Here is a 55,532-nt window from a genome sequence, read left to right on the forward strand (position 1 = left end):
TGATCGGCGTAGTGCTGACGAAAAGCAATCAGCTCATCATCGCCAATCTCCGGATACAGGGTGCGGATCGCTTCCGGCAAGCCCAGGCCGATAATGCCCTTGACCGCCAGGTCGTCGCACAGCGCGTAACCGGAACGGGTCGACGCAGCGTGCATCGACTCGACAATCCGACCAATGGAATTACACAACGTGCCATCCCAATCAAAGATCAGCAGCTTGTAGTCAGGGTGCGACACTCAGGCGCTCCACGGTCTTGGCCCACATCTCATCGACAGGCGCTTGAAGCTTCAATTCGCCGCCATCGGGCAGCGGCACGGTAAGCATGTAGGCGTGCAGAAACAGGCGCTTGCCACCCAGGTCGCGAATTTCCTTGGAGAAATCCTCGTCACCGTATTTGGTATCGCCGGCGATGCAGTGGCCTGCGTGCAGGGTGTGCACACGAATCTGGTGGGTACGGCCGGTGACCGGCTTGGCCTCGACCATGGTCGCGAAGTCACCGAAACGGCGCAGCACCTTGAACAGGGTCAGCGCCTCCTTGCCCTCCTCGTCTACCTCGACCATGCGTTCGCCGGAACGCAGGTTGCTCTTCTGCAGCGGCGCACGGACGCTCTTGATCGAGGTTGCCCAGTTGCCGCGCACCAGCGCCATGTAGCGCTTGTCCACGCCATCACCGCGCAGGGCGGCATGCAGGTGGCGCAACATGCTGCGCTTCTTGGCGATCATCAGCAGGCCAGAGGTGTCGCGGTCCAGACGGTGGACCAGCTCCAGCTCCTTGGCGTCCGGGCGCAACTGACGAAAGGCTTCGATCACCCCGTAGTTCAGGCCGCTGCCGCCGTGAACGGCGATGCCACAAGGCTTGTTGATCACGATCAACGCCTTGTCTTCGAAGACAATCGACGCCTCAAGGCGCTGCAACAGGCCCTGGGCCAGAGGGACGGGCTCATCCCGCTCAGGCACCCGCACTGGCGGCACACGGACGATGTCGCCCGCCTGCAGTTTGTACTCGGGCTTGATCCGGCCTTTGTTCACGCGCACTTCGCCTTTACGCAAAATGCGGTAAATCAAGGTCTTGGGCACGCCTTTGAGCCTGGCCAGAAGAAAGTTGTCGATGCGTTGGCCGGCATATTCCGGCGAGACCTCAAGCAGCTGGACGCTGGGGGTCTGGGGGGCGGTAGTCGTCATGGCGGCGATGATAACAATTTTTTATGGAATTGAAGCACTTAATCATTGCTGCTATAGTCGCGAACGCCGCCAAAAGCGGCCTGGACAGAGGACTAGCGGCAAACTGCCGGCCCTGACCATCGCAATTCATCAGGACGCGAGGCCGTCCTACGGGGCTTTCGCCACCCTGGAAGGCTCGAGATTGTAACAAGCGCAGGTGACATGAGGCCTGAAGCGAGTGCAAAAAGCAGAGTGATTACTCGCCTTTTGCGCCGATATTTACGGCCAGTTCACAAAGTGCAGTCAGTCTTGAGCCAGACCACGGCGAATGCTTCGGAAACAACGCCTGTTACGAGCTGAGTGAGAGCACAGTCGCCCACACCCGGTCTTGTTTAGCCATGAGCGTGTTCTCCCCATTGGAGAACGCGGTAAATGCCAACCCGCTGCGGATTCTGCGCGCGGCAGCACCCGAATTATCAGGGATACGTGTAGGGTGGAGATGCACAACCGTCGGACCGTGTAGCACTAGGCTTATATTTAGACGCTTCATCTCGTCCACAGTCGCCGGTTGATTCCTCCTCCTGACTGAGTGCTTAAGTCACCACAGCAAGCAGGAAGCGTACGTCGCGATATCGCCCATTTTGGCGGGTATTGCTGGACACTGGAGTGGCCAACCACTCTTGACGCACCTGACACCGACCGTGAGAAGTCGTGTGTGCCGAACGCCGTTTCCGGCAGCCCGGAAACCGACGGTACAACATGAAAAGAATGCTGATTAACGCAACTCAACCCGAAGAGTTGCGTGTTGCACTGGTAGACGGCCAACGCCTCTACGACCTGGACATCGAGTCCGGTGCACGCGAGCAAAAGAAGGCCAACATCTATAAAGGCCGGATTACTCGTATCGAACCAAGCCTTGAGGCTGCCTTTGTCGATTTCGGCTCCGAGCGCCATGGCTTCCTGCCCCTCAAAGAAATCTCCCGCGAATACTTCAAGAAAGCCCCTGAAGGCCGCGTGAACATCAAGGACGTCCTGAGCGAAGGCCAGGAAGTCATCGTTCAGGTGGAAAAAGAAGAACGTGGCAACAAGGGCGCCGCCCTGACCACCTTCATCAGCCTGGCTGGCCGCTACCTGGTCCTGATGCCGAACAACCCGCGTGCCGGCGGTATCTCCCGTCGCATCGAAGGCGAAGAGCGCAACGAACTGCGTGAAGCGCTGAACGGCTTGATCGCTCCGGCCGACATGGGCCTGATCGTACGCACTGCCGGCCTGGGCCGCAGCAGCGAAGAAATGCAGTGGGACCTCGACTACCTGCTGCAACTGTGGACCGCTATCAAAGAAGCGTCCCTGGATCGTTCCGCGCCGTTCCTGATCTACCAGGAAAGCAACGTGATCATCCGCGCCATCCGCGATTACCTGCGCCAGGACATCGGCGAAGTGCTGATCGACAGCGTTGAAGCCCAGGACGAAGCCCTGACCTTCATCCGCCAGGTGATGCCGCAGTACGCCAGCAAGATCAAGCTGTACGAAGACAGCGTTCCGCTGTTCAACCGTTTCCAGATCGAAAGCCAGATCGAGACCGCTTTCCAGCGCGTGGTCGAACTGCCTTCCGGCGGCTCCATCGTGATCGACCCGACCGAAGCCCTGGTGTCCATCGACATCAACTCGGCGCGCGCCACGAAGGGTAGCGACATCGAAGAAACCGCCCTGCAGACCAACCTGGAAGCGGCTGAAGAAATCGCCCGCCAACTGCGCCTGCGTGACATCGGCGGCCTGATCGTGATCGACTTCATCGACATGACCCCGGCCAAGAACCAGCGCGCCGTGGAAGAGAAAGTCCGCGAATGCCTGGAAGCTGACCGTGCCCGCGTACAGGTCGGCCGTATCTCGCGCTTCGGCCTGCTGGAAATGTCCCGTCAGCGCCTGCGTCCATCCCTGGGCGAAAGCAGCGGCATCGTCTGCCCGCGTTGCAACGGCACCGGTATCATCCGTGACGTTGAATCGCTGTCGCTGGCGATCCTGCGCCTGATCGAAGAAGAAGCCCTGAAAGACCGCACTGCCGAAGTGCGCGCCCAGGTGCCGATCCCGGTCGCTGCGTTCCTGCTCAACGAAAAACGCAACTCGATCACCAAGATCGAACTGCGCACCCGTGCCCGCATCGTCATCCTGCCGAACGATCATCTCGAAACGCCGCACTTCGAAGTGCAGCGCCTGCGTGATGACAGCCCGGAAGCCCACGTCAATCAGTCCAGCTACGAAATCGCTGCGGCCGCTGCCGAAGTGGAAGAAGTCCAGCCAGCCGCTGCGACCCGCACCCTGGTTCGCCAGGAAGCCGCCGTCAAGACCGCGCCAGCCCGTGCCAACGCACCGGTTCCGGTTGAAGCGGCTGCTCCGGTTGCAGCGCCTGCTGCCCTGCCTGAGCCAAGCCTGTTCAAGGGCCTGGTGAAGTCGCTGGTCAGCCTGTTCGCCACCAAGGAAGAGCCGGTTGCTCCGGTTGTGGTCGAGAAGCCTGTGACTGAACGCCCTGCACGCAACGAAGAGCGTCGCAACGGTCGCCAGCAGAGCCGCAATCGCAACGGTCGCCGTGACGAAGAGCGCAAGCCTCGTGAAGAACGTGCACCGCGCGAAGAACGCGCCCCACGTGAAGAGCGCCAGCCGCGCGAAGCCCGTGAAGAAACGCCAGTCGTAGCCCGTGAAGAGCGTGCTCCGCGCGAAGAACGTGCACCGCGCACTCCACGCGCCCCGCGTGAAGACCGCAAGCCACGTGGCGAGCGTGAAGAACGCGTGCGTGAATTGCGTGAGCCGCTGGACGCAGCTCCTGCTGTAGCCGCTGCTGCTGCCACCGTTGCCACTGCTGAAGAACGTCCAGCTCGTCAGCCTCGTGAAGAACGTGCGCCACGCCCTCCTCGTGAAGAGCGTCAACCACGTGCCGAGCAGGCTGCTGTTGCCGGTGAAGAAGAAGAGCTGCTGTCCAACGAAGATCAGCAACAGGAAGACGGCCAGGAGAACGCCGAAGGCGATCGTCCACGCCGCCGCTCCCGTGGTCAGCGTCGTCGCAGCAACCGTCGTGAGCGTCAACGTGACGCCAACGGCAATGAAATCGAAGGCTCGGAAGAGACCGGCGAAGCTACCCCAGCCGCTACCGGCGAACCGACTGGCGCCGAACTGGCTGCCGGCCTGGCCGTCACCGCTGCGGTTGCCAGCTCGGTCATCAGCGCGCCTGCTGAAGCCCAAGCCAACGAGCAAGCTGAAGCCGCTACCGCTGCCATCCAGGAAAACACAGTGGTAGAGACGCCAGTCGTCGAAGCCCCGGTGGTTGAAGCTACGACTCCGGTCGAAGCGCCAGTTGTTCCGGAAGTGGAAGTCGCGCCGGTTCGTCACGTTCGTGAAGTTCGCGAGCCTCAGCCTGTCGCTGAAGTGGTTGCCGAGCCTGAGGTTGTGGTTGAACCACAGCCAGTGGTTGAAGCGGTTGTTGAAGCACCGGTTGCCGAGCCAACCCCTGAAGTGCGTGAAGTTCGCGAAGAACAGACCGCCTTCCAGTGGACCGCCGAGCCAGCTCCAGTGGCTGAAGTAGTCGAAGCTCCAGCACCGGCTCCGGTCGTCGAAGAAGCTCCAGCGCCAGTCGCTGAAGTGGTTGTCGCCGCGGAACCGGTTGCCGTTGTTGCCGAGCCTGCACCCGTGGTTGAAGCACCCGTGGTTGCCGAAGTCGCCGCTCCGGTGGTTGAAGCCGCTCCGGTCAGCGCCCTGACCGAAAACGGTCGTGCGCCGAACGACCCGCGTGAAGTGCGTCGTCGTCGCAAGGAAGCTGAAGCAGCTGCCGCTGCTGCCAAGGCTGCTGCCGAAGCAGCTCCAGCCGTCGCTGAAGTGGTCGAAGCAGCTCCTGCTCCGGTTACCGAAGCCGTGGTTGAGCACACTGCCCCTGTCGTCGACGAGAACGTGCGTTCCGTTGAAGAAGTGGTAGAGCACCAACCTAAAGCCCTGGAAGAAGAGCACGAGCCTAAACCCCTCGTCTGATTCCATCGGCCACTAAAAAGCCCCGCCTGAGTGATCAGGCGGGGCTTTTTTATGTCTGCCTATCAGCTAGCGATAGCTCAGCAAAGCCGGCACGTCCACATCCCACAACACACCGGGATCATCTACCGCCACTTCCTTTAGCGACGCATGGGCAAACAGTGGCTTTGCTCCACGATCACCCGTCAGCGCCATTAACGCCGGGCCGAACGAACGGCCAAACCCTACGGGATGCCCGTACTGGCCTGCGTGCACCGGCACACTGATATCGTCTTCTTCAAGGCCTGCCATCACCTGCTCGATACTCGTGGACAGGATGAACGGCATATCTCCCAGCACCACCAACCAGCCAGCAGACGGCCCGCTGGCCGCCACCGCCGCGGCGATGCTGTCGCCCATGCCCGGCGAGCGCAAAAGCAGCACTTCGCAACGGTGCACTTTTGCCAGCCGGATGACCTCCGTGCGATCCGGCGACGTCACCAGCCAACGCCTGCTAACCGTCGGCGGCAAATTCACCAGCACCTGTTCGATCACCGGCCGCGTGATGCCATCCCGGCCCACGCAAGGCGCCAGCAACTTGTCCTGATCCGCGCCCGCCTCGGCCCGAAAACGACTGCCCTGCCCCGCCGCCAGGATGATCGCGGTGACGCCCGTCAACTGACTGCTGCCTGCAACGGCTTTTTCTGCAACAGATCAATCCCGTTCTTGATGGCGACGATTTCTGCCATCAACGACAAGGCGATCTCCGCCGGTGTATGGCTGCCGATATGCAGACCGATAGGGCCATGCAACCGCGCAATGGCCTCCGCACTTAACCCCAGCGCCGCAAGGTTCTCCCGGCGTTTCTGGCTGTTGACCCGCGAACCCAGGGCGCCAATATAGAACGCCTTGGAATTGAGGGCCGTCAGCAGCGCCATGTCATCCAGGCGCGGGTCATGGGTGAGCGCGACGATGGCGGTGCGTTCATCGGTCTGGATATTCAGCACCGCTTCATCCGGCATGCCCGGCACAAAGCGTCCGTGCTGCTCTTCCCAGCCATAGACAAACTCCTGGCGCGGGTCGCAGATCAGCACTTCGAAATCCAGCAACCGCGCCATTTCCGCCACATAACGTGACAGCTGGCCTGCGCCGATCAGCAGCAGGCGCCAGCGCGGGCCATAAATCGCCCGCAATCGGTCACCGTCGAAGGTGACCGTATCGGTCTTGCTCGCACCGCTCAGCACCACCTCACCGGTGGCCAAGTCCAACTCGCGGGCGACAATCTCGTGCGCCTCGCAACGCGCCAGCAGTTCAGCGACCCAACCCGGATCGCCCACCCGCTCCTCCGTCAGGCGCAAGGTGCCGCCACAGGGCAGGCCAAACCTTGCGGCCTCATCGCGGGTGACGCCATAGGTCACGAGCTGTACTGGCGGCCCGTCATCAGGCAACCGGCCATCCTGCAAACGGGCGATCAAGTCGTCCTCAATACACCCGCCCGACACCGAGCCAATCACCACCCCATCGCCACGCAAGGCCAGCATGGCCCCCGGTGGGCGCGGCGCGCTGCCCCACGTCTGGACCACGCTGTACAGCACCACCCGCTGCCCGGCGCGGCGCCATTCCAGCACGCTGCGCAATACATTCAGATCGACACTGTCCATCAGGCGTTCGCCTCCTGCCAATCTTCCATGAGCTGATAAAAATATGGGTAGTCAGCTAAGTTAACTCAGCGGAAATAAAAAAGCCCTGCAATGCAGGGCTTGGTGCGTCAAAAAACAAGCTTAGTTCAATAGCGATTGGGCTCCATTTCCAGCACAACCTTGAAACGCTTTTCGATGTCCTGCTGGATACGTAGCGCCAGGCCGGCAATGTCCTGGCCGGTGGCCGCGCCGTAGTTCACCAGCACCAGTGCCTGCAAGCGATGCACACCGGCGTCTCCCTCGCGAAAGCCCTTCCAGCCAGCCTTGTCGATCAGCCAGCCGGCGGCCAGTTTCATCTGCCCATCGGCCTGAGGGTAAGCCACCAGGTCCGGGTATTGACGCTGCAACTCGGCGGCCAGCGCCTGGGACACCAGCGGGTTCTTGAAGAAGCTGCCAGCATTGCCGAGTACCGCCGGGTCCGGGAGTTTCTCGCTTCGAATACTGCAAATGGCCCGGCTGACGTCGCTGGGGGTGGCCTGCGTAATGCCTTGCTCGGTCAGGCGCTGTTGCACCGGCCCGTACTCAAGCTTCAGGTGCACGGCGCGACTCAAGGCAAATCGCACCCTAAGGATCAGCCAGCGGCCAGTTTCTTGCTTGAACAGGCTATCGCGGTAGGCAAAGTTGCACTCGGCCAGGCTGAAATCCCGCAGCTCGCCGGTCTGGCGGTCGAGGGCGGTCAGGCCGGCGAACACGTCCTTGATCTCCACCCCGTAGGCGCCGATGTTCTGCATCGGTGCAGCGCCGACCGTGCCCGGGATGAGGCTGAGGTTTTCCAGGCCGGAAAAACCCTGGGCCAACGTCCACAGTACAAAGGGATGCCAGGCTTCGCCGGCTTCGGCTTCGACCACGACGTGCACACCATCATCCTGCACTACCCGAATGCCGTGGCTGGCCATGCGCAGCACCAGCGCGTCGAGGTCCTGGGTCAACAGCAAATTGCTGCCACCACCAATCACCAGTAATGGCAGTTGTTGCCCGGCGGCGTAGGCCAACGCCTCACGCACGTCCGCGTCGTTGTGGGCTTCGGCAAACAGCCGGGCACTCACGTCGATGCCAAAGCTGTTGAACGGCTTGAGGGAAACCTGTGCCTGCACCTGCAACGTCATAACCGGCCCTTCAATTCAATCACCAACGAGTCACAGGCACGCTCGATCAGGTCGAGGACAGTTTCGAAGCCCTGCTCGCCTTCGTAGTAAGGGTCCGGCACCTCATCCACCACCGAGTCGTAACGGCGCAGGAACAGGTCCAGGTCCGCCTTGCCCTGGGCCGGCTGCATGGCCTTGAGGTTGCGCAGGTTGCTCTGGTCCATGGCCAGGATCAGGTCGTAGCGGGAAAAGTCCGCACGCGACACCTGCTGTGCACGCTGGGCCGACAAGTCGTAGCCACGCTGCAGCGCCGCTCGCTGGCTGCGCTTGTCCGGCGGGTTGCCGACGTGCCATTCACCGGTGCCGGCCGAAGCCACTTCAACCTGATCACTCAGGCCGGCTTCACGCAGTTTGTGACGCAACACGCCTTCTGCCGTGGGCGAACGGCAGATATTGCCCAGGCAGACGAACAGAACCTGCATCAGGCCCCCAGCAGGCGACGGACGCGCTCGAGGTCTTCAGGGGTGTCGACACCGGCCGGTGGCGCTTCCAGGGCATCGCCCACGTGAATGCGCACGCCGTGCCACAGGGCCCGCAGTTGTTCCAGGGATTCGGTGTTTTCCAGCCAGCACGGCCCCCAGCTGACGAAGTCATGCAGGAAACCGGCGCGGTAGGCGTAAATGCCGATGTGGCGGCGGTAAGGCACGCCAGCCGGCAGCACGTCCGGCTGTTTGGCGAATGCATCCCGCGCCCACGGCAAGGTGGAGCGGCTGAAGGTCAGCGCCAGGCCATTGATGTCGCTGACCACTTTCACCACGTTGGGGTTGAACAGGGTCTCGATGTCTTCAATCGGCTCGGCCAGGGTCGCCATGCGGGCTTCGCCATGGGCTGCCAGGTTGGCTGCGACCTGATCGATCACGCAGGGCGGAATCAACGGCTCGTCGCCTTGCACGTTGACCACGATGGCGTCGGCCGCCAGCCCCAGCTTGGTGGCCACTTCGGCCAGGCGGTCGGTGCCGGAATTGTGGTCTTCACGGGTCAGCACCGCTTCGGCGCCAAAGCGTTTGCAGGCCTCGATGATGCGCGGATCATCGGTGGCCACCACCACCCGCTCGGCGCTGCTTTTGCAGGCCTGTTCCCACACCAGCTGGATCATCGGCTTGTCGCCGATCAGCTGCAGCGGTTTGCCGGGCAGGCGGGTGGAGGCGTAGCGGGACGGGATGACAACGGTGAAGGCGGTGGTCATTTATCCAGGCGCTCGTCGGTGGTCAGGGTACGGGCTTCGCTTTCGAGCATTACCGGAATGCCATCACGGATCGGGTAAGCCAGGCCGGCGCCCTTGCTGATCAGCTCGGTTTTGTCGGCGCTGAGCTTGAGTGGGCCTTTGCAGATCGGGCAAGCAAGGATATCGAGCAGTTTGGTGTCCATGAGTGTGTCCTGGAGAGCAGCGTTTTAAGGCAAAAGGCGGGCGGGCAGCAAGCGCATCAACTGCGTGTCGAACCAGGCGACAAACGCCGGTGACGGTGCCGCGTCCACCGCAAGGTACCACCAGTCGGGCCTGGCAAAGGCGCGGCACTTCACCGCGTCCTTTTCAGTCATGACCAACGGCAGTGCCGGTGTGAAATTCAAGACCTCGGCGCTGTAGGGCGCGTGGTCGGCAAAAGCATGGGGTATTGGGCGCCAGTGTAGCGTTTCAAGGGTGTTGAAGAAACGTTGCGGGTTACCGATACCGGCCACCGCATGCACCTGCTGCCCCACCGGGAAGTGATCCACGGGTTTGCGCTCGCCGGTGTGCAGGTTGACCAGCGTGGTGGGCAACAGACGGAAGGCAAAGCCATCCTCGCGGTCAGCGCCTGCGCCGTTGTAAAGCAGCGCATCGACGCTCTGCAAACGCTCAGCCGGCTCGCGCAACGGGCCCGCCGGCAGGCAACGGCGATTGCCGAGCCCACGGGCGGCGTCAATCAACACCAGCTCCAGGTCACGGGCAAGGCGGTAATGTTGCAGGCCATCGTCGGAAAGAATCAGGTCCAGGGTTTCGCTGGCCAGCAGCGCTTTTACGGCGCGGCTGCGGTCGGGGTCGATCATCAGCGGTACGCCGCTGCGTTGTACGATCAACAGCGGTTCATCCCCCGCCACCGCAGCGGTATCACTGGCTTCAACGCGCCATGGAAATTGTGGCGGTTTTGCGCCATAACCCCGGCTGACCACGCCGACGCGCAAGCCGCTGCGCTGGCAATGGTCGATCAGCCAAAGAATCAGGGGGGTCTTGCCGGTGCCACCGACGGTGATATTGCCGACGACCACAACCGGCACCGGCGACTGATAGATCTCGCCCTCGCCCGCCAGGAACCGCGCACGTTTGCGCTGCACCACACCGCGATAGAGGGATTCCAGCGGCTGCAGCAACGCCAGCGCCGGATGGCCTTCGTACCAGGCCTTGAGCAAACGATCGGTGATGGCCATCAGGGTTGGCTCGCCGCCTCGACGGTGGTCATGCGCAAATGGCTGAAGCCGAGCTTGCCGGCAGCGTCCATCGCAGTGATCACGGCCTGGTGCTTGGTGTTGCCATCGGCACTGATGGAAAGTGGCAGGCTGGTATCGCCACCCGACTCTTTCTGCAGTGCCTCCATCAGGCTGGCCAGGTCGTTTTTCTCCAGCAACTGGTTATTCACCGAGAACACGCCGTCGGCACTGATGGCGATGTCCAGTTGCTTGGCCTGTTGGTCTTCCGCCGGCGAGCCGCTGACCGCTTCCGGCAGGTCGACCCGCAGTTGGGTTTCCCGGGTAAAGGTGGTGGTGACGACAAAAAACAGCAGCAGGATAAACACGACGTCGATCAATGACGCCAGGTTGATATCAACGTTTTCCCGTTGCTTGCGGCGAAATTTCACGCGTTGCCCTCAACCAGGTCCACATCACGGTCGCCCTGCACCACCTCCACCAGCTTGATGGCCTCCTGTTCCATGCCCACCACCAGTTCGTCGATGCGCCGTTGCAGGAACCGGTGGAAGAACACCGAAGGAATACCGACCATCAGGCCCGCCGCCGTGGTGATCAGGGCCTTGGAAATACCACCGGCCAGCACTGCGGCGTTGGTGGTCATGCCCGAGCCCATGAAGGAGCTGAAAATATCGATCATGCCCAGCACCGTGCCGAGCAGGCCGAGCAACGGCGCCATGGCGGCGATGGTGCCCAGGGCATTGATATAGCGCTCCAGTTCATGGATGACCCGGGCGGCGGCCTCTTCAATACATTCCTTCATGATCTCGCGACCATGCTTGGAGTTGGCAAGGCCGGCGGCGAGGATTTCACCCAGGGGCGAGTTGGCCCGCAGCTCCTTGAGTTTTGCCTTGTCGAGCTGCTTGTTCTTGATCCAGCCCCAGACCTGGCCCAGCAGGTGGTCAGGTGTTACACGGCTGGCACGCAGGGTCCACAGGCGTTCGGCGATGATGCCGAGTGCGGCGATGGAACTCAAAATGATCGGCAACATCATCCAGCCGCCGGATTTGACCAATTCCCACACAGTGAATGTCCCCTCGAAAAAGTGCGCCACTTTACCATAAGGGTCCGGTGGAAGGGCTGGCCTGCCCCAGCGCATCCTGTCGCAGGGGCCGGTCTTTGGTAACGCTGTTTTGCGGCGGGTGCTCACGCCAGAAACGCCGCTGGCTGCGCGCGGCCACGGGCGGCCGGAAGGAGCCCAGTTGCAGGCGAAGCGCGCCTTGTTCGGCACTGTCGTAAATCGCAGCGCCCACCGCCTGGTAACGCTCCAGCACCTGGGGATGGGGGTGGCCAAAGGCATTGACGCGGCCTCGTGAAATCAAAACGGCCTTGGGCGCGAGGCGCTGCAGAAATGGCCCCGACGACGAACTGCGGCTGCCATGGTGGGGCGCCTGCAACCAATCGACAGGGACGCCCAAAGGCGTTGCCAGCAGTGCCCGCTCGGCCTCACGGTCAATATCCCCGGTCAGCAACAACCGCTCGCCATTGGCCTGCACCCGCAACACACAGGACATCTGGTTACCGTCCGTCGCATCAGGCCATTGCCACAATTCGAACGTCACGCCATCCCATTCCCATTGCTCGCCGCTGACACACGCTTGAGTACCGAGCGCCGCCGGTAGCCGCTCGGTCTCACCGCCCACCACACGCTTGATCGGCAGCCCCTGGGCGACAGCCAACGCACCACCGGCATGATCGGCGTCGGCGTGACTGAGCAGCATCAGGTCCAGCCCGGTGACACCCAGCTTGCGCAACGCGGGCAGCACGACACGAGCGCCGAGATCGAACTCGCCGGAACGTGGCCCGGCGTCATACAGCAGCACGTGGTTGCGGGTACGCAGGATGATCGACAACCCTTGGCCGACATCCAGTTGCACCACCTCGACCCGCCCGTGAGGTACCGATTCCCGAGGTGGAAACACCGCCAGCAGCAACATCGGCCAGCCCAACAGTCGAAACGGGACGCCCTTGGGCAGCAATAACAGCACTGCCCCCAACACGCTTACCAGCCATAACCCCACTGGCACTTGGGCCGGGAGCCAGGCCGGCACGTACTGCGCCAGCAGCGCCAGGGCGTTGAACAGCCAATCCAGCGTGCCGCCCGCCAGCCACAACAAACCCTCACCTATATAAGGCAGCGGCAATAACGCCGTCCCCAGCAGCGCCAGGGGCAATACCACCAGGCTGATCCACGGCACCGCCACCAGATTGGCCAGCGGCCCGCTCAGGCTGATGGGCAGGCCGAGCACCAGCAGCAGCGGAAACAGACCGATGGCAATCAACCATTGGGCACGGGTCCAGGCCTGCCAGGCACTCCAGGGGCCCAGTCGACCGCTGAACGCCAGGATCAGCACCGCGACGGCCGCAAAAGACAGCCAGAACCCCGGTTGCAGGCTCGCCAGCGGTTCGAGGACCAGCACTGTGTTCAGCGCCAAGAGCAGCGGCCACCAGATCCCCAGGTGGCGAAACCTCAGCCGCCACAGCAGGACCAATCCCACCATCACGCAAGCCCTTTGCACCGGCACCTCGAAGCCCGCCAGCAAGCCGTAGCCCAGCGCAGCAGCGAACGCCAGCCTGCAGGCCCAGGGCAGCCAAGGCAAGGGTTTCGGCCAACACCCGTAGCGCGCCAGACCGGCGACCAGGCCATAGATCAACCCCGCCAGCAGGCCGATATGCTGGCCGGAAATCACCAATAGATGCACGGTGCCGGTGTCTTGCAGAACCCGCCAATCCTCGGCGGCCAAGCCTGAACCATCCCCAAGCACCAACGCTGCCAGGCCCGCCTCTCGCCCCTGGGCATCCACCGCCAGCAGCCGCTGGCGAATCCCGTCGCGCCAGGCATGTCGCGCAGGCGCCAGCCGCTGGCCATCCTTGACCGAGCCGGTGGCGCCGATCCGCTGGGCCAGCAACCAGGCTTCATAGTCAAAGCCCTCGGTATTGAGCAAGCCGGAAGGACGTTTGAGGGTGACGGCCAACCGCCAGCGCTCGCCGCTCTGAACCAGCGGCCCGCCGCGCCACGACACCCGAATACGCTTGGGCAGCAGGTCCTTGCGTGACCGGCTGTCGGTCAGTTCGAAGCGCACACCGTCAGCCGTCTGCTGCGGCAGCCCGGTCACACGCCCTTCCAGCCAACGGGTCTGGCCATCCAGACGCGGCGCCAGCCGGTCATCCAGTGCCCACTGCGCACTGAGGCACGCCCAGCCCAACCCGAGCAGGAAAAACGCCAGCGGATAGGTGCGAAAAGGCAACAGCATCAGGGCCAGCACCGGTATCAACAGCAACCAGCCGCTGGACGGCAACGCGGGTAAAAAGCGCAAGGCGAGCAGCCCCAACGCCAGTGCGAACATCCCTGTTCTCATGGATCTTTCCTTGAAAGCGACCCAATGAGTCTTAGCCGGGCTACCGATGCGGCCTATTATTATTTGTCACAAAGTCTGAATTTCCCGTTCGTAGAATGCGGGCATACTTGCCCCTCGAACTGACCTGGACCCCTTATGCCACGGCGCTTATTCAAACGGTACATGCCCGATCCGACCAGCATTCGGGAACACAAGTCCTTACGCTTTCTCGGCAAATTGCTGCATGACCCGAACCTCTGGCACCTCAATCGGCATTCGGTCGCGCGGGCCATGGCGGTGGGCCTGTTCGCGGCATTTATCCCTATTCCCTTGCAGATGCTGCTGGCCGCGGTCCTCGCCATCAGCGTGCGCGGCAACATGCCGATTGCCGTCAGCCTGGTCTGGCTGACCAACCCGCTGACCATGCCACCGGTATTCTTCTGTACCTACATGACCGGCGCCTGGCTGATGAACGTGCCACCCCGCAGCCTGCCCGATGAGTTGACCTGGGAATGGATCAGCGGGCAGTTGTCGACGCTCTGGCAACCCTTCCTGCTGGGCTCGGTGGTATTGGGGCTGGTGATGGCGGCGCTGGGTTATTGCCTGACCATGGGCTACTGGCGCTGGTGGGTGGCCCGCCAGTGGAAACGACGCAAACAGCGCAGGCTGTAGGCGTCAGCGGGCGAGCAAGCGCATATGCACGCGCAATCCCTGCCCGGTATTTTCCGCCCACAGGCTGCCGTCCTGACGCTGCACCGCGTTGCGCGCAATGCTCAAGCCCAGGCCAAACCCGCCGTCACCGGGACGCGAGCCGTCCAGCCGGATGAACGGCGCGAAGATCCGCTCCAGCTCCAACTCGTCAATCCCGCCACCCTGGTCCTCCAGCCACAAGTGCCACTCATCGCCCTCGCGTTCGCCCCCCAACTGCACTGTGCCGTTTTGCGGGGAATGGCGGATCGCATTGCGCAGGATATTTTCCAGGGCCTGGGCCAGCAGGTTCAGATGGCCGCGTACCCAGCAGTCAGCACCAAGCTCGCACTGCAAGCGTGACGGCGACCAGCCACTTTCAAAACAGGCGTTTTCCCGAAGCATGTCCCACAGCGCTTGCACCTGGATGTCTTCCTTGGGCAGCGGCGCGCGTTCAGTGTCGAGCCACGCCAATTGAAGGGTGTCTTCCACCAGCCGCTGCATGCCGTCGATTTCCCTTCCCAGGCGCTCGCGCAGTTGGGTCAGGTCCTGCTCGCTGTCGCTGGCCACGCGCAAGCGACTCAACGGCGTGCGCAACTCGTGGGACAGATCCCGCAGCAGTTGCTGCTGGAGCGCCACGGTGCCTTGCAGGCGTTCAGACATCTGGTCAAACGCGCGACCCAACTCCCCCAGTTCATCCTGGCGGCTGGTGGTGTCGCGGGAAAGCCGGGTACTCAGCTGATCAGCGCGCCAGGCATTGGCCTGCTCGCGCAGGTGGTTGAGGGGCATGATCAACAACCGGTAAAGGCCGATGCACAGCAACAGGGTGAACAGCCCGGGAATCACGCCATTGGTCACGATTCGCCAGAACAACTGGTGTTGCCCGGGCATAAAACGCCTTGGCAACTCGATCACCAGAGACCCCGCACCCGGGTCGAGCGGGAACGGGATTTTCAACCATGGCAGGCCCTTGGCATGCCGGCTGACGGGCCAGTCCAGGCCACGCAGGAAGGTCAGGCGCTGGCTTTCCTTGTCCGTCAGCGGGTAGCTGCTCAGGGATTGCAGATCGTTGCCAATGACACCCACCCACGTACGCTCGCGCTGGCCCATGGTGTGCAGCCACTCGTCTACACCGGCGTTGCCGCCCTGGTTCCAGGCCAGCTCCGCGCCGGCCGCATAACCGCTCAGGGTGGCGCGGGCCTCGCTGGACAGAAAGGCATTCTGCTCTTCCATGTACCGGCCCCAGGACCAACTGAGCCAGATCATCAGCAAGCAGAAGGCAATCAGCAGGCAGGCCAGTTTCCAGAATAACGAGTGCTTGCCCGGCAGCCGTTTGAGCATGGCCTTAAAGCCCGTCATCGTGACCACTCAGCACATAGCCCTTGCCCCACACCGTACGGACTTCCCGCTCGCTGTAGCCGATGGCCTTGAGCTTGCGACGAATCTGGCTGATGTGCATGTCTAGGCTGCGGTCATGGGGCGCATAGCCACGCTGAAATACATGCTGGTAAAGGAAGGCCTTGCTGAGGACTTCCTCACTGTTGCGGTGCAGGGTTTCCAGCAGGCGATATTCGCTGCGGGTCAGCCCGGCCCATTGTTCCCGGTGAAAGACGTCAAACAGCTCATCATCGAAACGCAGGCTACGGGCATCGCCGCGCACCGCCGCCAGGGCCGGCAATGGCCGCCGGTCCAGGGCGACCCGGCGCAGGATCGCCTCGATGCGCACCCGCAACTCGGCCATGCTGAACGGCTTGGGCAGGTAATCATCCGCCCCCAGGCGAAAGCCGCTGATGCGGTCGGCTTCGGCGCCCAGGGCTGACATCAGGATCACCGGGATCGAATGGCTCCGGCGCAAATGCGTGAGCACGGACAGGCCGTCCATGCCCGGCAACAGGATGTCCATCAACACCACGTCGAAGCTCTGATCACGGGCCATTTGCAGGCCCTGCTGGCCATTCTGGCACCAGGTCACCCGAAAGCCACAGCGGCCCAGTTGTTCATGGACATAGGCGCCAAGCACAGGATCATCTTCAATCGCCAGGATACTGGGTAAGCCAACTGCTGCGGGATTCATTAGCGTCTGCAAGTCATTCTCAATGACTGATTATTCAAGATTGGCCCCCCATGAGCAACCGCCGCCGGGCGCCCGATGGTCCAAGGTTTGCTTCAGGTCATTAATTTGCAAGATTCCACGCCGCGCAAATGGCTACACTGCGCAGGTGGCGCGGGCCGGATGCCTGCGCGGAATTTCGACAACAGTGTGGTAGCAGGAGAGTGGCGTGCTTAGAAGAATGGGGATAAAAGGCCGCGTACTGTTGCTGACCTTATTGCCTACCAGCCTGATGGCGTTACTGCTGGGCGGGTATTTCACCTGGATGCAACTGTCGGAGCTGCAGTCGCAGTTGCTGCAACGTGGCGAGATGATCGCCGAGCAACTGGCGCCGCTGGTGGCCCCGGCCCTGAGTACTAAAAACACCGATCTGCTGGAACGCATCGCCACCCAGTCCCTGGAGCAAACCGACGTGCGCGCCGTGTCGTTCCTCGGGCCCGACCGCACGCCACTGGCCCATGCCGGCCCGACCATGCTCAATCAGCCGCCCATCGGCAACAGTTCGCACCTGTTGCAGCGCACCGGCAATGACGCGACGCGTTACCTGCTGCCGGTGTTCGGTCGCCATCGCAACCTCGCCGGTGACCTGATCCCCGACGAGTCCGACCGCCTGTTGGGCTGGGTCGAGCTGGAGCTTTCCCACAACGGTATGTTGCTGCGCGGCTACCGCAGCCTGTTCGCCAGCCTGCTGCTGATCGCCATCGGGCTGATTTGCACTGCGGCGCTGGCGTTGCGTATCAGCCGTACGATCAACGCGCCGATCGGCCTGATCAAGCAGGCCGTGGCACAGCTCAAGGACGGCAACCTGGAAACCCGCTTGCCGCCCCTGGGCAGCCAGGAACTGGATCACCTGGCCTCGGGCATCAACCGCATGGCCGAGACCCTGCAAAACGCCCAGGAAGAATTGCAACACAGCATCGACCAGGCCACCGAAGACGTTCGGCAAAACCTGGAAACCATCGAAATCCAGAACATCGAGCTGGACCTGGCCCGCAAGGAAGCGCTTGAGGCCAGCCGCATCAAGTCGGAGTTCCTGGCCAATATGAGCCATGAGATCCGCACACCGCTGAACGGCATCCTCGGTTTTACCCACCTGTTGCAGAAAAGCGAGCTGTCGCCCCGTCAGCTGGATTACCTGGGCACCATCGAAAAGTCCGCCGACAACCTGCTGGGCATCATCAACGAAATCCTCGATTTCTCGAAAATCGAGGCCGGCAAGCTGGTGCTCGACAGCATCCCGTTCAACCTGCGGGACCTGCTGCAAGACACTCTGACCATCCTCGCCCCGGCCGCCCATGCCAAACAGCTGGAGCTGGTGAGCCTGGTCTACCGTGACACGCCGTTGTCGCTGGTGGGCGACCCGCTGCGGCTCAAGCAGATCCTCACGAACCTGGTGAGCAACGCGATCAAGTTCACCCGCGAAGGCACCATCGTTGCCCGCGCCATGCTGGAAGACGAACAGGAAGACAGCGTGCAACTGCGCATCAGCGTGCAGGACACCGGCATCGGCCTGTCGAACCAGGACGTGCGGGCGCTGTTCCAGGCATTCAGCCAGGCGGACAATTCGCTGTCGCGGCAACCTGGCGGCACCGGCCTGGGGCTGGTGATTTCCAAGCGCCTGATCGAGCAGATGGGCGGCGAGATTGGCGTCGACAGCACGCCGGGGGAAGGCTCGGAATTCTGGATCAGCCTGAACCTGCCAAAGACCCGTGACGACATCGAAGACCTGCCCTCCGCGCCGCTGCTGGGCCGCCGTGTGGCCGTGCTGGAAAACCACGAACTCGCGCGCCAGGCCCTGCAACACCAGTTGGAAGATTGCGGCCTGGAAGTCACGCCGTTCAACAGCCTGGAGAGCCTGACCAACGGGATCACCAGCGCCCACCAGACCGAACAGGCCATCGACCTCGCGGTACTGGGCATTACCGCCAACGACATTCCGCCGGAGCGTTTGAACCAACATCTGTGGGACCTCGAACACCTGGGCTGCAAGGTGCTGGTGTTGTGCCCCACCACCGAACAGCTGCTGTTCAACCCGTCGGTGCCCAACCCCAACAGCCAGTTGCAGGCCAAACCTGCCTGCACACGCAAACTGCGCCGTGCCCTGGCCGACCTGATCAGCCCGCGCCCGTTGCGCAGCGAACCCGGCGAGCCGTTGTCCAGTCGCGCGCCGCGGGTGCTGTGTGTCGATGACAACCCGGCCAACCTGCTGCTGGTGCAAACCCTGCTGGAAGACATGGGCGCCAAGGTCCAGGCGGTGGAAAGCGGCTACTCGGCCATCGAAGCGGTGAAACAGGAAGCCTTCGACCTGGTGTTGATGGACGTGCAAATGCCCGGCATGGACGGTCGCCAGAGCACCGAGGCGATTCGCACCTGGGAAAGTGAACGCCACGGCACACCGCTGCCCATCGTCGCGCTGACCGCCCATGCCATGGCCAACGAAAAACGTGCCCTGCTGCAAAGCGGCATGGATGACTACCTGACCAAACCCATCAGCGAACGGCAACTGGCCCAGGTGGTGTTGAAATGGACCGGGCTGGCCCTGCGCAATCAAGGCCCGGAACGCGGCGCCGAAAGTTTCGGGCAGGCCACGCAATTGCCAGTACTGGACCACGAAGAAGGTTTGCGCCTGGCGGCCGGCAAGGCGGATCTGGCGGCGGACATGCTGGCGATGCTGCTGGCATCGCTGGAGGCCGACCGCGAAGCCATTCGTATCGCCCGCGACGCCAACGACCGCAACGCCCTGATCGAGCGGGTTCACCGCCTGCACGGCGCCACCCGGTATTGCGGCGTGCCACAACTGCGCGCGGCCTGCCAACGGGCCGAGACCCTGCTCAAACAGGACGACGCCAAGGCCATGCCGGCCCTGGATGAACTGGACATGGCGATTGCCCGGCTGGCCAGCGAGGCGCGGGTCAGCGCGTAAGCCTCACACAGCAAAGAGGCTTTCCTGTGGCGAGGGGGCTTGTCCCCCATTGGGCTGCGTAGCGGCCCCAAAAAAAGCGGGAGCGCTACGCACTCCAACGGGGGACAAGCCCCCTCGCCACAAAGGCAGCTTTCCATCATCAAGAAGGAATATTTGATGCGCATCATCCTCTTCAGCAGCCAGACCTACGACCGCGAGAGCTTTCTCGCCCAACCGTTGCCCGAAGGTCTGCAACTGCAATTCCAACCGGCCCGGCTGAACCTCGACACCGTGGCCCTGGCCGAACACCACGAAGTGGTCTGCGCCTTTATCAATGACGACCTCAGCGCCCCGGTGCTGGAGCAACTGGCCAACGGCGGCACGCGCCTGATCGCCCTGCGCTCGGCCGGCTACAACCATGTCGACCTGGCCGCCGCCAAGCGCTTGGGCCTGACCATCGTGCGGGTGCCGGCCTACTCGCCCCATGCGGTGGCCGAACATGCGGTCGCGCTGATCCTGGCCCTCAACCGTCGTCTGCACCGCGCCTACAACCGCACCCGCGACGGCGACTTCAGCCTGCATGGCCTGACCGGTTTCGACTTGGTGGGCAAGACGGTCGGCGTGGTGGGTACCGGGCAGATCGGCGCCACGTTCGCCAAGATCATGGCCGGGTTCGGCTGCCAGTTGCTGGCGTACGACCCCTACCCCAACCCGCAGGTCGAGGCCCTCGGTGCGCGCTATGTGAGCCTGCCGCAGTTGCTCGGCGAGTCACAGATCATCAGCCTGCACTGCCCGCTGACGGCGGACAGCAAACATTTGATCAACGCCCAAAGCCTGGCCCATATGCAGCCCGGCGCAATGCTGATCAACACCGGGCGCGGCGGTTTGGTGGACACTCCGGCGCTGATCGACGCGCTCAAGGACGGCCAACTCGGCTATTTGGGGCTGGATGTGTACGAAGAAGAGGCCCAGCTGTTTTTCGAAGACCGCTCGGACTTGCCCCTGCAAGACGACGTACTGGCACGCCTGCTGACCTTCCCCAACGTGATCATCACCGCGCACCAGGCCTTCCTGACCCGCGAGGCGCTGGGAGCGATTGCCGGCACCACCCTGGCCAACATCGCGGCGTGGGCTGATGGGCAGGCGCAAAACCTCGTCGAAGGATGATCAGCGGTCACATAGCCGCGCCATGATGGGTCGCGGCCCGTGATAGGATGCCGCGCCTATTTGGAGGATCCATGGCCGAACACGATTTCCGCTTCAGCTTGCTGAGCCCGCAACACACCCTGATCGAATGCCGCGCCCTGGTGCCGGGCCGTTATCAGGTCACCGGCAACGGTGGCTCGATCAAGCACGGCGACGTTCTGATCGTCACCCTGCGCGGCAGTAAAACCCTGTCGATGCGCCTCACCGTCGAAGGCGATGCGCGCTACTCCATCCGCCCGGCGGGCCAGTGGGTCGCCATGGCCCAGGGGCCGAAATTCGGCGAGCTGGAGATTCACACCTGGAAGGTCAACTGCGACAGCTGCGACAACGTGCTGGAGTTTGAATTCGCGGTGGAAACCAAGCTGACCAAGGAGCCGCTGCAACCGGCCGCCACTGCACGGGTTACCGAGCTGGGCTGGGCCACGATGGGTGACAAGCACCGCTGCCCGAAATGCCAGCAGGCCGCGCAATGAAAGCCGTGCTGATGCTGGCCGTGCTGGGCGCAGGCCTTGCGGGCTGCGCCAGCGATGAGGTCAAGCTCAAGCAGGATCACAGCTACGTGGTGGAATGGATCGGTGAGCGGCCGCTGATGGATTACGCGCACTTGACCGTGACCCTCGGCGCCGATGGCCGGGCTTACGGCAACGGCGGCTGCAACCACTGGTTCGCGCCCTACACCCTGGACGGCGACAAGCTGAGCTTCGGCAAGGTCGGCAGCACCCGCAAACTCTGCGCCGAGGCGTTGATGGAGCAGGAACACCGTTTCTTCCAGGCCCTGCAGGGCGTACAGCGCTGGGACATCTCGCCGATCGAACAGACACGTTTCTGGCCGGCGGACGGCAAGCCGTTGCGGTTGTGGCTGGAAGAAGGCTGATCAAGCACGATCTTTAAGGCAAAACAGATCCAAATGTGGGAGCGGGCTTGCTCGCGAAGGCGGTATGACAGTCACCAGATACATCGACTGATCCACCGCATTCGCGAGCAAGCCCGCTCCCACATTTTTTAACCGCGCAGCGCCTTGAGCTTGGCCAACACACCTTCCGCCGTCTGCTCACCCATCAGTTGCTCGCGCACCTTGCCCTTGTCATCGATGATGTAGGTCACCGGCAAGGCTTCGCTGCGAGGGATGTCGAAGATTTCGTCCGGGTTCTGCGCCAGTACGGTGAACTTGATGCCCAGTTTCTCGCTGGCGCTTTTGAGCTCTTCACCCTGGGCGTTGTCGAAGTTCACGCCGAACACCCCCACCGACTGGCCCTTGAGCTGTTCGGCCAAGGCGTTCAATTCAGGGATTTCGGTACGGCACGGGCCACACCACTCGGCCCAGTAGTTAACCACCAGCCATTGCTTGTCCAGGCGTTCGGCGGCCACTTTCTGACCGTATTGGTCAACGCCATAATCATTGCCACAGCCGCTGAGCAGCAGTGTGCCGATGATTGCCAATGCGCCTAACAGTCGCCTCGTCATGGGGTAATCCTTCGTAAAAATGAACGTTGGCTGCGGCCTATCGCCTCTCATGGTTTAAGGACGTGGCGCAGCGCGGGTAGAATACCCGCCACCTTACGCAAGATGCGACCCGCACATGACCGATCTGACGCTTTATCACAACCCGCGCTGCTCGAAATCCCGCGGTGCGCTCGAACTGCTGGAGGCCCGTGGCCTCACACCCAACGTGGTGCGCTACCTGGAAACCCCGCTCGACGCCGCGCAATTGCAGGCCTTGCTCGGCAAATTGAAGATCAGCGCGCGACAACTGCTGCGTACTGGCGAAGACGACTACAAAACCCTCAACCTGGCCGACGCCAGCCTCAGCGAGGCGCAGTTGATTGCCGCCATCGCCGCTCATCCGAAACTGATGGAGCGCCCGATCCTCGAAACCGCCGACAAGGCCGTGATCGGCCGCCCGCCGGAGAATGTCCTGGAGCTGGTTTCGTGAGTGCGCCGTATGTGCTGGTGTTGTATTACAGCCGCAACGGCTCGGTCAGCGAAATGGCCCGGCAGATTGCCCGGGGCATCGAGCAAGCCGGGCTAGAGGCGCGGCTGCGTACCGTGCCGGCCATCTCCAGCGAGTGCGAAGCCGTGGCGCCGAGCATTCCGGTCGACGGTCCGCTGTACTGCAGCCTCGACGACCTGCAGAACTGTTCCGGCCTGGCCCTGGGCAGCCCGACCCGTTTCGGCAACATGGCCGCGCCGCTCAAGTACTTTCTCGACGGCACCAGCAACCTGTGGCTGACCGGCGCCCTGGTCGGCAAGCCGGCGGGTGTCTTCACCTCTACCGCCAGCCTGCACGGCGGCCAGGAAACCACGCTGATGTCGATGCTGCTGCCGCTATTGCACCACGGCATGCTGATCACCGGCCTGCCCTACAGCGAACAGGCGTTGCTGGACACCAAAGGCGGCGGTACGCCCTACGGCGCCAGCCACCACTCCGGTGCCGACGGCAAGCGTGCGCTGGATCAGCACGAGATCGCCCTGTGCCGCGCCCTCGGCCTGCGCCTGGCGAAGACCGCCGCGCTACTGGAGAACGGCCGTGGCCAGGAAGCCTAAGGTACTCCCGCCCCAAGCCTGGCTGGAGCCACGGGTCAAGGCGATGCGGGCGCTGAGCCTGCTGGCGTTTCTGGGTCTGGTGGGGTTGCTGTGCGCCTACTACCTGGTGTTCGCCGACCTGCATGGCGCGCGGCCGTGGGTGATTCTGCTGATCGAACTGGTGCCGCTGCTGTTACTGGCACCGGGGATGATTCTGGGCAGCGCGCGCGGGCATTCGTGGATGTGCTTTGTGGTGAACTTGTACTTCATCAAGGGCGCGCTGGCGGCGTATGACCCGAACCGGCAATGGTTTGGCGTGCTGGAAATGCTGGCGAGCCTGGCGGTGTTCTGCACGGCGTTGATGTATGTGCGGTACCGTCATCAGTTGAATCGGCGGTTGGCGGGGGAAGGTTTGCCTGCCTGAATGCATTTATTCAGGCAAAGCCGCCATCAATGTGGCTGGGGAGCTTGTTGTGGCGAGCCCCCTCACCACAAAAGCCCCTCACCACAGGGTTATTTGTCAGGCTCAGTGGTTAACGGTGTAGGCCAACATCATCGACAACTGGCACATCGCCCGCCCGCTTTCGGCATGCCACTGGTTGAACGCGCCCTGTACCGTGGCCAGGTCCCGCAGGCTGGTCGGTACCTTGTCGACAATCTTCTGCGCGTTCAGCGCCGCCACCACGTCATAGCTCGGCACGAACGTGTCCTTGCCCACCATCCGCAAAAAGCGCGGCGCCGACAGCCCGCCCAACTGGTGGCCGTGCTTGCTCAGGTACTTCCACAGGCCGACGATATCGGTCACCGGCCAGTCAGCGATCAACGCGCCGAAACTGCCCTTTTCCTTCTCGATATCCAGAATCATCTGCGCATTGCGCGGCACGCTCTTGAGCTTGCCCAGGTGGCGGATGATGCGCGTGTCCTGCATCAGCCGCTCCAGGTGTTCGGCACCCATCAGCACGACTTTTTCCGGATCAAACCCAAAGAACACCTGCTCGAATGCCGGCCACTTGGCGTCGACCACGCTGTGCTTCAAGCCGGCGCGAAACACCCGCAGCGACAGGGTCGACAGGTAGCGGTCATCGCTGATCTTGCGCAGTTTCGCCGGGGTCAGGGGCACGGGCAGATGGGCTTCCAACTCGGCCGCCGAACCGAAACGGTTCAGACAATATTCGTGCAGCCACTTGTAATCGCGCATGCCCTCTCCTAAGGATTGAAATGAAAACGGCGCCCAGGAGCGCCGTCTGTCAGAGCGGTGAAATGGCTCAGAGGTTCACTACGTTGACGAAGCGCGATGCGGCACTTTCGTCGATACGCAGGCTGGTGAAGTCGAACAGGTTACGGTCGGCCAACTGCGAGGGCTGCACGTTCTGCAAGCTGCGGAAGATGCTGTCGACGCGGCCGGGAGTCTTGCGGTCCCAGTCCTGGAGCATGTCCTTGACCACCTGGCGTTGCAGGTTTTCCTGGGAGCCACAGAGGTTGCACGGGATGATCGGGAATTGCTTGAGGTCGGAGTACGCCTGGATGTCTTTCTCATGGCAGTACGCCAGCGGGCGAATCACCACGTTGCGCCCATCGTCGGCCCGCAGCTTGGGCGGCATGGCCTTGAGGCTGCCGTTGAAGAACATGTTCAGGAAGAACGTTTCGACGATGTCATCGCGGTGATGACCCAGGGCCATCTTGGTCGCGCCGATCTCGTCGGCAAAGGTGTAGAGCGTGCCCCGGCGCAGGCGCGAGCACAGCGAGCAGGTGGTCTTGCCTTCCGGGACCAGTTCCTTGACCACCGAATAGGTGTCTTTCTCGACGATGTGGTACTCGATCCCCAATTCCTTGAGGTAGGCCGGCAGCACATGCTCGGGAAAACCCGGCTGCTTCTGGTCCATGTTCACCGCGACGATCTCGAACTTGATCGGCGCAACCTTTTGCAGGTGCATCAGCACGTCGAGCATGGTGTAGCTGTCCTTGCCGCCGGACAGGCAGACCATGACCTTGTCGCCCTCTTCGATCATGTTGAAATCGGCGACTGCCTCACCGGCCTGGCGACGCAGGCGTTTTTGCAGTTTGTTCTGGTTGACCGTAAGAGTGCCCATGGCGCTTGGATCCGCGAAAGGTGTGTGACGAAAAGCCGGGTATTTTACCGGGATGGGCGAGCGAGTTCCAATTAACAGACCCCGCCGCGATTAAGCCCAATGTTTACAGCGCAATTTGCTCTAAAGCCCTACAGTTTTTCAGGTCATCACTTCCTATACTGCGACATAAGGTCGCACATATATCCAGACCTTTCAGGCCAATTGGCCCGTGGGCGCTCCACTGGGGGGCGATGGTAATAACGACAGGAGTGACTGGCATGATCCATCACGTCGTGGGACTTTTCACCCACCCCGATCAGGAATGGCGGGAAATTCGTGGCGATAAAGAAGAAAGCATCGGCCACATGTACCTCACCCACACGCTGATCCTCGCGGCGATCCCCGCTGTATCAGCCTTTATCGGTACCACTCAGGTAGGTTGGGTCATCGGCAGCCGCGCCCCGGTGATGCTGACGGTGGAAAGCGCGTTGTGGATGACCCTCATGTCTTACGCCGCGATGCTCGGTGGCGTGGCGGTGATGGGCGCGTTCATTCACTGGATGGCCCGCACCTATGACGCCAACCCCAGCATGGCGCGCTGCGTGGCGTTTGCCACCTACACCGCGACACCGCTGTTTATCGGCGGGCTGGCCGCGCTGTACCCGCATATGTGGCTGGGGATGGTCGTCGGCACGGCCGCCATTTGCTACACGGTGTACCTGTTGTACGTAGGGCTGCCGACCTTCATGAATATCCATCCGGACGAAGGTTTTCTGTTTTCCAGCTCGGTGCTGGCGGTAGGCCTGGTGGTGCTGGTGGCGATCATGGCCTTTACCGTGATCGTCTGGGGCCTGGGCGTAGGCCCGATCTACACCAACTGACGCGGTTCAACCCGCAGGAAAAGCCACCGCAAGGTGGCTTTGTGCGTTATGCATGACCATTCGGCGCCTGACAGATTCGGATACACCCTGGTTTGCGGCATACTGGACGTCTCTGGAGATATGTACAGCATGCCCGAGCAACTCAATACCCGCGTCGAAGATTGTTTCCTGCAAGCCGAATCCTTTTTCAAACGAAGCTTCAAACGCCCCCAGGTCAGCCTCAAGCTGCGGGGCCAGAAGGCCGGTGTCGCGCATTTGCACGAGAACCTGCTGCGCTTCAACCCGCAGTTGTACCGTGAAAACAGCCAACACTTCCTTAAACAGACGGTCGCCCATGAAGTGGCGCACCTGATTGCCCACCAATTGTTCGGCGAGCACATCCAGCCCCATGGCGAGGAATGGCAGTTGATCATGCGTGGGGTTTACGAACTGCCGCCGGATCGCTGCCACACCTATGAAATCCAGCGGCGGCGGGTGACGCGGTATATCTACCGCTGCCCGTGTGCCGACAGCGACTTCCCGTTTTCGCCCCAGCGTCATGGGCTGGTAAGCCAGGGGCGGCGGTATTTGTGCCGCAGGTGCCGGCAGACTTTGGTGTTTACCGGGGAAACCAGGGTGGAATAAGGGCCTCATCGCAGGCAAGCCAGCTCCCACATTGGAATGCATTTCAACTGTGGGAGCTGGCTTGCCTGCGATAGCGTCAGCCCAGGCGCTACTGAATCACCTTGGCACGCCGCAGATCGTCTATCTGCCGAGCACTGAAGCCCAACTCTGCCAACACCTCATCGCTGTGAGCGCCCAATGCCGCTCCGATGTGCCTGGCCGCCGGCAAGCCTTCGGAAAACTTCAGCGGACAGGCTATCTGCGCCTGTGCGGAACCATCGCCCCGCGGCACCTGGCTGACCAGCTCCCGGGCTTTCAACTGTGGGTGCTCGACGGCCTCGCTCAGGCCCAATACCGGTTCGACACACGCATCAATTCCGGCAAACAACGCACACAGCTCATCAAAGCTGCGTTTCTCGAACTCGACCTGCAACGCCCGCTTGAGGGCTTGCTGCTGCTCGGGTTTGGGCGACAAGCCCTGCGCGGCCAACTCCGGCCGCCCGAGCGCCGTACACAACTGCTGCATAAAGGCCGGCTCCAGGCTGCCCACCGACAACCAGCGCCCTTCCCGCGAACGGTAATAGTCGTAGAAGCTGCCGCCATTGAGCACCTGGTTCTCCCACGCCGGCTCCACGCCACACGCCAGGTAACCCGCGCCGGCCATGGCATTCAGGCTGAACGCGCAGTCGGTCATGCTCACGTCCAGGTATTGCCCTGTTCCGCTGTGCTGCCGGGCGATCACCGCCGCCAGCAAGCCGACCACCGCGTGCAACGAGCCGCCGCCCACATCCGCCAATTGCACGCCCAGGGGCAACGGGCCGCTGTCCTGACGCCCGGTGTAGCTGGCGATACCGGCCAGGGCCAGGTAGTTGATGTCATGGCCGGCGCGGTCCTTGTAGGGGCCGGTCTGGCCGTAGCCGGTGATGGAGACGTAGATCAGCTTCGGGTTGATCGCCTTCAAGGCCTCGTAGCCCAGGCCCAGGCGCTCCATCACCCCGGGACGAAATTGCTCCAGCACGATGTCGTAGTCCGCCACCAACTGCCCCACGATCGCCACGGCCTCGGCCTGCTTGAGGTCCAGGGCCAGGCTGCGTTTGTTGCGATTGAGGTAGGCATGGCTGGCCGATACACCCTGGTCATGGGGCGGCAACACCCGCAGCAGGTCCATGCGCGTGGGCGACTCGATGCGCAGCACCTCGGCGCCCATGTCGGCCAGCAGCAACGAGGCAAACGGCCCCGGCAGCAAGGTGGAGAAATCCAGTACTTTGAGGGACGCCAAGGGGCCTGACATGAACACTCCGATTCCGGTTCGATGAGTCACAGAGTAGGCAATCCCGGCAGAAACCGGCAATCACCTTAACCAACACCAACAGTGACCGTTGTGCTCGAACAGGCATAAAAAAACCCATCCGAAGATGGGTTTTTTACACGCGGTGCAGCCTTACTTGACGGCGGTTGGGGTCGGGCCTTCGGCCACGCCCAGGTCGTCTTCTTCACGGGTCTCGGAGATACCGCGACCACCGGAAGCCAGTTCGACTTGCAGCTTGTCTTCGTCCAGTTCCTTGACCCACTTGGCCACAACCAGGGTCGCAACGGCGTTGCCTACCAGGTTGGTCAGTGCGCGGGCTTCGGACATGAAGCGGTCGATACCCAGGATCAGCGCCAGGCCGGCAACCGGCAGGTGGCCAACAGCCGACAGGGTAGCGGCCAGTACGATGAAGCCCGAACCGGTTACGCCAGCCGCGCCTTTGGAGGACAGCAGCAGTACCAGCAACAGGGTGATCTGGTGGGTGATGTCCATGTGGGTGTCAGTCGCCTGGGCGATGAACACGGCAGCCATGGTCAGGTAGATCGAAGTACCGTCCAGGTTGAAGGAGTAGCCAGTCGGGATAACCAGGCCCACTACCGACTTCTTGGCGCCCAGGCGTTCCATTTTGATCAGCATGCGTGGCAGTGCGGACTCGGACGAGGAAGTACCCAGTACGATCAGCAGTTCTTCACGGATGTAGCGGATCAGTTTCAGGACGCTGAAGCCGTGAGCGCGGCAGATGCCACCCAGCACGATCAACACGAACAGGATGCAGGTGATGTAGAAGCAGATCATCAACTGGCCCAACTGCACCAGCGAACCTACACCGTAGGCACCGATGGTGAACGCCATGGCGCCCAGGGCACCGAGTGGCGCGAGCTTCATGATCATGTTGATGATGTTGAACATCACGTGGGCGAAACGATCGATGAAGTCCAGCACCGGCTTGCCGTAGGCACCCAGGCGATGCAGGGCGAAACCGAAGATCACCGAGAACATCAGCACTTGCAGGATGTCACCGGTCGCGAACGCGCCAACGATGGTGTTCGGGATCACGTTAAGCAGGAAGCCAACGATGCTCTGGTCTGCACCGGCAGTCACGTAGGCCGCGACTTTCGAAGCGTCCAGGGTAGCCACGTCGATGTGCATGCCGGCGCCCGGTTGCACAACGTTGACCACGACCAGGCCGATCAGCAGGGCGATGGTGGAAACGATTTCGAAGTACAGCAGCGCGTAGCCGCCGGTTTTGCCGACCGATTTCATGCTTTGCATGCCAGCGATGCCGCTGACAACGGTGCAGAAGATGATCGGGGCGATGACCATTTTGATCAGCTTGATAAAGCCGTCACCCAGTGGCTTGAGGGCCACGCCGGTCTGCGGGTAGAAGTGACCGAGCAAAATACCGATAACGATTGCAACGATCACCTGGAAATACAGGGATTTGTACAGTGGCTGACGAGTCGTCATTGCAAAGTTCCTCAATCGTCTCGTGTGGCAAATATCCGCCATTGCCCACGACACTTGAATTGCGAACCCTCCTGCACTGGAGGGATTTGTTGTTTGAGAGCCCGCTCAAGGCCGGTCTCCCTGCGCTCTGTATCGCAAGCGTCGTGCCACATTGGCTGAAAACCGCTGAAGGCCTTTAGACATCAGCGCTCGGGGGATTTTCAGCTTCAGACAGCGCCTGTAGACAGTGGCGGGTTTCCGCCTACACGCCCGATCTCGTCCTACAATTTGGCGGATATCCGCCTTGTTGCCCCCGCACAGGATGGCTAACATCCGCCACTCAATGGACGAGGCCCCTCATGCGTGAACGTACCATCGCCAGTCACTACGCCCGGGCCGCCCTCGGCGGTGCGCGCCGGGCCGGTTTCGATTACTCGGGCCTGCTGCAGCAAGTGGGCATTACCCCGGAATTGCTGAGCGAACCCCGCGCCCGCATCGCCCCGGAACAATTCACCCGGCTGCTGCAGATGCTGTGGTTGGCGCTGGATGACGAATACCTGGGTTTCGCCGAAGGCCCGAGCAAGCGCGGCACTTTCGCCATGATGTGCCACGCGCTGATTCATTGCCGCACCCTGGAGAAGGCTCTGGAGCGCGGTCTATTATTTTATAGCCTATTCCCGCAGGGTCCGCGCTGGCGCCTGACGCGCGAGGGGGAAATGGCCCGCTTGAGCCTGGATGATTCGCAGCTCTGGGACCCGGATCACTTCCTCAGCGAATGCCTGCTGGTGATCTGGCATCGCCTCGGCAGTTGGCTGATCGGCCAGCGTATCCGCCTGGACCAGGCCACCTTCAGCTACCCGATGCCGCCCCACGCCACTGAGTACGACTTGCTGTTCCCCTGCCCGCAGGTGTTTTCGGCGCCCGCCAGCAGCCTGGTGTTTCCCAGCCGCTACCTGAGCCTGCCGCTGTTGCAGGACGAGCGCACCCTCAAGCATTTCCTCGAACGTTCACCGGCCGACCTGTTGTCACGCCCGGATGAAGGCGACAGTTTGAGCAGCCAGTTGCGGCGCTTGTTAAGCCGCGACCGTACGCCCTGGCCCGACCTGGAAGCCGTCGCCCAGCACCTGCATATCAGCCCGCAGACCCTGCGTCGGCATTTACGGGAAGAAGGCACCAGCTTTCAGGCGCTCAAGGATGAATTGCGCCGGGACATTGCGATTTATCATTTGGGACGGGCGGATTTGTCGCTGCAGGAAATCGCCGAGCAGTTGGGGTTTTCCGAACCGTCGGCGTTTCATCGGGCGTTCAAGAAGTGGACCGGGCTGACGCCGGGGGCCTATAGAGCGCAGGAAAGTTAGATAAGCGTTGCCAGTACCCGCCTCATCGCGGGCAAGCCCGGCTCCCACAGTTTGATTTGTGGACACAGTCACAATGTGGGAGCTGGCTTGCCTGCGATGAGGCCGGTGCAGCCATAAAGATCACACGGCCGGAAAGTGAATCTTGAACGCGGCCCCCCCTAGCGGTGAATCCCCCAGGGTCAACCGTGCGCTGTAGCTTTCAATGATGTCCTTGACCACCGCCAGGCCAATGCCCTGCCCCGGATGCTGGCGGTCGAGCCGCTCGCCCCGTTGCAGGATGCGCGCACGCTGGTCCGGTGGCACGCCGGGGCCGTCGTCTTCGATGCACAGCTCGGTGCCTTCCAGGCTTTCCTGCAAGCTGATGCGCACTTCGCTCAGGCACAGGCGGTAGGCGTTTTCCAGCAGGTTGCCGAGCAGTTCCAGCAAGGCGCCCTTCTCGATCGGCACGTCACAGTCGTCCGGCAAATCGAAAGCCACCTTCACACCCTTGTCGCGATAGACCTTGTCCAGGGTATCGCACAGGCTTTGCAGCACCGGCTCCAGCCGCACCTGGTGACGCACCAGGCCGCTTTTACGCAGGCTGGCGCGCTGCAACTGGTAGCTGATCTGCTGGCTCATGCGCTCGATCTGCGATTGCAGCACCCAGGCCTGGTCCCGGTCTTCGGGGCGCTGGGCCATGTCTTCGCTCACGCCCTGCAACACTGCCAACGGGGTTTTCAGGCTGTGGGCCAGGTCGTCCAGAGAATCGCGGTAACGGGTGCGTTGCTCACGCTCGCTGTGGAGCAAGCGGTTGAGAGAGCCGGTCAGGCGCAGCAGTTCGCGGGGGTGTTGCTCGCTGAGGCTTTCCCGGGTGCCGCCTTCGATCTCATCCAGCTCCTGGCTCAGCCGGCGCAGCGCTTGCAGGCCCCAGGTCAGGCCCAGCCACAACAGGGTGAGCAGCACCAGCAAGGCGGCGCCGAAACCCAGGTAGAGGTTTTCCCGCAGGCCTTCGAGGGTCAGTTGGTATTCGCGCACCGGTTGCAGGGCGACAATACTGAACGCCGCGCTCTTGCCGCCCAGCAGCTTGACCTCGACGTCATAGACAAAAAATTCCTGGCCGTTGGCCTCGCGAATCCGTGCGAACTCGTTGCCGCGCCCGTCATAGCGCGGCTTGTAGTTGATGTTCTCTTCCTGGGTGGCACGCGAACGCCAGACCAGGTGGCCTTCGCGGTCATAGATGTAGCCCAGCAGGCGGCTGTCGGTGAGGTTGAAGCGCTCATCCGGCAACTGCGCGGGCATCAGCAGGCGATTGTTTTCAACCCGGGCAGCCGAAATCAGCGTCGTGACATCCGACGCCAGGCGCTGCTCGATGGAGTCTTGCAGGGCCAGGCTGAAGGCGCCCTGCATGGCCGGCAACAAGGCCAGCATAAACAGCACGGCCAGGGTGGTGGCCGCGAGCATCAACCGCACACGTAACGAGCGAATCAACGGCAGCGCTCATTAAACAGGTAGCCCAGGCCGCGCACGGTGTCGATCGGCTTGAACCCTGCCGGGCCTTCCAGCTTGCGACGCAGGCGGCCCACCAGCACTTCGATGACGTTCGGATCACGCTCGTCGTCATCGGGGTAGAGCTGTTCCATCAAGCGGTCCTTGGCGACCACCTGCTGATGGTGACGCATCAGGTATTCGAGGATGCGGTATTCGTAGGCGGTCAGCGCCAGTGGCTGTTCGTCGAGGGACGCCTGCTTGCGATTGAGGTCCAGCAGCAACGGCCCGGCGACGATGGTCGATTGGGTAAACCCGCTGGAGCGGCGCAGCAGTGCGTTCATCCGTGCTTCCAGCTCTTCGAACTGGAACGGCTTGACCACGTAGTCGTCGGCACCGGCGGCCAGGCCTTCGACCTTGTCCTGCCAGTTGCCGCGGGCGGTCAGGATCAGGATCGGAAACGTTTTGGCCTGGGCGCGCAGTTGGCGGATCAGGTCCAGGCCGCCCATGCCCGGCAGGCCCAGGTCAATGATCGCCAGGTCATGGTTGAATTGCCCGGTCTGGTACAGCGCCTCCTCGGCATTGGCGACGGCCTCGACCACGTGACCGCTGTCGGTAAGGCGGGTCAACAGGTGATGACGCAGCAACGCCTCATCTTCGACAACCAGCAATTTCATAAAGCTCTCCAAGGCAAATCAACTTTCCAACTGGGGTATATCATAGCGGCCCTGCAGGTCTTGCTGGCGCAGTTTACTGCCGTTGAAGTGACCTGACAGGTTTTCATTGCCTACGCGATAGTCCGACTGCGCAGTGTGCTGGCCCAGGGACTGGCCCCAGGGGGCGGCGTGTTCGCCGGCATCTTCAAAGCTCACCCGCTGAAGCAGGCTGTAGGGCTTTTTGCTCTTCTCTTTGGAGAAACCCGCGAAACTCGCGTCAGAGGCCTGCACGCCAGCAGTGGCACTGAGCATGGTTAACGCCAACATCAGCTTCTTGATCGCAGTCATGGTGCTACCTCATACGCTTTGGCTTTGGGTACGGGGCCAGACTACGCAGACGCCCCTGAACTCCCCCTGAACACTCTCTGAACCTGGGCTGAACCGAGGCCGGCTACTGTGTAAAGAGTTATTTACGTATCCCCGGCCGCAGGCTATCCAGCGGCCCTCCAACTCGGCAAAATACCCGGCATGAATTCCCTACCCGCTTGCTGCACCCCACTTGATGCCCATTGGCCGTTGCCCGTCGCCTTGCCCGGCACGGTCTTGCTGAGCACCCGTTTTGACCCGGCCCTGCTGGTCATCGGCGACTTCCAGCGCAGCGCCGTGCCGCCGCCCGCGAGCATCCAGCGTTCGGTGGCCAAGCGGCAGGCGGAGTTTCTGGCCGGTCGGCTATGTGCCCGCGCCGCGCTGCAACAACTGGATGGGCTCGATTGCGTGCCGGCGATTGGCGAGGACCGCGCGCCGGTCTGGCCCGCCCACATCAGTGGGTCGATCACCCACAGCACCGGCCATGCGGCGGCCATCGTCGCCCACAAGGCCCAATGGCGCGGGCTGGGGATGGACCTGGAAAACCTGCTGACCCTGGAGCGGGCGGAACGCCTGGCCGGGGAAATCCTGACGCCGGATGAACTGCAGCGTATGGCGGCCGGGCCGCGGGAGCAGATTGCGCAGGTGGTGACGTTGACGTTTTCGGCCAAGGAGAGCCTGTTCAAGGCGCTCTACCCGATCGTGCAGAAGCGCTTCTATTTTGAGCATGCCGAGTTGCTGGAATGGTCGGATACCGGCCATGCGCGACTGCGGTTGCTGACGGACTTGTCCGCCGAGTGGTGCCATGGCAAGGAGCTGGAGGCGCAGTTTGCGGTGGATGGCGGGCAGTTGTTGAGCCTGGTGGCCGTCAGCGCCTGAAGCACCGTCATCGCAGGCAAGCCAGCTCCCACCCTTGATCGGGTTCACACTGCAAAATGTGGGAGCTGGCTTGCCTGCGATGGCCGTTTCAGGTTTTCTCTTGGTCTCTTGGCCAACTCAGGCTGAAACACGCGCCCCCCAGGTTGTTGCTCTTGCTGATCAATGCCCGGCCGCCGTGCCAATAGATGATCCGCCGCACAATCGACAATCCCAACCCGTGCCCGCCCGACGCACGGGTGCGGCTGTCGTCCAGCCGCAGGAACGGTGTGAAGATCCGCTCCCAGGCACTTTCCGGCACGCCCGGCCCGTCATCTTCCACGTCGATGCGGCAGCGCACCTGGCCCACCTGGTAACTGATCAGCACTTGCCCCTGGGCATGGCGCATGGCGTTGCTCACCAGGTTTTGCAGGGCACGGTGCAGGTAGCGCGGCTCGGCTTCCACCCACGCATCGTCCCAGTGGGCCGATGACAGGCAGATGCCCCGTGCCACATTGATTTCCGGGCGCAGCGGCGACAGCTCCTCAATCACCTGATCAAGCAACGCACTGAGGTCGACCCGCTGGAAGTCCAGCGCCGGCGAACCCTGCTCCAGCCGCGCGTAGGTGAGCATTTCGTCCACCAGGCCATCGAGGTCCTGGATATCGCTGTCCATGCCTTCCATGTACTTGCGCCGCGCTTCAGGCGTGGCCGCGTCACCGATCATCTCCAGGCCGAATCGCAGGCGCGCCACCGGGGTGCGCAGTTCATGGGACACCGCTCGCACCAGTTCGCGCTGGATCGCCAGCAGGCGTTGCAGGTGTTCGGCCATGCCATTAAATGCCGCTGCCAGGCGGCCGACCGAATCGGCACCCCGGGCCGGCACCCGCACTTCCAGGCTGCCTTTGGCGATACGCGTGGCGGCGGCCTCCAGGCCACTGAGGCGCCGCTCCAGTTGGCGCACCAATAAATAGACGATCAAGCCGATCAGGGTCAGGCTGATCAGCGCGATCAGGATCAGCCATTGCGCCGGGTAAGGGTTCATCTGGTACAGCGGCCCGATTTCCAGGACCCACGGCGTGCCGACCATGCCGGCAAACACCCGGATCGAGTCGCCGCCCTTGCCCAGGGCCATCACGGTATCGCCTTCGGACACCCGGCGGCGCTGGTCATCATCCATATCCGCCTGATCGGGCATCACCAGGTGCATCTCGAAACCAAAGCCTTTGGCCTCTTTCAGGTCGGCGAGTTTCTGCGGCTGCTCGGCCACCGGGAAACGCACCAGCTCATCGGCCAGCAGGTAAATAGTCGCGCGGGCCAGCTGTTCGCTGATTTGCTGCACTTCACCGGTGAGCAACAGTTGTTCCTGGTCGCTGACCAACCGCAGCACCCTCGCTGCGTGAGGCCCGGTTTGCTCCACCAGCACCTGGCCGCGTTGCAGGCGGGTGCGCTGGCTCAGGTCCAGGTGCGCTTCGGCCACGGTCTGCAACTCGAGCGGGATGCCCAGCAAGCGCTCCCACACCGCCAGCGCGCGGCGGCGCTCGATGGCGCTCATGGGTTGCAGGTTGTCGCCCATCAGCGCGAAGGTGCCGTGGGCCAGGCGCTCGCGGTACTGGCCGCTGCGCACTTCATTGAGCAGGTGCAAGGCCAGTACGCCGAGCAACGCCACCAGAATCAGGGCCGCGCACATGCCGCCGTAGATGCGCAGGAAGATCGAGTTCACGGCGCAAGGTCAGCAGCAGCTTCGGGGACGAACAGGTAGCCCTTGCTGCGAATGGTCTTGATCAGCCGCGGATGGATGGGGTCGTCGCCGATTTTCGGGCGGATCCGCGAGATGCGCACGTCGATGGAGCGGTCCTGGCCGTCATAACCAATGCCGCGCAAGGCGGTGAAGATTTCTTCCCGGGACAGGATCCGCCCGGCATTCGCCACCAGCAGCCACAGCAGGTCGAATTCGGCACTGGTCAGCTCGATGCCCCCTTCGTGCAGCCAGGCTTCACGCAGGGCGTTGTCCACCACCAGCGGGCCGAACTGCAGGCGCCGCTGTTTTTCGGGCGTGGCCGGCTCGACGCTTTCGCTGCGCCGCAGCAGGGCCTGGATCCGCGCCAGCAACAGGCGTGGGCGCACGGGTTTGCACACGTAGTCGTCGGCGCCCATGTCCAGGCCCAGCACCTGGTCCATGTCGTCGGTACGCGCAGTCAACATCAGGATGACCCCGTCATAGTGCTCGCGCACCTTGCGGCAGATGCTCAGGCCGTCTTCGCCGGGCAACATCAGGTCGAGGATCACCAGGTCCGGCTGTTCGGCGATGATCCGTGCCGCCGCCAGGGCGCCATTACCCTCCACCGACACCCGCAGGCCGTTGCTCTCCAGGTAGTCACGGGTCAACTCGGCCAGTCGTTCGTCGTCCTCGACAATCAATACCTGCCAGGCTTCTTGCTCCATGCGTTACCTCGGTTCTCATTATTGTAGGAGCGGGCTTGCTCCTACAGTTGTCATGTGGAGTGAACAAGATATTGCGTGAATTAAAGGACGATTGTAGCCATGAGCCAGCCCTCCAGCACAAGCGCGCAAATGCGTTCGGACATCGTGTTTTTTTGTGATAGGGTTCGCGCCCGCAAAAATTCAACCAGGTGTTTTCACCTCGGAATATCCGGTGACAAACGGCGCAATGCAGCAGTACTGCGGCCTACACGGCTGTTCCACGTTTCATACACATTTTACCCACAGCGTTATCCACAGGTAGTCCGTTGCTAAGCACCCCAAAACGCATTATCTTGTAGGTCGTCGCAAAAAAAACCCTACATGTAGGGTTTTCAGCGAAAAGACCAAACACAAATCAGACAAGAAACTCAAGTCCTTTCTTGCTCCTGTTTGGTTGAACTTAAGCCTTTTTCAGAAGACCAAACCGCGCACGCGGATGGCAGCCGTTTTCTGTCCCGATCAGGCGAAAACGGTACGGGTGTTGCAGTACGAAACTGTCACCCACCAGGAATACGGTAAAGAGCCCCAAGGCTTGTAACCGAAGACTTCGGCATGGAAGCGGCGCGAACAGCTCCCTTCCTCCTGTCCCGAAGTTGTTATGCCAGGCCCAGGCCTGTTGTAAGTGCTTCAGGACGGAACGGTGGGCACCGTGATGGTGCCCAAATAAATATAGAATGTGGAGACAACCCCCCATGCAAACCGACACAACTCGCGAGAACCCGCAAGGCTCCGTGCCGCAGGCCGCTGATTCGAACCTGGATCTGTCCGCCACTGCGCCCGGCCAACTGCGTGTGATCAAGCGTAACGGCACTGTCGTTCCTTACACCGATGACAAAATCACCGTCGCCATCACCAAAGCGTTTCTTGCAGTTGAAGGCGGCACCGCTGCTGCCTCGTCGCGCATCCACGACACCGTTGCCCGCCTGACCGAACAGGTCACCGCAACGTTCAAGCGTCGCATGCCATCGGGCGGCACCATCCACATCGAAGAAATCCAGGACCAGGTCGAACTGGCCCTGATGCGTGCCGGCGAGCAGAAAGTTGCCCGCGACTACGTGATCTACCGTGACTCCCGCGCCAAGGAACGTGCCGTACGCTCCCCGGCCGAAGAAGCTGCCGTACAAGCTCACCCGTCGATCCGCATCACCCTGGCCGACGGTACGTTTGCACCGCTGGACCTGGGCCGCCTGAACACCATCATCACCGAGGCCTGCGAAGGCCTGGAAGAAGTCGATGGTGACCTGATCCAGCGTGAAACCCTGAAGAACCTGTACGACGGCGTGGCCCTGACCGACGTCAACACCGCCCTGGTGATGACCGCCCGTACCCTGGTTGAACGTGAGCCGAACTACTCGTTCGTGACCGCGCGCCTGCTGATGGACACCCTGCGTGCCGAAGGCCTGGGCTTCCTGAAAGTCGCCGACAGCGCCACCCACCACGAGATGGCCGACCTGTACGCCAAGGCCCTGCCTGCGTACATCGCCAAGGGTATCGAATTCGAACTGCTGAACCCGGTCCTGGCCACCTTCGACCTGGAAAAACTCGGCAAGGCAATCAACCACGAGCGCGACCAGCAGTTCACGTACCTGGGCCTGCAAACCCTGTACGACCGTTACTTCATCCATAAGGACGGTATCCGCTTCGAACTGCCGCAAGTGTTCTTCATGCGCGTGGCCATGGGCCTGGCGATTGAAGAGAAGCAGAAAGAAGACCGTGCCATCGAGTTCTACAACCTGTTGTCGTCCTTCGACTACATGTCGTCGACCCCGACCCTGTTCAACGCCGGTACCCTGCGTCCACAGCTGTCGAGCTGCTACCTGACCACCGTGCCGGATGACCTGTCGGGCATCTACCACGCGATCCACGACAACGCCATGTTGTCCAAATTCGCCGGCGGCCTGGGTAACGACTGGACGCCGGTGCGTGCACTGGGTTCGTACATCAAGGGCACCAACGGCAAGTCCCAGGGCGTTGTACCGTTCCTGAAAGTGGTGAACGACACCGCCGTTGCAGTTAACCAGGGTGGCAAGCGCAAAGGCGCTGTGTGTGCCTACCTCGAAACCTGGCACATGGACATTGAAGAGTTCATCGAGCTGCGCAAGAACACCGGTGATGACCGTCGTCGTACCCACGACATGAACACCGCCAACTGGATCCCTGACCTGTTCATGAAGCGTGTCTTCGATGACGGCAAGTGGACCCTGTTCTCGCCATCCGAAGTACCGGACCTGCACGATCTGACCGGCAAGGCCTTCGAAGAGCGCTACGAGTACTACGAAGCCCTCACCGAATACCCGGGCAAGGTCAAGCTGTTCAAGACCATCCAGGCCAAAGACCTGTGGCGTAAAATGCTCTCCATGCTGTTTGAAACCGGCCACCCATGGCTGACCTTCAAAGACCCGTGCAACCTGCGCAGCCCGCAGCAGCACGTGGGCGTGGTCCACAGCTCGAACCTGTGCACCGAGATCACCTTGAACACCAACAAGGACGAAATCGCCGTTTGCAACCTGGGTTCGATCAACCTGCCGAACCACATCGTCAACGGCAAGCTGGACACCGCCAAGCTGGAACGCACCGTGAACACCGCCGTTCGCATGCTCGATAACGTTATCGACATCAACTATTACTCGGTACCACAGGCGCAGAACTCCAACTTCAAGCACCGTCCGGTTGGTCTCGGCATCATGGGCTTCCAGGACGCGCTGTACCTGCAGCACATTCCTTATGGTTCGGACGCTGCCGTCGAGTTCGCCGACAAGTCCATGGAAGCGGTCAGCTACTACGCGATCCAGGCTTCCTGCGACCTGGCCGACGAGCGCGGTGCCTACGAGACGTTCCAGGGTTCGCTGTGGTCCAAAGGCATCCTGCCGCTGGATTCGCAACAGATCCTGATCGAGCAACGTGGCCAGAAGTACATCGACGTTGACCTGAACGAATCCCTGGACTGGGCGCCGGTACGTGCCCGCGTGCAGAAAGGTATTCGTAACTCCAACATCATGGCCATCGCACCGACCGCCACCATCGCCAACATCACTGGCGTGTCGCAGTCGATCGAACCGACCTACCAGAACCTGTATGTGAAATCGAACCTGTCGGGCGAATTCACCGTGATCAACCCGTACCTGGTTCGCGACCTGAAAGCCCGCGGCCTGTGGGACTCGGTCATGATCAACGACCTGAAGTACTACGACGGTTCGGTGCAACAGATCGAGCGCATCCCGCAAGAACTCAAAGAGCTGTACGCGACCGCTTTCGAAGTGGACACCAAGTGGATCGTCGACGCGGCCAGCCGTCGCCAGAAGTGGATCGACCAGGCTCAGTCGCTGAACCTGTACATCGCCGGCGCATCGGGCAAGAAGCTGGACGTGACCTACCGCATGGCGTGGTACCGTGGCCTGAAAACCACTTACTACCTCCGTGCCCTGGCCGCTACCAGCACCGAGAAGTCGACCATCAACACCGGCAAGCTGAACGCTGTTTCCAGCGGCGGCAACCACGGTGATGATTCGGTACTCGCCGCACCTGCCGGCCCGGCGCCAGTGCCTAAAGCCTGCGCGATCGACGAGCCGGATTGCGAAGCTTGCCAATAAGCTGAGCCCACCCTGGGTCTAACCACCCAGGGTTGAAAAACCCCCGATAGGCCTACGGCGTATCGGGGGTTTTCTTTTGCCCGCAAAAACGTGGGCAGAGGCCTGGAACAATATCGACGAACACCACATACCGCACGTACCGGCAGACGACCAAAAAAAAGCCCCTCGATCGAGGGGCTTTCCGGTGAAGCGGCTTAAAGCGACAGCATCAGGTCATCTGAATGATGGTCTGCATGATGGTGCTTTGGGTGGAGATGGTCTTGGCGTTCGCCTGATAGTTGCTCTGGGCCTTGATCAGGTCCACCAGCTCGTTGGTCAGGTTGACGTTGGAGTTCTCCAGGGAGTTGGCCACGATCGAACCCAGGGTACCGACTTGCGGGGTATCAAAACCCGGCTGGCCCGACGCGAAGGTTTCTTTCCAGGTGGTGCCGCCGGCAGGTTGCAGGCCCTGTTCGTTGTTGAAGCTGGCCAGGGAGATCTGGCCGATGGCCTTGCTCTGCTGGTTGCTGAACGTGGCGAACAGTACGCCGCTGCCGTCGATTTTCAGCCCGGTGATTTGACCGGTGGCGTAGCCATCGGTGGTCGGCGGGTTACGGTAGGTGGCGGAGTTGTACTGGGTAATGTTCGCCATGTTGACGGCAATCCCCGTAGGGTTGGCGCTCGCACCGTTGGCCTTCCACACGCCATCGGTCACGGTGCCGGGTACCCAGCCGGAGATGGTCAGCGTGGTGCCTGCCGTGCCGGCGGTATCAATCCCGGTGAGCTTGCCGGAGCCATCAAACGTCAATGTCGACGGTACCGGTGGCGTGGACGGTGTACCCGTAGGCGACGAACCATCCGGATTGCGGCCATCGATCAGCGTATAGGCGCTCCACTTGTTGCCGTCTGTTTTAACCAGGTACTGCACCATCGGGTGCGCGTTGCCCTGCGAATCGTAGAGCGTGGTGGAGTACTGGGTGGTGAAGCTGTCGGTCTTGGTCGGATCAAAAGGGTGCAGGGTTTGATCGATCGGCGTCTCGGAGGAGTTCAGGTTACTGGTGGAGTCCACCTTGGTGGACGCCTTCGGCGGCAGGTACGACAGGTTGAGTTGCAGGTCGGTCAAGCCACCCTTCTGGATGTTGCCGTCTGCATCCGCCGCGTAGCCTTGCAGGCGCGAGGTACCGGTGTTGTTGGTGATGTAGCCGTCCTTGTCTGCACGGAAGGCACCGTTACGGGTGTACTCCAGCGAGCCGTCGCTGCCCTTCTGCACGAAGAAGCCGCCGCCCTGGATCGCCATGTCCAGCGTACCGCCGCTGTTGTTGACGTCACCCTGGGTGAACTGCTGGGACACTGCCGCCAGGTTCACGCCGTTGCCGATGCTGTTCTGGCCGGTGCCCAACTTGGACGCCGCGTAGATATCCGCGAATTCCGCACGGGACGACTTGAAGCCGGTGGTCGCGACGTTGGCGATGTTGTTGCCGGTCACGTCCAGTTGTTTGTTGGCCGCATAGAGGCCGCTAAGGCCGATGTTAAAAGACATTGTTCTCTCCTTTTGCCGTAGTTAGCCGGCTCTATGTACCGATAGTCTGAATTTGCGACAGCTTGATACTGCCCATGCCGCCCGCCAGGTTGAGCAGCATTTCGCCGCCGGTCTGGCTCAGAGTCACGCTTGTCACCGTTGCCGGCAGCGAGGTGGCCAGGGCAACCGCGTCACCCTTGTCATTCTTGGTAGTGGCATTGAAGGTGTAGGTGCCGGGAGGCGCGGTCTCGCCCGCATCGTTCTTGCCGTCCCAGACAAAGCTGGAATTGCCGACGCTCTGGGCGCCCATGTCGATGGTGCGAACGACGTTGCCGTCCTTGTCGGTGATCTTGACGGAGACGTTGCCCGTCGCCGCCGTCACCGCCACGGAACCGGTCATGCTCTTGCTGGTATCAACCATGGCCTTGTCGGTCTGGGTGATCACCGAGCGACCCACCAGCGATGAAGCCTGCAGCGCCTGCGAGGAGCTGAAGTTGCTGGAAATCGCGTTCACCGAGTCATTCAGGGTGTTGATGCCTTCCAGGCTACTGAACTGCGCCAGCTGTGCCACGAACGCGCCGTTGTCCTGGGGCGACAGCGGGTTCTGGTTTTTCAGCTGGGTTACCAGCAGTTGCAGGAACGCGTCCTTGCCCAACGACTGGTTGCCGGTAGCAGCGCTGGAAACGCTGGAGACGTTGTCTGAAGCAGACTTGACCTTGGAATTGAAAAGGTCCTGGACCGCCGTGTTGGTCGAACTGGTATCAACAATGGCCATTATTTGGCGCCCCTTATCACTGACCCAGGGTCAGGACTTTCTGCATCATGGTTTTGGCGGTGTTCATCATTTCCGCGTTGGTCTGGAACGAGCGGCTGGCGGAAATCATGTCGGCCATTTCCTCGACCACGTTGACGTTGGGGTAGTACACGTACCCTTTTTCGTTCGCGGCGGGGTGGTTCGGCTCGTAGCGGGCTTCGAGGTTGCTCTGGTCTTCGACCACACCGAGCACCTGCACGCCCTGGCCTGCGGCATCCTGGTTCTGGAACAGCGAGTCGCCGCTACCGCTCTGGCCACCCTGGCCGCCCTGGAACATGGTGGCGAACACCGGGTGCCGGGCGCGGTAGGTCTGGTCAATGCTCGACGACACGGTCTCGGCGTTGGCGATGTTACTGGCGACGGTGTTGAGGCGCGTGGTCTGCGCGCTCATGCCACTACCGGCAATATTGAAAACACTGGCGAGGGACATGGCTTACTCTCCACGCAGGGCTGACATCAGCCCTTTGAATTTGCTGTTGAGCAGGGTGAAGCTGGCCTGGAAGTTCACCGAGTTCTCGGCGTAGGCCGATTGCTCCAGCTGGGCGTCCACGGTGTTCTGGTCGATCGACGGTTGCATCGGCGTGCGATACAACAGCGACTCGTCACCATTGCCCAGGCCTTGCGCTTCGATATGACGGCTGTTGGTCATGTTCAGGGCGAAGGTGCCGTTCTTGGTCTTGTCTTGCTGTGCGGCGAGCACGGCAGAGAAGTCCAGGTCCCGAGCCTTGTAGTTCGGGGTGTCGGCGTTGGCAATGTTGTTGGCCAGGACTTCGGCACGCTGGGCGCGGAAGCCCAGGGCTTGTTCGTGGATACCGAGCGCTTTATCGAAGCTGATGCTCATGGCGGAAACCTTTAGGGGCTGACCTGCTTTTCGTAACTAGGATTTAGCAAGGGCCATGCCAAGTTGCCTGAGCGCCGTAAATCAAGGGCTTGCGAGAGATTTGCCGGCGGCAATGCCAGAAAAGCGGCAAAGGGTTTCCGCGAAACGCCAGTAAAGCGGCAATGCCGGCTTGCCGCTTTGCGGCCATAAAAAAAGGGAGACCTCTGCAGGCCTCCCTTTTTTGTTCAAGCGCTCATCACTTGGCCTGGTAAATGATCCCCGGACTGCACTGCACCATCTGGTAATGATCCGGCAAACCGTTCAGCGCCTCGGAAGCGCCGAGGAACAGGTAACCGCCACGCTTGAGGGTGCCGTGGATGCGCAACAGAATGTCTTTCTTCACCTCGGCCGAGAAGTAGATCAACACGTTGCGGCAAAACACCATGTCGAACTTGCCCAGGCTGGCATAACTGTCCAGCAGGTTGAACGAGCGAAACTCCACCCGGCTCTTGATCGGCGCCTTGACCGCCCAACGCCCCGCACCCTTAGGGTCGAAGAAACGCTGCAAACGCTCCGGGGACAACCCGCGCCCCAGTGCCAGGCTGTCGTATTCGCCGGTCTTGCAATTGGTGAGCATGGTGCCGGACAAGTCAGTGGCAACGATTTGCGCCCCGGCCTTCAGCTGGCCCATGTTGGTCCGCTCGAACTCGTCGATGGACATCGAAATCGAATACGGCTCCTGCCCCGACGAACAGGCCGCCGACCAGATGCGCAGGCGCTGGCCCGGGGCAGCCTTGATGGCCTCGGGCAACACCTTGTTCTTGAGCACCTCGAACGGATAGGTGTCGCGAAACCACAAGGTTTCGTTGGTGGTCATGGCATCGACCACCATCTCCTTGAGCCCGCTGCGCGGCTGGCCCTGGATCCGCTGCACCAACTCCCCGAGGGACTTGATGCCTTGCTGCTCCATCAGTTTGTTGAGACGGCTGGATACCAGGTACTGCTTGTTTTCACCGAGCAATATGCCACAGGCTTTTTCCAGGAAGACCCGGAACTGTTCGAAATCCAAATTACCCGTAGACAATGATACCGCCTCTTAAATCGTGTGACCGCCAGGGAAAAAGCCCCTAGCCGTGATCTGCTGCCTTGATCCGGTCAACTACCCGGGATGCCAGGTCATCAGGGCGGAACTTGGCCAGGAAGTCATCGGCACCGACCTTCTTGACCATCGCCTGATTGAATACACCGGACAACGAAGTATGCAGGATGATATGTAATTTTTGCATGCGTGGGTCGTTGCGTATCTCGGCCGTGAGGGTGTAACCGTCCATTTCCGGCATCTCGATGTCGGAGATCATCATCAGGAATTCTTCTTCCGGCTTCTTGCCCTCATCCACCAGCTTGCGCAGGTAATCCAGGGCCTGGCGACCGTCATTGAGCGCCACCACTTCAACGCCAACCGTCTGCAGGCAGCGGGACACCTGCTTGCGTGCCACCGAGGAGTCGTCCACCGTCAGCACCCGCAGCGAGATCGCCTTGTGCGCGGTCTCGGCGTCTACTACGCCGACCGATATCGCCTCGGAGGTCGGGGCCACTTCGGCGAGGATTTTCTCCACGTCGATGATTTCCACCAACTGGTTGTCGACCCGCGTCACGGCCGTAAGGTAGTGATCGCGGCCGGTGCCCTTGGGCGGCGGATGGATCTCTTCCCAGTTCATGTTGACGATGCGTTCCACCGAGCGCACCAGGAAACCCTGGGTCTTGGTGTTGTACTCGGTGATGATCACGAACGGACTTTCGCGGTCCTGCAAACCCGCCGAACCGGTGGCCATGGCCAGGTCAAGAATCGGGATGGTCGCGCCACGGATGTTCGCCACACCGCACACCACCGGGCTGGACTTGGGCATTATTGTCAGCTTGGGACACTGCAGCACTTCCCGCACCTTGAAGACGTTAATCCCGTAAAGCTGCTTGCCGTCCAGACGAAACAGCAGCAACTCCAGGCGATTCTGCCCCACCAGCTGTGTGCGCTGGTTTACTGAATCCATTACACCGGCCATGCCCAGACTCCTACGCTAAAACTTAGGGGTACGACGCGTACCCAACACTAAACGGCACGAGCTTTGCTTTTTTATTGGCCATGGACATCAAAACGACAGTTTCCCGACGCCCCCGATCCCCACAGTACCGCAGATTGCTCTGCGTCTCGATGGCGTTGCTTGCCTTGGCTGCGGGCCAGTCGGCCCGTGCCAGTAACGTCACCTTGCCTGATCTGCTTATCGGCGTCACTCAAGGCTTTCTTGAGTTCACTGTAGAAGATTATCTGGCGACCACACAGACGCCCGGGCGCTATGAAATCCAGGTCAACCAGCTGGATCCGCGCCTGCGCATGCCGATGTGCGACAAGGAATTGACAGCCTCCCTGGAAAGCCCGGCCCAGCCCATCGGGCGCGTGACCGTGAAGGTGCGCTGCGAAGGCGCCTCGCCGTGGACGGTGTTCGTGCCGGCCCAGGTCAAGCTGTTTCGTGACGTGGTGGTGGTGACCCGGCCGTTGAAACGCACCGGAATCATTGGTTACGAAGACGTTGCCATGCGTGAACGGGACATCAGCCTGATCACCCAGAGCTACCTCACGTCCGTTGACCAGGCGATCGGGCAGAAACTTACCCGACCAATGGTCACCGACCAGGTGATTACCCTGGTCAACCTTGAACAGGCCGAAGTGGTGCGCAAGGGCGACCAGGTAGTGATTTCCGCCAGCAGCGGCGGATTGAATGTAAAAATGCCCGGGGAAGCCCTGTCCAATGGCGGCATGAGTGAACAGATTCGCGTCAAGAACCTCAACTCCAACCGCGTGATCAAGGCCCGGGTGACGGCACCGGGGCAGGTTGAGGTGGCTTTATAGATCACTGGCATAGGACGCCAGCTTTTCCTACACTGTGCGCAAAGCAGCATCGCGTATAGGTTTATTGTCAATCGAGCCTAAAGTTTGTCCGGGTATGGCCGAAAACATGGCAAGCGTCCAAATACCCAGAGGTTTTTTTAACATGGTCATCGATTTCAGTCGTTTGAATAACGCCCTGCCAACGCCTGGTTCTTCGCGCACCAACGGTGCCAAAGACAGCGTTGAGGCCAAGTCCCAGCCTCTGCCTGCCAAGACAGAACAGGCCGGTGCCAGCCAAAGCGGGGAATCGGTACACCTGAGCAATGAGGCTCAACAGTTGCAGAAGGTCACTGACTCGCTGAGCGATCAGCCGGTTGTCAATAAATCCCGCGTGGCCGAATTGAAGCAGGCGATTGCGGATGGCAGCTATAAGGTCGACAGCAACCGTGTAGCCAGCAAGCTGCTTAACTTCGAAGCCGAGCGCTAGGCAAAGGCCTGCGCCAGGCTTTTGGACGCTTAAACCCCAAGGCCAGCCATGCACGACGAAAACTTGCTACAACTGATCATTGAAGATTTGGCTCCCGCACAGCAGTTGCTGGAGTTACTTCGGGAAGAATCCCTGGCCCTGTTCGGCCGCGACATGCGCATGCTGGAAGAAATTCTGGCGCGCAAGCAATCGCTGATCGTCCTGCTGGAACAACACGGCAAGAAACGCAGCCAGATTCTCGTCAGCCTGGGCCTGCCTGCCGACCACAAAGGCCTGGAGCAACTCGCCAGCCACTCCACGGTCGGCGACCAGTTACTGGCCCAGAGCAAAGAACTCAACCAGTTGCTGACCCTGTGCCAGGAGACCAACACCGTCAACGGCCAGGCGATCCAGCTTCAACAAGCCACGACCGCCAATCAGTTGCGTATCCTCCACGGCGGCGAGCCTCCGGCCCTCTACAATGCTCAAGGCTCCACTTCACGCCTGGCCAAGCCAAGCACCCGCAGCCAAGCCTGAAACCAGTTTAAGCGCGCCCTATCCAAGGCGCGCCACATGCTGGCAAAATGACTTCACTTGCGTGTAGTCGTATTTTGTCTGGAGATGGAAGAACCGTGTTCAACGCCCTTAACGCGGAAGATGCTCCGCAGCCACCCAAGGTACTCACCACGCCGCTGGAAATCGCTGGCACCTTGCGGATGCTGCAAGAGAGCCACGACCCGCTGATCATCACCTTCCACGAACGCAACCAGCGCTTTCAAAGCTACCTGGTCGAAGTCGACCGGGACAGCAAGTCGCTGGCCCTGGACGAAATGATCCCGCGTGACGGCGAACGCTACCTTGAGAATGGCGAAGCTTTCCGTATCGAAGGTTTTCACGATGGCGTGCGAGTGGCCTGGGAAAGCAACGGCACCCTGACCCTGGACGAAGCCCACGGCCACCGCGTTTATCGCGGCAGCATGCCCGACGAAGTGATTTACCATCAGCGCCGCAATGCGTTCCGCGCGGCCCTGAAGCTGGCGCAACTGGTGGGCGTCGAGCTGGGCGGTGAAAAACTCAAGGCCCCCATCGGCGGCAAGCTGCTGGATATTTCCGCCACCGGCTGCAAATTGCGTTTCGAAGGGGACATCTCCGAGCGCCTGCAACTGGGCCAGGTCTACGACCGCTTCATCGCCGCCCTGCCCTTTGGCAGCATGACCACCTCGGTGGAACTGCGCTACCTGCACTTCGAAGAAAGGATCAACACCACCTTCGCCGGCGTGCGCTTTCACAACATGAGCGGGCTGGTGCAGCGCCAGGTCGAGCGGTTTGTCTACCAACTGCAGCGTGAAGCGCGTCGGTTCGACAAGGACGACGATCTTTAAGCAGTCAAAGGTCGCGACAAAAAAACGGGCAGCTCCTTGAGGGAACTGCCCGCTTTTGCTTTCAGGGGCGCGCCCTGCTCAGGTCGTGAGGGTGATCATCCGGGTCCGGGTGCTCCGGGGGCTCGGTGACAAGTTCCTGCTCATCCACCACCGGCTCGGGATCGACCTCGGGCTCCGGGTCCGGAACGGCGGTCTGCATCTGCTCCTGCACCACCTGCTCATCCACACGCGGGTCCAGGCACGCCACCAGTGGCGAACTGGACATGCTGTCGGGCATTGCCACGTGGTGCAGGGGAGCGTCGTCCACCTGATGCAGGTTGGTGACCGCCTTCGGCCGGATGCGCCAGACCAGGATCAACGCACACAGGCTGAAAAACGCGTACAGCATGTGGCTGCCGAACAGCTTCATCACCACACCGGCCAACAGCGGCCCCACACTCGCGCCGACCCCGTAGGTCACCAGCAACATTGCCGTGAGCGACACCCGGCGATCGCCCTCGACGTGGTCATTGGAGAACGCCACGGCCAACGGATACAGGCAGAATTGCACCAGGGAGCAGAGAAAGCCCGCAACAAACAGCACTTCCAGCGGCACCTGGCTCATGATCGCCAGCGGCAGCGCGGCCACCGCCAGGCACAAGGCGAAGCAGCGGATCAACAATGCGCGGTCATAGCGGTCAGACAACCAGCCCAGCGGCCATTGCACCAGCAGCCCGGCGAAGATGCAGCTACCCATGAACAGACCGACCTGCTCGGTGGTCAGCCCTTGCTGCGAGGCATAGAGCGGCGCCAAACCATAGAACGAACCCACGATCAGCCCAGCACCCAACACGGTACTGAGGGACTGTGGCACCCGCTTGATAAAGAAACGCGGCTCCATCGGCGCCGGGTGCAGGGGCGCCGGGTGAATGCGGCGAGTCATCGCCACCGGTACCAGGCACAGCGCAAAACACAGCGCGACCAGCATCAGCAACTCAAGCCCCAATTGCGGGTGCATCACAAGAATCAGTTGGCCCAGCACCAGGCCCAGGTACGACGCGATCATGTAGCCGCTGAACACCACACCCCGCTGCTTGGCGTCTGCCTGCTCGTTGAGCCAGCTCTCGATGACCATGTACTGGCACATCATGCCGAGGCCGACAATCATCCGCAGCACGATCCAGGCCGGCAGCCAATTGATCAGCCCGTGCCCGAGCACCGCCGCGCCGACAATCCCGGCACAGGTGGCATACGCCCGGATATGCCCGACCCGGGCAATCAGGCGGTGACCGATCTTGCCCCCCAATACCAGGCCAAAATAGTTGGCCGCCATCAACGCACCGACCCACAGGCTGTCGACATGGTCTGCCGCCAGGCGCAAGGCCAGGTAAGTACTGAGCAGGCCGGAGCCGATCAGCATCATCAAGGAGGCAAAATAAAGGGCTCGAAAAGATTTCCAGATCTGGCGCATCGGCGTTCCGAGCGGCTCCTTGCAGTGGGGGTTCAGGGCTACCGGAATGATAGTCCCGCGTCGTCGGGTCCGGACAGCCAAAACACGCGGTTGCCGGGGAATATTTTGCTCATGCCAATTGGCTACGTGTCAGACGCTCGACAATGTCCTGCGAGGTACACGATGCAGACGAATACTTGCACCGCCCTGCCCTTGCCTCCCGTGTGAACCTCAAACGCCGGCAAGGTTCGGTTGGTGTTTGAAAAGACTGACGCACCTGGACGCCCAGCCACAAAAAAGCCCCGCCAGATAAATCTGATCGGGGCTCTCTGACGTTTCAGCCACTTGGGCAGCAACGATTATATGGTGTCCCAGGGCCGGTTCGAACGGCCAACCTTCCCCTTAGGAGGGGGATGCTCTATCCAATTGAGCTACTGGGACTAATGACAGCCAACCGGCAATGGGCGCGGCGACGGACGGCGTGCATGTTAACGGCGCAGGTGAATTTTGTCATGTCGTCCGTGGGCTTTTTGAGTGTAGGCCCATGCCCGGGGCTGCAACTTGTATTGCGCTCAATGATTACGGGCAATCGCAGCCATCGTGCAAAATGCACTCCCCCAAAATGCCATCATTGCAAATTGCAACATGACACCAATCCGGCAAGTAATTAACTATTTGATTTTAAAGGATTTATTGTCAAATAAAGACTGGCACGGCGCCTGCAATCCTTTATTCTACAAATACAGTCCGGCCCAGCCATCTGCGGAGAACATACCCATGAACAGCGCACTTCTACTAGCCCTCAATACCGTTGCATTGGCTGCGCTGGTGATGTTCCATTTTCAATCCAACACCTCCGACGATGCAGCGCAAGTCAGCCAGGCGATCCCCCATCACCTGCAGCAACGCCCGCAATTGGCGGTCATGAAGCCGGACATGCAATCACCGCTGCAACTGACCCAGGGCACCCAAGTTGCCCCTTCGACTGAACACTGGGTTTTCTGAACCGCTTACCGGAGTATTCCATGACCAAGCCCGCCTGGCTGTTTCTGACACTGGCCCTGGCCTGCGCCGGCCTCGGCCTGAACGTATTGTCGCAAGACCTGCAGACCGTCTCTTTCGTCGCCGCCGGTGTGTTTGGCAGCCTGTGGGTACTGGCAATCGTCATTGGTCGCCGCATCAAATTCGACCCCGTACTGCGCTGAATCTCCCCGCTCGTCGCCCTTCCGAAACTAGCTGCCACCTACCGGATCATTCGTCCGGGCAGCTGACCATATGTCGCTCCGCCCTCGTAAATTGGCAATTTGCCACTAATCTTAAAGTTAAGGGCAAAAGGCCATATTGCTATAGGATGTGCGCCCGAAAAGCCTTTTGCGCCTAGGGCCCACGGCCTTGCCCCCTGTTTGGGTGCAACCGTGGAAAAGTTTTCCAACCAGTCCGCAAATTTTGAAATGAGTACTGGCATAAAGCCGGTAGCCGGTTCAATATTTGTCACAGAATTGACGCCAAGGAACTGGCAAATCTGAGGCATGATGCGGCCTCTTTGCAATTCAGGTTGAACATTTGGCAGCAAGCCTTGTCCTAACATTCATCTTGCGGCCAATTCCAAAAACCGCTCCCCTGAACTAACCGGTTAAATATATGCGCCCATTGAAACAGGCAATTTATTCCAGCCGTACGGCTGACAAGTTCGTCGTACGTCTGCCAGACGGAATGCGGGAACGCATTGCCGAGGTGGCTCGCAATCATCACCGCAGCATGAACTCCGAAATCATCGCACGCCTGGAACAAAGCCTGATTCAGGAAGGTGCGCTGGGCGACGAGCTGAGCATGCGCCTGGACAGCCCCGAGCTGTCACTGCACGAACGCGAACTGCTGCAGCGTTTTCGTCAGCTCTCCCACCGCCAGCAAAATGCTCTCGTCTCGCTTATTGCACATGACGTTGAGGCAGCCGCAGAAGCCAACTGATTGGCAACCGAAAGCTGAAAGCCAGCCATGCGCTGGCTTTTTTTTGCCTGTGATTTGGTAAAGAAAGGATCAAGGGGCACAAGCCCCCTGATCGGGAGAAGGGATCAAAGCAGGAAGATGGTGGCCAAGCCCAGGAAGATGAAGAAGCCGCCACTGTCAGTCATGGCCGTGATCATCACACTGGCGCCCATGGCCGGGTCTCGCCCGAGGCGCACCAGGGTCATTGGAATCAGCACCCCCATAAGGGCCGCCAGCAGCAGGTTAAGCGTCATGGCCGCGGTCATGACCACCCCGAGCGACCAGCTGCCATACAGCAGGTACGCCACGATACCGATGACACCACCCCATACCAGGCCATTGATCAGCGCGACCGCAAGCTCCTTGCGCATCAACCGCTTACCGTGCCCGGTGCCCACCTGATCCAGCGCCATGGCACGTACGATCATGGTGATGGTCTGGTTACCCGAGTTACCGCCAATACCCGCCACAATCGGCATCAGTGCAGCCAAGGCCACGAGCTTCTCGATGGAGCCCTCGAAAAGGCCGATGACCCGTGAAGCAATAAACGCGGTAATCAAATTGACCGCCAGCCAGGCCCAGCGGTTACGCAGGGATTTCCAGACTGACGCAAAAATGTCTTCTTCTTCCCGCAGACCCGCCATGTTGAGGACTTCGCTTTCGCTCTCCTCACGAATCAGGTCGACCATTTCATCGATGGTCAGACGGCCGATCAGCTTGCCGTTCTTGTCGACCACCGGGGCCGAGATCAAGTCATAACGCTCGAACGCCTGAGCGGCATCGTAAGCGTCTTCGTCGGGATGGAAACTCACCGGGTCACTGGCCATGACGTCCGCGACTTTCTTCTCCGGGTCATTGACCAGCAGGCGCTTGATCGGCAGCACACCCTTGAGAATGCCCTCGTAATCGACCACGAACAGCTTGTCGGTATGGCCTGGCAGCTCCTTGAGGCGGCGCAGGTATCGCAAAACCACTTCCAGGCTGACGTCTTCGCGGATGGTGACCATCTCGAAGTCCATCAGCGCACCGACTTGCTCCTCGTCATAGGACAACGCGGAGCGCACACGCTCACGCTGTTGGCCGTCGAGGGTTTCCATCAGCTCATGGACGACGTCACGCGGCAGCTCGGAAGCCAGGTCAGCGAGTTCGTCGGCATCCATGTCCTTGGCAGCAGCCAGGAGCTCATGATCGTCCATGTCGGCGATCAGGGTTTCACGGACCGAGTCGGATACTTCGAGGAGAATGTCGCCGTCGCGATCAGCCTTGACCAACTGCCAGAGGGTCAGGCGATCATCAAGCGGCAAGGCTTCGAGGATGTAGGCGACGTCGGCGGAGTGCAGGTCATCGAGCTTGCGTTGCAGCTCGACGAGATTTTGCCGGTGAACCAGGTTCTCGACCCGGTCATGATTCGGGCCTTCCTGGCGATGCGTCAGGTCTTCGACCACGCGCTGGCGCTGCAGCAGCTCAACGACTTGAGCCAGGCGATCCTGCAGGCTTTCTTGTGTTTTCTTTACTTCAACTTCGGTCATAGGCGAACTCCACTCCCAGCAGCGGGGCACGCCGGAAGGATCAATCAGTCAATTCATGATTGGTAAAACGGGGTACTGAGTAACTACTGGGTAAGTCCATGGAGGTGTTCCACAAGCCCCGGCGGGGCTGACGGGCGCAATGATACACCGGGCGGCCGCTTTTAACGTCAAAAAACTGGAAAGAACAAGCGCTTGCGACACAAAGCTGAGCATTGGCCGCAGATATGAACTGCGACGACGCAGCCCGAAAGGAAAACACATGGGCAGGAGAAAAAGTCGCCACAGGAAATAAAAACCCCAGACGGCAAAAAGCCCGCGCTAGGCGGGCTTTTTGTTGTTTGGTGCACTCGACAGGATTCGAACCTGTGACCGCTCGGTTCGTAGCCGAGTACTCTATCCAGCTGAGCTACGAGTGCAGATTGTGTTTTTAGACCAGATCACAACTGGTTGAAGCCAAGCTACCTGCATTGCTGCAACTAACTCTTAAATGGTGCACTCGACAGGATTCGAACCTGTGACCGCTCGGTTCGTAGCCGAGTACTCTATCCAGCTGAGCTACGAGTGCATTTGTTGCCGCGCATTATAGGCCGTTCAATCTCTATGTAAAGCTATTTTTTCGTTTAATTTCAACAACTTAGCGAAAAAACCAGATTGCAACGTACTAAGCAAATAATGGCGGAGAACGGGGGATTCGAACCCCCGACACCCTTTTGAGGTGTACTCCCTTAGCAGGGGAGCGCCTTCGGCCACTCGGCCAGCTCTCCGCAACACGGGGCGTATATTAACCAGCTTCATCCCCGTTTGCAAACATAAAAAACGATAAAAATTAATGGCTTGGTTCTTCGTCCTTCTCTTTCTTGATCCGCAGGTAGATTTCCTCGCGGTGGACAGCCACCTCTTTCGGAGCGTTAACCCCGATACGCACTTGATTGCCTTTGACGCCGAGCACGGTCACGGTGATTTCGCCATCACCAATAATCAGGCTTTCTGCGCATCGACGAGTCAGAATCAGCATACCTTTCTCCTCACGCATTTCATTTCGGGAACAACAGTCTGCAAAAAAAAGGCATTCGACCTACAACCAAATGGCCGTAGCCCTACCCGCCTAAGTATTGTCGAGCACAGGTAAAAGAACAGGTCTTCACCACGCACCCGGCAAAAAAATGAAAGGCGCGGATAACCGCGCCTTCCTGGCAACGCATCACTCGCCCTGTCGGGCCGGAGCGTCCAGCTCAAACGCGGTATGCAATGCGCGTACAGCCAGTTCCAGGTACTTCTCTTCGATCACCACCGACACCTTGATTTCCGACGTGGAGATCATCTGGATGTTGATGCTTTCCTTGGCCAGGGCTTCGAACATGCGGCTGGCAACACCCGCATGGGAACGCATGCCCACGCCCACGATCGACACCTTGGCAATCTTGGTATCGCCAACCACTTCACGGGCGCCAATCTCGCTCGCGGTGTTCAACAACACCTTCTGCGCCGCATCGTACTCGTTGCGGTGCACGGTGAAGGTGAAATCGGTGGTGTTATCGTGCGCAACGTTCTGCACGATCATGTCGACTTCAATGTTTTCGCCGCTGATTGGCCCGAGAATCTTGAAGGCCACGCCCGGGGTGTCTGGCACGCCACGGATGGTCAGCTTGGCTTCATCGCGGTTAAAAGCGATGCCGGAAATGATCGGCTGTTCCATGGATTCCTCTTCATCAATAGTAATGAGGGTGCCCGGACCCTCCTTGAAGCTGTGCAGTACGCGCAGCGGAACGTTGTACTTGCCGGCAAACTCAACGGCACGGATCTGCAACACCTTGGAACCGAGGCTGGCCATTTCCAGCATCTCTTCAAAGGTGATCTTGTCCAGGCGCTGGGCCACGGACACAACCCGTGGGTCGGTGGTGTAGACGCCATCCACATCGGTGTAGATCTGGCATTCGTCAGCCTTCAGGGCTGCCGCCAGCGCCACGCCGGTGGTGTCGGAACCACCACGACCGAGGGTGGTGATGTTGCCGTGCTCGTCGACGCCCTGGAAACCGGCGACAACCACCACACGACCGGCCTTCAGGTCAGCGCGAATCTTCTGGTCATCAATCTGCAGGATGCGCGCCTTGGTGTGGGCGCTATCCGTCAGAATGCGGACCTGGTTGCCAGTGTAGGACACCGCCGGCACACCACGCTTGTTCAGCGCCATGGCCAGCAACGCGATGGTCACCTGCTCACCGGTGGAAATGATCACATCCAGCTCACGGGGAACCGGTTGTTGATCGCCACTGATTTGCTTGGCCAGATCGATCAGGCGATTGGTCTCGCCGCTCATGGCCGACAGCACCACCACCAGGTCATCGCCGGCATCGCGGAATTTCTTAACCTTGTCGGCGACCTGCTCGATTCTTTCGACAGAGCCGACCGAGGTGCCTCCAAATTTCTGTACGATCAAAGCCA

Annotated in this window: 55 protein-coding genes and 4 tRNA genes (2 of these 59 cut by a window edge); 21 read left to right on the forward strand and 38 right to left on the reverse strand. The window is 61.0% G+C overall.

Annotation, left to right across the window (positions count from 1 at the left end; translation table 11 throughout):
* Together P3C29_RS13705 and rluC are read right to left on the reverse strand one after the other, a co-directional pair.
* Window positions 1-236, reverse strand: partial view of an HAD-IA family hydrolase gene (locus P3C29_RS13705; protein ID WP_275964719.1) — the start only. 427 nt of this gene lie to the left of the window's left edge; only the first 236 of its 663 coding nucleotides appear in the window; it begins with the start codon at window positions 234-236; the stop codon falls past the left edge of the window.
* Window positions 223-1,182 carry a 23S rRNA pseudouridine(955/2504/2580) synthase RluC gene (gene rluC / locus P3C29_RS13710; RefSeq protein ID WP_004371325.1) on the reverse strand — a complete coding sequence of 320 codons (960 nt, stop codon included), beginning with the start codon at window positions 1,180-1,182 and terminating at the stop codon, window positions 223-225. Before rluC ends, P3C29_RS13705 begins: the two co-directional genes overlap by 14 nt.
* Window positions 1,183-1,929: 747 nt before the next feature.
* Between rluC and rne the strand changes: the two genes are divergently transcribed.
* A complete protein-coding gene (gene rne / locus P3C29_RS13715; RefSeq protein ID WP_010165870.1) occupies window positions 1,930-5,175 on the forward strand; it encodes a ribonuclease E in 3,246 nt (1,081 codons plus the stop codon).
* Window positions 5,176-5,241: 66 nt separating this feature from the next.
* On the opposite strand, the gene P3C29_RS13720 is transcribed toward rne, so the two are convergent.
* The 10 genes from P3C29_RS13720 to P3C29_RS13765 all read right to left on the reverse strand — a co-directional run bounded on the left by P3C29_RS13720 (window position 5,242) and on the right by P3C29_RS13765 (window position 13,782).
* Window positions 5,242-5,829 (reverse strand): nucleotidyltransferase family protein, encoded by a 588-nt coding sequence (locus P3C29_RS13720; RefSeq protein ID WP_275964720.1) that lies wholly within the window; start codon window positions 5,827-5,829, stop codon window positions 5,242-5,244.
* The gene (locus P3C29_RS13725) at window positions 5,826-6,812 is read right to left on the reverse strand and encodes an XdhC family protein (protein WP_275964721.1); all 987 of its coding nucleotides are present in this window, start codon (window positions 6,810-6,812) and stop codon (window positions 5,826-5,828) included. The genes P3C29_RS13720 and P3C29_RS13725 overlap by 4 nt, the downstream gene beginning before the upstream one ends.
* A gap of 125 nt (window positions 6,813-6,937) precedes the next feature.
* Complete coding sequence (murB, locus tag P3C29_RS13730) at window positions 6,938-7,957, reverse strand: UDP-N-acetylmuramate dehydrogenase (RefSeq protein ID WP_275964722.1); 1,020 nt, start codon at window positions 7,955-7,957, stop codon at window positions 6,938-6,940.
* Window positions 7,954-8,418: a low molecular weight protein-tyrosine-phosphatase gene (locus P3C29_RS13735; protein ID WP_275964723.1), complete on the reverse strand. Its 465-nt coding sequence runs from the start codon at window positions 8,416-8,418 to the stop codon at window positions 7,954-7,956. The genes murB and P3C29_RS13735 overlap by 4 nt, the downstream gene beginning before the upstream one ends.
* Window positions 8,418-9,182 (reverse strand): 3-deoxy-manno-octulosonate cytidylyltransferase, encoded by a 765-nt coding sequence (kdsB, locus tag P3C29_RS13740; RefSeq protein ID WP_275964724.1) that lies wholly within the window; start codon window positions 9,180-9,182, stop codon window positions 8,418-8,420. The genes P3C29_RS13735 and kdsB overlap by 1 nt, the downstream gene beginning before the upstream one ends.
* Window positions 9,179-9,364, reverse strand: a complete 186-nt coding sequence (locus P3C29_RS13745) for a Trm112 family protein (RefSeq protein ID WP_003174668.1) — start codon at window positions 9,362-9,364, stop codon at window positions 9,179-9,181. Before P3C29_RS13745 ends, kdsB begins: the two co-directional genes overlap by 4 nt.
* A gap of 24 nt (window positions 9,365-9,388) precedes the next feature.
* Window positions 9,389-10,399: a tetraacyldisaccharide 4'-kinase gene (gene lpxK / locus P3C29_RS13750; RefSeq protein ID WP_169386019.1), complete on the reverse strand. Its 1,011-nt coding sequence runs from the start codon at window positions 10,397-10,399 to the stop codon at window positions 9,389-9,391.
* Complete coding sequence (locus tag P3C29_RS13755; protein ID WP_169386020.1) at window positions 10,399-10,827, reverse strand: biopolymer transporter ExbD; 429 nt, start codon at window positions 10,825-10,827, stop codon at window positions 10,399-10,401. Before P3C29_RS13755 ends, lpxK begins: the two co-directional genes overlap by 1 nt.
* Window positions 10,824-11,459, reverse strand: a complete 636-nt coding sequence (locus P3C29_RS13760) for a MotA/TolQ/ExbB proton channel family protein (protein ID WP_010165826.1) — start codon at window positions 11,457-11,459, stop codon at window positions 10,824-10,826. The genes P3C29_RS13755 and P3C29_RS13760 overlap by 4 nt, the downstream gene beginning before the upstream one ends.
* Window positions 11,460-11,490: 31 nt before the next feature.
* Window positions 11,491-13,782 (reverse strand): DNA internalization-related competence protein ComEC/Rec2, encoded by a 2,292-nt coding sequence (locus tag P3C29_RS13765; protein WP_275964793.1) that lies wholly within the window; start codon window positions 13,780-13,782, stop codon window positions 11,491-11,493.
* Between the two features lie 147 nt (window positions 13,783-13,929).
* Between P3C29_RS13765 and P3C29_RS13770 the strand changes: the two genes are divergently transcribed.
* Window positions 13,930-14,445 (forward strand): DUF2062 domain-containing protein, encoded by a 516-nt coding sequence (locus P3C29_RS13770; RefSeq protein ID WP_169386021.1) that lies wholly within the window; start codon window positions 13,930-13,932, stop codon window positions 14,443-14,445.
* Window positions 14,446-14,448: 3 nt separating this feature from the next.
* Here the strand turns inward: P3C29_RS13770 and P3C29_RS13775 are convergent, their stop codons facing one another.
* Both P3C29_RS13775 and P3C29_RS13780 read right to left on the reverse strand, forming a co-directional pair.
* A complete protein-coding gene (locus P3C29_RS13775) occupies window positions 14,449-15,819 on the reverse strand; it encodes a sensor histidine kinase (protein ID WP_010165823.1) in 1,371 nt (456 codons plus the stop codon).
* Entirely contained in the window at window positions 15,806-16,534 is a 729-nt protein-coding gene (locus tag P3C29_RS13780; RefSeq protein WP_275964725.1) for a response regulator transcription factor, read from the reverse strand. Before P3C29_RS13780 ends, P3C29_RS13775 begins: the two co-directional genes overlap by 14 nt.
* Before the next feature lie 205 nt (window positions 16,535-16,739).
* On the opposite strand from P3C29_RS13780, the gene P3C29_RS13785 reads away from it, so the two are divergent.
* From P3C29_RS13785 to P3C29_RS13800, 4 genes are all read left to right on the forward strand, one after another.
* Window positions 16,740-19,493: a response regulator gene (locus tag P3C29_RS13785; protein ID WP_201125085.1), complete on the forward strand. Its 2,754-nt coding sequence runs from the start codon at window positions 16,740-16,742 to the stop codon at window positions 19,491-19,493.
* Between the two features lie 156 nt (window positions 19,494-19,649).
* Window positions 19,650-20,639 carry a 2-hydroxyacid dehydrogenase gene (locus P3C29_RS13790; protein ID WP_010165819.1) on the forward strand — a complete coding sequence of 330 codons (990 nt, stop codon included), beginning with the start codon at window positions 19,650-19,652 and terminating at the stop codon, window positions 20,637-20,639.
* A gap of 71 nt (window positions 20,640-20,710) precedes the next feature.
* Entirely contained in the window at window positions 20,711-21,151 is a 441-nt protein-coding gene (locus P3C29_RS13795; RefSeq protein WP_010165817.1) for a hypothetical protein, read from the forward strand.
* Entirely contained in the window at window positions 21,148-21,552 is a 405-nt protein-coding gene (locus P3C29_RS13800; RefSeq protein WP_010165815.1) for an META domain-containing protein, read from the forward strand. The genes P3C29_RS13795 and P3C29_RS13800 overlap by 4 nt, the downstream gene beginning before the upstream one ends.
* 128 nt (window positions 21,553-21,680) lie before the next feature.
* On the opposite strand, the gene P3C29_RS13805 is transcribed toward P3C29_RS13800, so the two are convergent.
* Window positions 21,681-22,142, reverse strand: coding sequence for a TlpA disulfide reductase family protein (locus P3C29_RS13805; protein WP_010165813.1), 462 nt, complete (start codon window positions 22,140-22,142; stop codon window positions 21,681-21,683).
* A gap of 115 nt (window positions 22,143-22,257) precedes the next feature.
* On the opposite strand from P3C29_RS13805, the gene arsC reads away from it, so the two are divergent.
* Genes arsC through P3C29_RS13820 form a run of 3 tightly spaced genes read left to right on the forward strand, consistent with a single transcriptional unit; the run spans window position 22,258 to window position 23,625 of the window.
* Entirely contained in the window at window positions 22,258-22,611 is a 354-nt protein-coding gene (gene arsC, locus P3C29_RS13810; protein ID WP_201125086.1) for an arsenate reductase (glutaredoxin), read from the forward strand.
* A complete protein-coding gene (gene wrbA, locus P3C29_RS13815; RefSeq protein ID WP_275964726.1) occupies window positions 22,608-23,222 on the forward strand; it encodes an NAD(P)H:quinone oxidoreductase in 615 nt (204 codons plus the stop codon). Before arsC ends, wrbA begins: the two co-directional genes overlap by 4 nt.
* The gene (locus P3C29_RS13820) at window positions 23,206-23,625 is read left to right on the forward strand and encodes a DUF2069 domain-containing protein (RefSeq protein WP_004371393.1); all 420 of its coding nucleotides are present in this window, start codon (window positions 23,206-23,208) and stop codon (window positions 23,623-23,625) included. The genes wrbA and P3C29_RS13820 overlap by 17 nt, the downstream gene beginning before the upstream one ends.
* Before the next feature lie 102 nt (window positions 23,626-23,727).
* Here P3C29_RS13820 and P3C29_RS13825 read toward each other — a convergent pair whose 3' ends face one another.
* Together P3C29_RS13825 and ttcA are read right to left on the reverse strand one after the other, a co-directional pair.
* Window positions 23,728-24,399: a DNA-3-methyladenine glycosylase I gene (locus P3C29_RS13825; RefSeq protein ID WP_275964727.1), complete on the reverse strand. Its 672-nt coding sequence runs from the start codon at window positions 24,397-24,399 to the stop codon at window positions 23,728-23,730.
* A 67-nt stretch (window positions 24,400-24,466) separates the two neighbouring features.
* Window positions 24,467-25,291: a tRNA 2-thiocytidine(32) synthetase TtcA gene (gene ttcA, locus P3C29_RS13830; protein ID WP_010165804.1), complete on the reverse strand. Its 825-nt coding sequence runs from the start codon at window positions 25,289-25,291 to the stop codon at window positions 24,467-24,469.
* 257 nt (window positions 25,292-25,548) lie between these two features.
* Between ttcA and P3C29_RS13835 the strand changes: the two genes are divergently transcribed.
* Complete coding sequence (locus tag P3C29_RS13835; RefSeq protein WP_004371402.1) at window positions 25,549-26,151, forward strand: Yip1 family protein; 603 nt, start codon at window positions 25,549-25,551, stop codon at window positions 26,149-26,151.
* A gap of 129 nt (window positions 26,152-26,280) precedes the next feature.
* Window positions 26,281-26,775, forward strand: a complete 495-nt coding sequence (locus tag P3C29_RS13840) for a SprT family zinc-dependent metalloprotease (protein ID WP_010165798.1) — start codon at window positions 26,281-26,283, stop codon at window positions 26,773-26,775.
* Between the two features lie 88 nt (window positions 26,776-26,863).
* On the opposite strand, the gene P3C29_RS13845 is transcribed toward P3C29_RS13840, so the two are convergent.
* Window positions 26,864-28,045, reverse strand: a complete 1,182-nt coding sequence (locus P3C29_RS13845) for a CaiB/BaiF CoA-transferase family protein (protein WP_275964728.1) — start codon at window positions 28,043-28,045, stop codon at window positions 26,864-26,866.
* A 150-nt stretch (window positions 28,046-28,195) separates the two neighbouring features.
* Window positions 28,196-29,530: a dicarboxylate/amino acid:cation symporter gene (locus P3C29_RS13850; RefSeq protein ID WP_010165794.1), complete on the reverse strand. Its 1,335-nt coding sequence runs from the start codon at window positions 29,528-29,530 to the stop codon at window positions 28,196-28,198.
* Between the two features lie 338 nt (window positions 29,531-29,868).
* Here P3C29_RS13850 and P3C29_RS13855 point away from each other — a divergent pair, with 338 nt between their 5' ends.
* Complete coding sequence (locus tag P3C29_RS13855; protein WP_201125089.1) at window positions 29,869-30,867, forward strand: AraC family transcriptional regulator; 999 nt, start codon at window positions 29,869-29,871, stop codon at window positions 30,865-30,867.
* Between the two features lie 120 nt (window positions 30,868-30,987).
* Here the strand turns inward: P3C29_RS13855 and P3C29_RS13860 are convergent, their stop codons facing one another.
* From P3C29_RS13860 to P3C29_RS13870, 3 genes are read right to left on the reverse strand one after another with little or no spacing between them, the layout of a single operon-like run.
* Window positions 30,988-32,334, reverse strand: a complete 1,347-nt coding sequence (locus P3C29_RS13860; RefSeq protein WP_010165788.1) for an ATP-binding protein — start codon at window positions 32,332-32,334, stop codon at window positions 30,988-30,990.
* The gene (locus P3C29_RS13865) at window positions 32,331-33,008 is read right to left on the reverse strand and encodes a response regulator transcription factor (RefSeq protein WP_003214228.1); all 678 of its coding nucleotides are present in this window, start codon (window positions 33,006-33,008) and stop codon (window positions 32,331-32,333) included. Before P3C29_RS13865 ends, P3C29_RS13860 begins: the two co-directional genes overlap by 4 nt.
* A gap of 18 nt (window positions 33,009-33,026) precedes the next feature.
* Window positions 33,027-33,335 carry a hypothetical protein gene (locus P3C29_RS13870; protein ID WP_275964729.1) on the reverse strand — a complete coding sequence of 103 codons (309 nt, stop codon included), beginning with the start codon at window positions 33,333-33,335 and terminating at the stop codon, window positions 33,027-33,029.
* 180 nt (window positions 33,336-33,515) lie between these two features.
* Here P3C29_RS13870 and P3C29_RS13875 point away from each other — a divergent pair, with 180 nt between their 5' ends.
* Complete coding sequence (locus P3C29_RS13875) at window positions 33,516-34,232, forward strand: 4'-phosphopantetheinyl transferase superfamily protein (protein WP_275964730.1); 717 nt, start codon at window positions 33,516-33,518, stop codon at window positions 34,230-34,232.
* Window positions 34,233-34,320: 88 nt separating this feature from the next.
* On the opposite strand, the gene P3C29_RS13880 is transcribed toward P3C29_RS13875, so the two are convergent.
* The gene (locus tag P3C29_RS13880) at window positions 34,321-35,931 is read right to left on the reverse strand and encodes an ATP-binding protein (protein WP_275964731.1); all 1,611 of its coding nucleotides are present in this window, start codon (window positions 35,929-35,931) and stop codon (window positions 34,321-34,323) included.
* Window positions 35,928-36,653 carry a response regulator gene (locus P3C29_RS13885; RefSeq protein ID WP_201125091.1) on the reverse strand — a complete coding sequence of 242 codons (726 nt, stop codon included), beginning with the start codon at window positions 36,651-36,653 and terminating at the stop codon, window positions 35,928-35,930. The genes P3C29_RS13880 and P3C29_RS13885 overlap by 4 nt, the downstream gene beginning before the upstream one ends.
* Window positions 36,654-37,384: 731 nt before the next feature.
* Here P3C29_RS13885 and P3C29_RS13890 point away from each other — a divergent pair.
* Entirely contained in the window at window positions 37,385-40,282 is a 2,898-nt protein-coding gene (locus P3C29_RS13890) for a ribonucleoside-diphosphate reductase subunit alpha (RefSeq protein WP_010165776.1), read from the forward strand.
* A 208-nt stretch (window positions 40,283-40,490) separates the two neighbouring features.
* Here P3C29_RS13890 and flgE read toward each other — a convergent pair whose 3' ends face one another.
* The 6 genes from flgE to P3C29_RS13920 all read right to left on the reverse strand — a co-directional run bounded on the left by flgE (window position 40,491) and on the right by P3C29_RS13920 (window position 45,474).
* Entirely contained in the window at window positions 40,491-41,801 is a 1,311-nt protein-coding gene (flgE, locus tag P3C29_RS13895) for a flagellar hook protein FlgE (RefSeq protein ID WP_275964732.1), read from the reverse strand.
* 31 nt (window positions 41,802-41,832) lie between these two features.
* Window positions 41,833-42,555 (reverse strand): flagellar hook assembly protein FlgD, encoded by a 723-nt coding sequence (flgD, locus tag P3C29_RS13900; RefSeq protein ID WP_201125093.1) that lies wholly within the window; start codon window positions 42,553-42,555, stop codon window positions 41,833-41,835.
* Between the two features lie 16 nt (window positions 42,556-42,571).
* Window positions 42,572-43,024, reverse strand: a complete 453-nt coding sequence (flgC, locus tag P3C29_RS13905; protein ID WP_003214244.1) for a flagellar basal body rod protein FlgC — start codon at window positions 43,022-43,024, stop codon at window positions 42,572-42,574.
* A gap of 3 nt (window positions 43,025-43,027) precedes the next feature.
* The gene (gene flgB, locus P3C29_RS13910; protein WP_003214246.1) at window positions 43,028-43,435 is read right to left on the reverse strand and encodes a flagellar basal body rod protein FlgB; all 408 of its coding nucleotides are present in this window, start codon (window positions 43,433-43,435) and stop codon (window positions 43,028-43,030) included.
* Window positions 43,436-43,670: 235 nt separating this feature from the next.
* Window positions 43,671-44,498, reverse strand: coding sequence for a protein-glutamate O-methyltransferase CheR (gene cheR / locus P3C29_RS13915; RefSeq protein ID WP_010165768.1), 828 nt, complete (start codon window positions 44,496-44,498; stop codon window positions 43,671-43,673).
* A gap of 43 nt (window positions 44,499-44,541) precedes the next feature.
* Entirely contained in the window at window positions 44,542-45,474 is a 933-nt protein-coding gene (locus P3C29_RS13920; protein ID WP_003214250.1) for a chemotaxis protein CheV, read from the reverse strand.
* An 80-nt stretch (window positions 45,475-45,554) separates the two neighbouring features.
* Between P3C29_RS13920 and flgA the strand changes: the two genes are divergently transcribed.
* The 4 genes from flgA (at window position 45,555) to P3C29_RS13940 (ending at window position 48,146) form a co-directional block, all read left to right on the forward strand.
* On the forward strand, window positions 45,555-46,319 hold the full coding sequence (flgA, locus tag P3C29_RS13925; protein WP_275964733.1) for a flagellar basal body P-ring formation chaperone FlgA: 765 nt from the start codon (window positions 45,555-45,557) through the stop codon (window positions 46,317-46,319).
* 142 nt (window positions 46,320-46,461) lie between these two features.
* Window positions 46,462-46,785, forward strand: a complete 324-nt coding sequence (flgM, locus tag P3C29_RS13930; protein ID WP_275964794.1) for a flagellar biosynthesis anti-sigma factor FlgM — start codon at window positions 46,462-46,464, stop codon at window positions 46,783-46,785.
* Between the two features lie 48 nt (window positions 46,786-46,833).
* Window positions 46,834-47,301, forward strand: coding sequence for a flagellar protein FlgN (locus tag P3C29_RS13935; RefSeq protein ID WP_177042923.1), 468 nt, complete (start codon window positions 46,834-46,836; stop codon window positions 47,299-47,301).
* 95 nt (window positions 47,302-47,396) lie between these two features.
* On the forward strand, window positions 47,397-48,146 hold the full coding sequence (locus tag P3C29_RS13940) for a flagellar brake protein (protein WP_275964734.1): 750 nt from the start codon (window positions 47,397-47,399) through the stop codon (window positions 48,144-48,146).
* Window positions 48,147-48,207: 61 nt separating this feature from the next.
* Here P3C29_RS13940 and P3C29_RS13945 read toward each other — a convergent pair whose 3' ends face one another.
* On the reverse strand, window positions 48,208-49,596 hold the full coding sequence (locus tag P3C29_RS13945; protein WP_275964735.1) for an MFS transporter: 1,389 nt from the start codon (window positions 49,594-49,596) through the stop codon (window positions 48,208-48,210).
* Window positions 49,597-49,939: 343 nt separating this feature from the next.
* Window positions 49,940-50,016: transfer RNA gene (locus P3C29_RS13950), tRNA-Arg, on the reverse strand.
* Between the two features lie 336 nt (window positions 50,017-50,352).
* Here P3C29_RS13950 and P3C29_RS13955 point away from each other — a divergent pair.
* The 3 genes from P3C29_RS13955 to P3C29_RS13965 all read left to right on the forward strand — a co-directional run bounded on the left by P3C29_RS13955 (window position 50,353) and on the right by P3C29_RS13965 (window position 51,543).
* Window positions 50,353-50,580: a hypothetical protein gene (locus P3C29_RS13955; RefSeq protein ID WP_275964736.1), complete on the forward strand. Its 228-nt coding sequence runs from the start codon at window positions 50,353-50,355 to the stop codon at window positions 50,578-50,580.
* Window positions 50,581-50,600: 20 nt separating this feature from the next.
* A complete protein-coding gene (locus P3C29_RS13960) occupies window positions 50,601-50,780 on the forward strand; it encodes a PA3371 family protein (RefSeq protein ID WP_201125098.1) in 180 nt (59 codons plus the stop codon).
* Between the two features lie 436 nt (window positions 50,781-51,216).
* A complete protein-coding gene (locus tag P3C29_RS13965; protein WP_003175643.1) occupies window positions 51,217-51,543 on the forward strand; it encodes an Arc family DNA-binding protein in 327 nt (108 codons plus the stop codon).
* Between the two features lie 104 nt (window positions 51,544-51,647).
* Here P3C29_RS13965 and mgtE read toward each other — a convergent pair whose 3' ends face one another.
* The 6 genes from mgtE to P3C29_RS13995 all read right to left on the reverse strand — a co-directional run.
* Window positions 51,648-53,090, reverse strand: a complete 1,443-nt coding sequence (mgtE, locus tag P3C29_RS13970) for a magnesium transporter (RefSeq protein WP_010165747.1) — start codon at window positions 53,088-53,090, stop codon at window positions 51,648-51,650.
* Window positions 53,091-53,429: 339 nt separating this feature from the next.
* A tRNA-Arg gene (locus P3C29_RS13975) sits at window positions 53,430-53,506 on the reverse strand.
* Window positions 53,507-53,578: 72 nt separating this feature from the next.
* Window positions 53,579-53,655: transfer RNA gene (locus tag P3C29_RS13980), tRNA-Arg, on the reverse strand.
* Between the two features lie 108 nt (window positions 53,656-53,763).
* Window positions 53,764-53,854 (reverse strand) — tRNA-Ser (locus P3C29_RS13985).
* A gap of 62 nt (window positions 53,855-53,916) precedes the next feature.
* Window positions 53,917-54,105 (reverse strand): carbon storage regulator CsrA, encoded by a 189-nt coding sequence (csrA, locus tag P3C29_RS13990; RefSeq protein WP_002554426.1) that lies wholly within the window; start codon window positions 54,103-54,105, stop codon window positions 53,917-53,919.
* Window positions 54,106-54,291: 186 nt separating this feature from the next.
* Window positions 54,292-55,532, reverse strand: partial view of an aspartate kinase gene (locus P3C29_RS13995; protein WP_010165647.1) — the 3' portion only. 1 nt of this gene lie beyond the right edge of the window; the window shows 1,241 of its 1,242 coding nt (coding positions 2-1,242); the start codon is cut by the window's right edge — 2 of its three bases fall inside, at window positions 55,531-55,532; its stop codon occupies window positions 54,292-54,294.

This window comes from Pseudomonas sp. 1912-s, assembly GCF_029269205.1.
In the GTDB taxonomy this organism is placed as follows: domain Bacteria; phylum Pseudomonadota; class Gammaproteobacteria; order Pseudomonadales; family Pseudomonadaceae; genus Aquipseudomonas.

Excerpts from the sequence above, each read along its gene's own strand:
- rluC (WP_004371325.1), bottom strand. The coding sequence starts at position 1,182 with ATGACGACTACCGCCCCCCAGACCCCCAGCGTCCAGCTGCTTGAGGTC.
- rne (WP_010165870.1), top strand. The coding sequence starts at position 1,930 with ATGCTGATTAACGCAACTCAACCCGAAGAGTTGCGTGTTGCACTGGTA.
- P3C29_RS13725 (WP_275964721.1), bottom strand. The coding sequence starts at position 6,812 with ATGGACAGTGTCGATCTGAATGTATTGCGCAGCGTGCTGGAATGGCGC.
- murB (WP_275964722.1), bottom strand. The coding sequence starts at position 7,957 with ATGACGTTGCAGGTGCAGGCACAGGTTTCCCTCAAGCCGTTCAACAGC.
- P3C29_RS13735 (WP_275964723.1), bottom strand. The coding sequence starts at position 8,418 with ATGCAGGTTCTGTTCGTCTGCCTGGGCAATATCTGCCGTTCGCCCACG.
- kdsB (WP_275964724.1), bottom strand. The coding sequence starts at position 9,182 with ATGACCACCGCCTTCACCGTTGTCATCCCGTCCCGCTACGCCTCCACC.
- P3C29_RS13745 (WP_003174668.1), bottom strand. The coding sequence starts at position 9,364 with ATGGACACCAAACTGCTCGATATCCTTGCTTGCCCGATCTGCAAAGGC.
- lpxK (WP_169386019.1), bottom strand. The coding sequence starts at position 10,399 with ATGGCCATCACCGATCGTTTGCTCAAGGCCTGGTACGAAGGCCATCCG.
- P3C29_RS13765 (WP_275964793.1), bottom strand. The coding sequence starts at position 13,782 with ATGTTCGCACTGGCGTTGGGGCTGCTCGCCTTGCGCTTTTTACCCGCG.
- P3C29_RS13770 (WP_169386021.1), top strand. The coding sequence starts at position 13,930 with ATGCCACGGCGCTTATTCAAACGGTACATGCCCGATCCGACCAGCATT.
- P3C29_RS13775 (WP_010165823.1), bottom strand. The coding sequence starts at position 15,819 with ATGACGGGCTTTAAGGCCATGCTCAAACGGCTGCCGGGCAAGCACTCG.
- P3C29_RS13780 (WP_275964725.1), bottom strand. The coding sequence starts at position 16,534 with ATGAATCCCGCAGCAGTTGGCTTACCCAGTATCCTGGCGATTGAAGAT.
- P3C29_RS13790 (WP_010165819.1), top strand. The coding sequence starts at position 19,650 with ATGCGCATCATCCTCTTCAGCAGCCAGACCTACGACCGCGAGAGCTTT.
- P3C29_RS13795 (WP_010165817.1), top strand. The coding sequence starts at position 20,711 with ATGGCCGAACACGATTTCCGCTTCAGCTTGCTGAGCCCGCAACACACC.
- P3C29_RS13800 (WP_010165815.1), top strand. The coding sequence starts at position 21,148 with ATGAAAGCCGTGCTGATGCTGGCCGTGCTGGGCGCAGGCCTTGCGGGC.
- P3C29_RS13805 (WP_010165813.1), bottom strand. The coding sequence starts at position 22,142 with ATGACGAGGCGACTGTTAGGCGCATTGGCAATCATCGGCACACTGCTG.
- arsC (WP_201125086.1), top strand. The coding sequence starts at position 22,258 with ATGACCGATCTGACGCTTTATCACAACCCGCGCTGCTCGAAATCCCGC.
- P3C29_RS13825 (WP_275964727.1), bottom strand. The coding sequence starts at position 24,399 with ATGCGCGATTACAAGTGGCTGCACGAATATTGTCTGAACCGTTTCGGT.
- ttcA (WP_010165804.1), bottom strand. The coding sequence starts at position 25,291 with ATGGGCACTCTTACGGTCAACCAGAACAAACTGCAAAAACGCCTGCGT.
- P3C29_RS13835 (WP_004371402.1), top strand. The coding sequence starts at position 25,549 with ATGATCCATCACGTCGTGGGACTTTTCACCCACCCCGATCAGGAATGG.
- P3C29_RS13840 (WP_010165798.1), top strand. The coding sequence starts at position 26,281 with ATGCCCGAGCAACTCAATACCCGCGTCGAAGATTGTTTCCTGCAAGCC.
- P3C29_RS13845 (WP_275964728.1), bottom strand. The coding sequence starts at position 28,045 with ATGTCAGGCCCCTTGGCGTCCCTCAAAGTACTGGATTTCTCCACCTTG.
- P3C29_RS13850 (WP_010165794.1), bottom strand. The coding sequence starts at position 29,530 with ATGACGACTCGTCAGCCACTGTACAAATCCCTGTATTTCCAGGTGATC.
- P3C29_RS13855 (WP_201125089.1), top strand. The coding sequence starts at position 29,869 with ATGCGTGAACGTACCATCGCCAGTCACTACGCCCGGGCCGCCCTCGGC.
- P3C29_RS13865 (WP_003214228.1), bottom strand. The coding sequence starts at position 33,008 with ATGAAATTGCTGGTTGTCGAAGATGAGGCGTTGCTGCGTCATCACCTG.
- P3C29_RS13870 (WP_275964729.1), bottom strand. The coding sequence starts at position 33,335 with ATGACTGCGATCAAGAAGCTGATGTTGGCGTTAACCATGCTCAGTGCC.
- P3C29_RS13875 (WP_275964730.1), top strand. The coding sequence starts at position 33,516 with ATGAATTCCCTACCCGCTTGCTGCACCCCACTTGATGCCCATTGGCCG.
- P3C29_RS13885 (WP_201125091.1), bottom strand. The coding sequence starts at position 36,653 with ATGGAGCAAGAAGCCTGGCAGGTATTGATTGTCGAGGACGACGAACGA.
- P3C29_RS13890 (WP_010165776.1), top strand. The coding sequence starts at position 37,385 with ATGCAAACCGACACAACTCGCGAGAACCCGCAAGGCTCCGTGCCGCAG.
- flgE (WP_275964732.1), bottom strand. The coding sequence starts at position 41,801 with ATGTCTTTTAACATCGGCCTTAGCGGCCTCTATGCGGCCAACAAACAA.
- flgD (WP_201125093.1), bottom strand. The coding sequence starts at position 42,555 with ATGGCCATTGTTGATACCAGTTCGACCAACACGGCGGTCCAGGACCTT.
- flgC (WP_003214244.1), bottom strand. The coding sequence starts at position 43,024 with ATGTCCCTCGCCAGTGTTTTCAATATTGCCGGTAGTGGCATGAGCGCG.
- flgB (WP_003214246.1), bottom strand. The coding sequence starts at position 43,435 with ATGAGCATCAGCTTCGATAAAGCGCTCGGTATCCACGAACAAGCCCTG.
- P3C29_RS13920 (WP_003214250.1), bottom strand. The coding sequence starts at position 45,474 with ATGGCCGGTGTAATGGATTCAGTAAACCAGCGCACACAGCTGGTGGGG.
- flgA (WP_275964733.1), top strand. The coding sequence starts at position 45,555 with ATGGACATCAAAACGACAGTTTCCCGACGCCCCCGATCCCCACAGTAC.
- flgM (WP_275964794.1), top strand. The coding sequence starts at position 46,462 with ATGGTCATCGATTTCAGTCGTTTGAATAACGCCCTGCCAACGCCTGGT.
- P3C29_RS13935 (WP_177042923.1), top strand. The coding sequence starts at position 46,834 with ATGCACGACGAAAACTTGCTACAACTGATCATTGAAGATTTGGCTCCC.
- P3C29_RS13945 (WP_275964735.1), bottom strand. The coding sequence starts at position 49,596 with ATGCGCCAGATCTGGAAATCTTTTCGAGCCCTTTATTTTGCCTCCTTG.
- P3C29_RS13955 (WP_275964736.1), top strand. The coding sequence starts at position 50,353 with ATGAACAGCGCACTTCTACTAGCCCTCAATACCGTTGCATTGGCTGCG.
- P3C29_RS13960 (WP_201125098.1), top strand. The coding sequence starts at position 50,601 with ATGACCAAGCCCGCCTGGCTGTTTCTGACACTGGCCCTGGCCTGCGCC.
- P3C29_RS13965 (WP_003175643.1), top strand. The coding sequence starts at position 51,217 with ATGCGCCCATTGAAACAGGCAATTTATTCCAGCCGTACGGCTGACAAG.
- mgtE (WP_010165747.1), bottom strand. The coding sequence starts at position 53,090 with ATGACCGAAGTTGAAGTAAAGAAAACACAAGAAAGCCTGCAGGATCGC.
- csrA (WP_002554426.1), bottom strand. The coding sequence starts at position 54,105 with ATGCTGATTCTGACTCGTCGATGCGCAGAAAGCCTGATTATTGGTGAT.